The sequence below is a fragment of the Arthrobacter sp. 01T425 genome (genome assembly GCF_056398725.1).
The window spans coordinates 675487-731989 of the sequence record NZ_JBFTPY010000001.1 but is presented as its reverse complement, the minus strand read 5'-3'; the positions used below and the strand labels follow the sequence as shown (position 1 = coordinate 731989).

Below are 56503 nucleotides of genomic sequence, written 5' to 3'. Positions count from 1 at the left end.
CTGCGGCCATCGACCGCGCCGGGCGTAAGTGAACTGTTTGCCGCCCGGCGTCGTCCTACCTCCAAGGAGGCGGAAATGTCCGATCAGGAGGCCGAGTTACTGCGATCGCTGCAGGAGGCTTACGGCCCGGCGCTATGGCGGTTCGTCATGGGGATGACCCGTGACAGCGCCCTGGCGGATGACGTCGTGCAGGAGACGCTGATCCGCGCGTGGAAACACCCGGCGATTCTGCGGCGCCCGGAGACGGCGGTGCGGGCCTGGCTTTACACGGTTGCCCGCAACCTCGTCATTGATGACCGGCGCAGCGCCCGGCGCCGGCACGAAACGGGAACCGATCAGCTGCCTGAGATTCCGGAGGCGGACCGGGTCGACAGGATCCTGGACGGGTGGCTTGTCTCGGATGCGCTCGCCGGGCTGTCCGCCGAGCACCGGGCCGTCGTCATTCATTCGTACTATTTGCGGGAGACGACCGCCGAGATCGCGCAAAATCTTCAACTGGCCGAGGGAACGGTGAAGTCGCGCCTGCACTACGCGCTGAGGGCGATGCGGCTGGCCCTGCAGGAGGGAGGCGTGACGCCATGAACCAGAACGGAACCGATGAGTACCGCCGCTGGGATGCCGCGTACGTGCTGGGTTCCCTCATCTCCTCGGAGCGGCGCGAGTTCGAGGAGCACTTGTCCGGCTGCGCGGGCTGCAGGGCCGCCGTCGCCGACCTTGCCGGACTGCCGTCGCTGCTGGCAGCACTCTCACCCGAGGAAGCCCAGTCCCTCGGGCGGACGGACGGCGAACGGCGGACGCCGACGTTGCAGCCCGGGCTGGCGCATAAGGTCCAGCGCGGCCGCCGGCGCACCCGCCTGGCTGTCGCCGGGATCATGCTGGGCGCCGCTGCCGCCGCAGGCGCGGTTTACGTTGAGGTCACGGCCTCCCCGCCCCCGGCTGCCCAGATCCAGGCCGCATCCGCGACGGCCCTGGACTTCACGCCGGTCGCCGACAGCGCCATGGTGGCCACCGGATCCCTGACCACGCAGCCGTGGGGAACGCAGATCGACTGGCAGTGCACGTACACGCCGTCCCCGGCCGACTACGCTCTGCCGGGTGGTCTCCGCGCGCCGGAAGAGTACGGATTGGTGGTTGTCGACTCCCGCGGCGCCACGACCCAGGTGGCCACCTGGACGGCAACGCCGGGGACAGTGGCGACGCCGACGGCCACCACGGTTGTCCCGAGAGCCGATATCCGCAGCATTGAAATCCGCGCCGTCGCGAGCGGCAAGACGCTGCTGGCCGCGCGCCCGTAGCGCCGGCACAGCGGCGCGGCGCCGGATGGATGGCCAGGACTCCATTGCAGGGACAATGGAGGCGTGACTTCCGCGACCGCACCCCTGGACCCAGCCTGCGCGAAGGGCCTCTTCGACCTCGGCGCCATCGGGGCTGGCCTGGCCTTTGCGGAATCGCTGGGAGCCCTCGCGGCGGCATTGCAAGCCGGTGGTGCGGGGGCGTCCGCGGTGGTGCAGGCGCCTCCTGGCACAGGCAAGACGACACTGGTGCCGCCGCTGCTCGCCAACATCTCCGCCGGCGGGAGGGGCGGGCGCCCGCGGATCGTCGTCACCCAGCCGCGCCGCGTCGCTGCCCGTGCGGCCGCCCGGCGCCTGGCCGCCCTGGACGGCACCCGGCTCGGCGACCGCGTGGGCTACACGGTCCGCGGGGAACGCCAGACCGGCCCGGGTACCGTGATCGAGTTCGTTACCCCCGGCATCCTCTTGCGCCGCCTCCTCGCTGACCCGGGGCTCGAGGGCACGGACGCCGTGATCCTCGATGAGGTCCACGAACGCGGGCTGGAGACCGACCTCCTCGTTGGCATGCTCGCCGAAGTCCGCCAGTTGCGCGGCGACCTCGCCCTCGTCGCCATGTCGGCCACCCTCGATGCCCCCCGCTTCGCCGCCTTGATTGGAGACGCGCTGATCGGTGCGGCGGCGGACGGAAATGACGACGGCGGCGGGCCGGCACCGGTCATCGACTGTCCGTCCGTGCTGTTTCCGCTGGACGTGGAATGGGCCCCCGCGCCGGCGCCGCGGCTGGATGAGCGGGGCGTGGCCCGGGCCTTCCTGGACCATGTGGCCGACACGGCAGCGGCCGGGCACGCGGCCGCGTTGGCTGGCGGACGGGATCTGGACGCCCTGGTGTTTGTTCCCGGCGCCTGGGAGGTTTCCTACGTGGCTGCGCGGCTCCGCGGCCGGAGCCGCGCCGAGGTTCTGGAACTCCACGGCCAGGCCCCGCCGGCGGAGCAGGACCGCGCCGTCTCCGGGCGTGAGCCCGGCGGGGCTGCCCGGATCATCGTTTCCACCGCACTCGCCGAGTCCTCCCTCACTGTTCCGGGCGTCCGGCTGGTCATCGATTCCGGGCTTTCCCGCGAGCCGCGGCGCGACGCCGGCCGCGGAATGTCCGGACTCGTGACGGTGTCCTGCTCCCGGGCGTCCGCGGACCAGCGTGCCGGCCGTGCCGCACGCCAGGGCCCGGGAACGGTGATCCGCTGCTATGACCAGCGGGCCTTTGGCGCTGCGCCGGCGCACCCGACGCCGGAGATCGCGGCAGCTGACCTGACCGGCGCCGCCCTGGTCCTGGCCTGCTGGGGATCCCCCGGCGGCCGGGGACTGGCGCTGCCGGACGCGCCGCCCCGGGCCGCGATGGACGAGGCCGTCGAAGTGCTGCGGGAACTCGGCGCCGTCACCGCGGAGGGTCACGCAACCGAGGTGGGCAAGACCCTGGCCCGGGTCCCGACTGATCCCCGGCTGGCCCGCGCCCTGCTGGACGGCGCCGCGACGGTGGGCTACCGCACGGCGGCCGAGGCCGTTGCCCTGGTCTCGGGGGACCAGCGCGCACCGGGCGCAGACCTCACCAGGCTGCTTGCCGCGCTGCGGACGGGCCGGGATCCCGGATCCCGGCGCTGGTCGGAGGACGTCCGGCGGATGGAGTCAATCGCCCGGCAGGAATCCACCGGTGGCGGGCATCAGAAGCCATCCGGCGCCGCGCCGCTTGCATCTGCTGGGGCCGTTGGTGCCGCGGAGGCGGTCGGGTTCGTCGTCGCCCTGGCTTTCCCGGACCGGGTGGCGCGCCGCGTTCCGGGCCAGGGGCCGGCGCAATACCTGCTGACCTCCGGAACGCGGGCCGGGTTGCCGGCCGGCAGCGCCCTGTCCGGGCACGAATGGCTGGGAGTGGCCGAAGTGTCCCGCGCACAAGGGCGCGACGCCGCGGGGACCGGTGCCGTCATCCGCTCTGCGGCGCCGCTGACCGCGGACACCGCAGAGGCCGCCGCCGGCAACCTCCTGAGCGACACGCTGCAGGCGCGGTTTAGCCAGGGCCGGGTCTCGGCCCGGCGGGAGCGCCGCCTGGGCGCGATCGTGCTCTCGTCCACCCCGGTGCGGCCTCCTGCGGAGGAGGGCCGCGCAGCCGTGGCCCGCGCCCTGGCCAGCGAGGGGCTGGCCACCATCGGATGGTCGAACGCGGCGGACGGCTTGCGCCGCCGTCTTGCCCTGCTGCACCGGGAGTTGGGCGGGGCATGGCCCGACGTTTCCGAACCGGCGTTGCTGGCCCGGCTTCAGGACTGGCTGGCCCCGGAGCTCGCGGCGTTGGCCGGCGGGGCATCGACGGGCGGGATCGACCTCGCCGGCCCGCTGAGCCGGCTGCTGCCGTGGCCCGAGGCGGCCCGGCTGGGCGAACTGGCACCCGAGTCGCTGGCGGTCCCCAGCGGATCCCGGATCCGGATCGACTACCCGGACGCGGCAGACGCCACCGGCCGGCCCGTAGTGGCCGTCAAGCTGCAAGAGTGCTTTGGCTGGGCCGAGACGCCGCGGCTGGCCGACGGGCGCGTGCCGGTGCTGTTCCATCTGCTCTCGCCGGCCCGCCGGCCCCTGGCCGTGACAGACGATCTCGCATCCTTCTGGTCCGGGCCCTACGCCCAGGTCCGGGCCGAAATGCGCGGCCGCTATCCGCGGCATCCGTGGCCTGAAGACCCATGGACCGCACCCGCGACAGCCCGGACCAAGCCGCGGAACTGACGCCGGACCAGCAGCCCGGCGCTGCCAACTGACCACTCGCGCCGCCCGGGCAACAGGGGCATGATGAAGGAGCACGACACCGGCGGGCCTCCCGGCCCGCGGGACGCCGGGCAAACAGGCCGGTCAAACGGGCGGGTCAAACCTGCCCGTCAAACAAAAATCAGCCACGCGATGAAGAGTGATGGCCATGCACCTTGCGTTCGTCTCCATTCCCGCCTACGGACACGTGAACCCGACCCTGCCGCTGGTGGCGGAGCTCGTGGCCCGGGGGCACAGGGTCACATATTTCACGTCCGCCGACTTCGGACCGCTGATCCGCAAGGCCGGCGCGGACTTTCACGCGTCCGGCGGGAACTGGATGGCATCGCTGCCCGCCCTGGGGCCCGGGCAGCGGGCACAGGCGCACCTGATGCTGCCGATCATGCACCGCGTGTTCGAGGACCTCAGAACCAGCTTTCCGGCGTTGGTCGATCAACTCCGCCAGGACCCGCCGGACGCTATCTGCTTTGACGCGATGACGCTTAGCGGCAGCATGGCGGCGGAAAAGATCGGTGCCCCGGCCATTGCCCTCATGCCCACCTATGCCACCAACGAGCACTTCTCGCTGAGATCGCTGATGCCTGCCCCGCCACCGGACGGCGCCGATGAGATGGCCAAGGTTGCGCTGGCCATGGGCCGATTGCTGGCGGAGTTCGCGGCCGGGCAGGGCGTGCGGACACCGCGGATGTTCGATGGTCCGCCTGCGCCGTTCAACATCGTGTTCCTACCCCGCGAATTCCAGCCCATGGGGGCGACCTTCGATGACCGGTTCCGGTTTGTGGGTCCCAGCGTCGGCGGCCGGGATACCGACGGCGAATGGGAGCGTGAGGGAACGGGACCGCTGTTGTTTATTTCGCTGGGCACCACCCCGCTGAACCGCCGGCCGGACTTCTTCCGGATGTGCCTTGATGCCTTCGGCGGAAGCGAGTGGAACGTCGCGATGGCCGTTGGGGACCAGACCAGCCTGGCCGATCTCGGAACGATTGCGCCGAACGTCCGGGTCCGGCCGTTCTTCCCGCAATTGCAGGTACTGCGCCGGACCGCCGTCTTCATCACCCACGCCGGCATGAATTCGACCATGGAAGCGCTGTATTACGCCGTCCCAATGGTGGCCGTGCCCCAGCAGCCGGAACAGGCGGCCACCGCCCGCCGGTTGGAAGAACTGGGTCTGGGCAGGCGCCTTGCTCCGGAGGATGTCGGGTCCGACGCGCTCCGGGCCGCGGTCACCGCGGTCCATACGGACGAGCAGGTCCGGCGCAACCTGGCCGCGATGCGCGATGTTGTCCGCAGCGCGGGAGGGGCCGTGGCTGCCGCCGACGCCATCGAGGCGCGTGTGCAGCACGGGGCGGGCCGGTTCGGCGACTTCGGTTAGGCCGGGCCGTGATGCCAGACCGGTCAGGGGAGCGCGGCCGCGGGAATATCGCCGTGTGTTTTCAGGAAGTCGGCGACCGTCGCCGCCAGTGACGCCCCCGCCTCGTCGGCACTGCGCTTCGCGCCGGCAACGGCAAAGGAGTGGTCCCCGCCCTCGCGCCACTCCACCGTCGCGGACGGCCCGATTTTGGCCGCCACGGCCTCGAGCAGTTCCGGGGTGGCGAACGTGTCCCGCGTGCCCTGCAGGAACAGCATCGGCAGCGTCAGCCCGTAGAGGTGCTCGTCGCGGAGCTTTTCCGGTTTCCCCGGCGGGTGCAGCGGGTAGCCCAGATAGACCAACCCGGCGGCAGGCATGCCTTCCGCGACGGCCATTGAGGCCATGCGTCCGCCGAACGATTTCCCGGCGGCCCACAACGGCCGGCCCGCGGAACGGAACGCGGCTGCGGCCATGGCCGCCCGCCAGGTGGCGATGGCAGCCGGCGGCCGGTCCGGGAATTTTCGTCCGGCCTCGCGGTAGGGGAAGTTGAAGCGCAGGGTGGCGACGCCGAGTTCGTTCAGGGCGCGGGTGAAGCCCACAAGGAACGGATGGTCCATTCCCGCCCCGGCGCCGTGGGCAACGACCAGGGTTGCGAAGGAGTCCTCGGGGCCGGCAAAGACGCCCGACACTGCGGCGTCGCCGACTTCAAGGGTGATCGGGAACTCGGGCGTTGTCATGTGTCCATCATGCCGGGTGGACAGCTGTTCCGCTCTTCAACTGTCCACGCCGCCGGGGTAGGTTGTCCCCATGGCCAAGGAAGAAGTCCACCTCACCGTCAGCGGTCCGCACGGCGACCGGGAGTTGCGGGTGTCCAGCCCGGCTAGGGTTCTCTGGCCCGGCCCGGGACTGACCAAGCTGGACCTGGCCCGGTACCTGGTGGACGTCGGGGACGCCTTCCTGGCCGCGAACGGGGACCGGCCGGTAACGCTCCAGCGGTTCAAGGACACGGTGGACGGCGAGCAATTCTTCTCCAAGAACCCGCCCAAGGGTGCCCCGGACTTCATCCGCGCCGTCGACGTCGTCTATCCAAGCGGACGCACGCATCCCCAGCTGGTCATTGACGAAATCGCCGCCGCGGTGTGGGCGGTGCAGATGAATACGGTGGTCTTCCACCCCTGGGCCTCCCGGGCCGGCAAACCGGATTATCCGGACGAGTTGCGGATCGACCTCGACCCGCAGCCCGGTACCGGGTTCGTCGATGCCGTTCCGGTTGCACGCGAGTTGCGGCGCGTACTCGCGGAGGCCGGGCTGGAGGCCTTCATCAAGACCTCGGGCAACCGGGGGCTTCACGTCTTTGCCCCGATCGAGCCGACCCGGGAGTTCCTGGACGTGCGCCACGCCGTCATCGCGGCAGCCCGCGAACTCGAGCGTCGGATGCCCGCGCAAGTCACCACCGCGTGGTGGAAAGAGGAACGCGGCGCCCGCATCTTCGTCGACTTCAACCAGGCGAACCGCGACCGCACGATCGCGGGGGCCTACAGCCCGCGCGCACTCGCCAACGCGACGGTGTCGTGCCCGATCCGCTGGGAAGAGCTCGGGTCCGTCGACCCGGCTGATTTCACGATCGCCACCGTTCCGGAGCGGCTCAAAGTTTCCGGCGATCCGTGGGAGGGCATGCACGCAGGCGGCGCCGGCTCCGTCGATCTTTTGCTGGAATGGTGGAACAGGGACCTCGAAGCCGGGCTGGGGGAGCTGCCGTTCCCGCCGGACTTCCCGAAGATGCCGGGGGAACCGCCGCGGGTGCAGCCGAGCCGGGCGCGCAACAGCGGCTGAGGCTGCCCGCGCGGACGGGCAACACCCGCCGGCCCATCCGTGGCCGCTCCTGCATCGAATTACCGGCATGAGCAAGTCGGAGAAGAAGAACCTGCGGTATTGCGACTACTACTGCTTCATGTCGCTGAAGGACTTCGCGGCCTGGGTCGACGCCGACGACGACCGGGAACCCGCCATGTCCTACGCCGGGACCCCTACCAGGTAAGTTCCTGGGCCTTTATTACGTAGTGGCCGTCCCGCTCGGTGAACGTGGCCCGGTACCCGCGTTTGACCCCGTTAACCACCATCTGGCAATCCGTATGCGTGTTGACCTTGATATCCGGGAAGTTCTTGCACTCCACTTCGGAAATCGTGACACCAGGGTCCGTGGGTTTGGCGCGGGCCTTGATCCGCTCGGCCAGAACCTTGCCGCTGGTTTGCGGATCGAAGACCACCACCGACGGCGGGGCCGTCGCCGTCACCGTGGTTGTGGGGCCCGGTATGGCCGGGGGAGCGCCGCAACCCGTCATCAGGAGCGCCGCGCCCAGGCTTGCTGCACATGCAGTTCTGAATAAGTTCATCGTCGATCAAGTCCGTCCGACGCCCGACCACAGGGCTGCCCGAGACCCAGGCTGCCAGACCCAACGATGCCCGGACGGGCTTGGGGAATCCTTGGCCCTGCGGCCGCGGTGCTAGCGGTGGGAACGGACACTGCGAAGAATGCCGCGGATCGAAACGCCAACGGCGCACACCAGAGGGGCCAGCGCCACCAGAAGGACGACGGTGTTGGGCCGGAACGTCATGCGGCCCGAGGAGCCCTTGGCGTAGACGCCCAGGGGCAAGACGAAGCCGCCGCCCCCGCCTCCACTTCCGCCGCTGCCGGGCTGGGCGTCTTCCGGGCTGCTGCCTCCGCCGAAGCCGAAGGACACCACCGCTACCGGGACGATCTCTTCTCCTGCGATGTTCACGGCGGGCCCGTAGGCCCGGGACACACCGACATTCTTGAACGTGTCCACGAGGGACGAGAAAGACTCAGACATGGGACACACCATAGGCAACAGCACCCCCACGCGCCAGAGGCGTCCGCCGCTGATGCTTTGGGCAGGCGTGGTGTGCAGGGAAGAGGGGAGGGGGGCGGGGAAAGGAATCGGAACCAAAGCTCTGGTTGCCGGGCGTGTCATGCCCTTAGATTTGGAACTGGCGGGCTCAGCCCGCAGCACCGGAGACGAGGCACTGGAATTGAGGCACTGGACATGACGGCATCCACGAATGCGGCTTCACGGCTGGCCGACGCGCTGGCGATCATCCTTGGCACCGACGGCATCCCCCTGCGGCTGAAGGCCTGGGACGGCTCGGAAGCGGGACCGGAAGACGCTCCAGTCGTCGTTTTCCGGTCCCGGCGGGCACTTCGACGGATGCTGTGGTCCCCGGGGCAGCTTGGACTGAGCCGCGCCTACGTGGCCGGCGATATCGAGGCACCAGACGACATCTTCGCCGCCTTCGCGGCCATCAGTGCGGCGGGAAAGTTCGCCGAGCCCGGCCCGTTCCGGCCGCCGACGCCCGGCGAGGTGTTCGCGCTGGTCAAAACAGCCGTCCGGCTCGGCGCGCTCGGGACGAACCCGGCGCCGCCGCCGGAGGAAGCGCGCGTGAGCCGGCACGGGCGGCGGCATTCCATGGGGCGCGATGCCGCGGCCATTTCCCACCATTACGACGTCGGGAACGACTTTTACGCCCTCGTCCTGGGCCCTTCCATGGTGTACTCGTGCGCGGTCTGGGAGTCGGAGGAGACCGGGCTTGACGCCGCCCAGAGCGCCAAGCTCGATCTGGTCTGCCGCAAGTTGGGGCTCCAGCCGGGCATGCGGGTGCTGGATGTGGGATGCGGTTGGGGCAGCCTGGCGCTGCATGCCGCGCAACACTATGGGGCCGACGTCGTCGGGGTGACGCTCTCGGTCGAACAGGCGGCCCTGGCCCGTAAGCGGGCGGCGGACGCCGGACTCACGGACCGGGTGGACATCCGGGTGCAGGACTACCGCGACGTGGACGACGGGCCGTTCGACGCGATCAGCTCCATCGGCATGTCAGAGCATGTAGGGCGCGAGCAGATCCAGCACTATTCTTCCCACCTGCAGGGCCTGCTCCGCCCGGGAGGACGGCTGCTCAACCACGCGATTTCCTGGAACGCCGGCGCGACCCCGCCGGACCCTGACTCCTTCATTCCCCGTTATGTCTTTCCGGACGGTGAGATGCTCAGCCTCTCGGAGATGGTCGCGGCACTCGAATCGGCGGGCCTGGAGATCATGGACGTCGAGGCGTTGCGGCCCCACTATGCCCTGACGCTCAGGGCGTGGGTGCGGAACCTGGAGGAGCACTGGGACGAGGCCGTGCGTTTGGCCGGACTGGGAAGGGCCCGGGTGTGGCGGCTCTACATGGCCGCGAGCGCACTCGGCTTCGAGGCTGGCATCACGGGCGTGAACCAGATCCTGGTCCAGCGCCCGGGCGGCGCGGAACCCCCATTGCGCCGTTCGGCCTGGATGTGAGGCCCGGTCCTGGAAGTCCAGGCCGTGTGCCGAAGGCTGACCCGCGGACCGCGCGAAGCTAGGCTGTCATCATGAGCAATACCGAAGTCGCGCCCCAGGAAATCCTTTGCGAAACGGACAGGACCTGCGCTGGCGTCGAACTCTTGGTTCCGCGGCAGGTCCCGCTGGGCGGCCCGCGCGCGATGGATGTGCGGCGCACCCTTCCGCAGCGCCAGCGCAGCCTCATTGGGGCGTGGTGCTTCCTGGACCACTACGGCCCGGACCAGGTCGGCGATTCCGGCGGCATGAAAGTCCCGCGCCACCCGCACACCGGTCTTCAAACCGTCAGCTGGCTGTTCACAGGCGAAATCGAGCACCGGGATTCGGCCGGCTTCCACGCAGCGGTGCGGCCCGGTGAAGTGAACCTTATGACCGCCGGCCGCGGCATCAGCCATTCGGAATTTTCCACCCCGGACACCACCGTCCTGCACGGCGCGCAGCTGTGGGTGGCGCTGCCGGACACGGCACGCCACATGGCGCCCACCTTTGAGCACTACCGTCCGGAGCCGGTCAGCGGAAACGGCTGGACCATGCGCGTCTTCCTGGGCGCACTCGCCGGGTCCGTCTCGCCCGTCACCACCCACACGCCCCTGCTCGGTGCCGAGCTCCTGCTCGAAGCGGGGACGGAGCTGACGCTCGCAACAGATGCGTCCTTCGAACACGGCCTGCTCGTGGACTCGGGCAACCTCGCCCTGGACGGGCAGCCGGTCCCGACGGACAACCTCGCGTACCTGCCCGTCGGCCACGGGTCCCTGACCCTGGTCGCGGGCAGCGAGGGAGCCCGCGTTCTCCTCATTGGCGGAGAGCCGCTGGGCGAAAAAATCGTGATGTGGTGGAACTTCGTCGGCCGCAGCCATGAGGAGATCGTCGCGTACAGGGACCAGTGGCAGTCCGAGATCGGCGCGGACGCCGGCACTGCGGCCTCCGGCGCGGACGCCGGCACTGAGGACGCCGGCGCGGACGCCGGCGGCCGGGCATCCGACCTGCGGTTCGGCCCGTTCCCGCCCGGCGGCCCCGCCGCTCTCCCTGCCCCGGCCCTGCCGAATGCCCGCATCCGGCCCCGCGGCTGACCTGTTCATTCCGGCAGGCCCATACTGGCAAGCCCAGCCAGCCCTGCACCCGTAAGCCCGACTGCCTGGCCAATCCGGCCCGCTCAAGGAGACCATATTGACCACGATCACCATCAGTAACAACCCGCAGCGCAGCCGTGTCGAAGTGCTCGACGCCGGCACCGTGATCGGCCAGGCCGCTTACGTGGACGACGTCGGGGCGGGCCAGCGGATTTTCTACCACACGGAGATCAACGAGGAATATGGCGGCCGCGGGCTGGCCGGGGTGCTGGCCGAGCAGGCACTCGATGAGACTATCGCCGCGGGCCTCACGATCGTTCCGGTGTGTCCCTACATCAAGAAGTACTTGGGCAAGCACCCGGGCTATGCGGCCCACGTGGTACCGCCGGCCCCGGCGCATCTGCGGTTCCTGAGCGCCTCGCTGGCCCAACGCGTCCGGCAGTAGCCGCTCCGGGACACACCTGCGCCTCTGGACTCACGTGTGTGCGATGAACCGCTCCACACGCCGGTCCGGGATGAGCCAGATCGCGGCGACCACCGAATAGGCGGCGATCCCCAAGAGCGGGTTCACCAGGCTGAGCCCCATCCCGGCGATGTAGAGCGCCGGCGATCCCTTGCCCTTCCAGTCCTGCCCCATGGCCCGGTCCAGCGCGCCGCCGCGTCCCTGCTGGCGGATCAGGGTTGTTTTCAGGATGTAGTAGGCAATGGCGGCGAACAGCAGGTCCAGCCCATAGACGAGGACGGGTACCTCCGCCAGGCCCGTGTCATTTATCCACCGGGTGGTGAAGGGGATGAGGGAGAGCCAGAACAGCAGATGCAGGTTTGCCCAGAGCACCCCACCGTTGATCCGCCCGGCCAGATGCAGCATGTGGTGGTGGTTGTTCCAGTAAATCCCGACATAGATGAAGCTCAGCAGGTAGCTGAGCAGCGTTGGAAGCTCGTGAAGCAGGGCGGGCCAAGTCGGTTCGGCGGGGACGTGAAGCTCCAGCACCATGATGGTGATGACGATCGCCAGCACGCCGTCGCTGAAGGCCTCCAGCCGGTTCTTGTTCATGGGCCGCCTTTAGTCAGGGCATCGTGGCAGATGCAACGAGGAACTGCCGACGCCGTGACGTGCGGTTCGTAAGTAAGGGTACTAGTCCGGGGTCCCTGCTTCGAGTTCTTCCTCCGCCATTTCGAGGGCAAAGCCCAGCGCCTGGACGAGATTGGTGGTCGCCGCCACGATCCGGGGAGTGCCGACGATGGGTGCAACGGCGATCAGGATGCCCCGGACATCCTCCAAGGTGATGCCGACGTCTACGGCGGTACCGGCGTTGAACAGGTAGGAGGCGCCCGGGGCGTCGACTGCCGCGAGCGCCGCAATCCGGGCCAGCATCAGTTCGCGAGGCTCAAGGGTGGAGCGTTCGAGCGAAACGGCGGTGATGTCGGCGAGGACGGCGAGAACAGGTGCTTCTTCTTCGGCCATGGTTATGTCTCCATCTGGTTTCAGTGTTGTGCGCCGAGTGACGCGACATGAGCGGATCGGCCCGACTCGTCATGAACGTAACCCGCCACGACCAGGGGTGGCATCACCCGAACCGCATGAATCGATGGGTCAGTCGCCCGGCTGCGGAACAGATGGCGTTTTGAGCCTGCGCTGCGGGATCCATCAGCGATGCGTTGACGATGGGCCGGTTCGGGGCCAGAATCGCAGTAGCTTGAGCCGAGGCGGAGTGGCGCGCTCGGCGGGGACTGACCCAGGCAAGCAGTGCCGGTGGTGGTTCCGGACCTAATAGGGAGGTCGCTGATCATGGCCGAGACCAAAAAAGTCAAGCATCCGAGTGTCGAGGAGCGTGCTGCGAAGGGCAAGGGGCGGCGGGAAAAGACGCCCGTCTCCGCCCACACTGGGTGGAAACCCGCGTCCGACCGCCCGGATCCGGTCGCGCTGCTCGAGGAACAGAACCTCACCCGCGAACAAGATCTCGTGCCGGTGCGTCACGGCCGGATGCTGGTCTCACCGTTCACGTTCTACCGGGGCGCCGCCAAGATCATGGCAACCGATCTGAAAGACACTCCCCGGGCCGGCCTGGTGTCCCAACTGTGCGGGGACGCCCATCTATCCAACTTTGGCGTCTTCGCCTCACCAGAGCGAACCCTGTTGTTCGATCTCAACGATTTCGACGAAACTCTGCCCGGCCCGTTCGAGTACGACGTCAAACGCATGGCCGCGAGCTTCACCATCGCGGCGCGGAACAACGCGTTCACCAAGGAAGAAACGCGCGACGCGACACTCACCGCCGTTCGGGCTTACCGCGAGGCCATGGCAGAGTTCGCGCAGATGGGCACCCTGGACATCTGGTACGCCCGTCTGTCCGAGGAACAGCTGATGGAAACCATTGAGCTGGCCGTGGCAACCCAAAAGGGCAAGGCCCTCAAGAAGGCAGCCCACGGCATGGAAAAGACGGCGAAACAGAACGTCGCCAAGGCCCACACCCGCGACAGCCTGCAGGCACTCTCCAAGCTCGCCGAGCGGGTGGACGGGGAGTACCGGATCGTCAGCCAGCCGCCGATCGTCATTCCCTCACGGGAGCTGGGGGAATCATTCGGCATGTCTGCGGATGGGATTCAGAAAGCGGTTCGTGAGCAGCTCCGTTCCTACCGGGCCACGCTGCCAGACGACCGACGAATCTTGCTGGAGCGCTTCGAGGTCATCGATGTCGCCCGCAAGGTGGTGGGCGTCGGCAGCGTCGGCACACGGGCGTTCATCGCCTTGCTCCAGGGCCGCGATGAGCAGGATCCGCTGTTTCTGCAGGTCAAGGAGGCCACAAGGTCAGTGCTCGAGGACCACCTGCCGAAGAGCAAGTTCAAGCAGCCGGGCGAGCGCGTGGTGCAGGGCCAGCGGATGATGCAGGCCGCGAGCGACATCTTCCTGGGGTGGACCAAGGGCGTGCAGGACAACCGGTACCTCTACTGGCGCCAACTGCGTGACATGAAGGGCTCAGCCATTGTGGAAGGCATGAAACCGCTCGGCATGGGTTTCTACGCCAACGCCTGCGGCTGGACCCTCGCCCGTGCCCACGCCCGGTCAGGGGACCCGATCGCAATCGCCACTTACTTGGGCAAGAGCGACAAGTTCGAACGCTCCATCACCGACTTCTCCGAGCGGTACGCGGACCAGAACGAAAAGGACTACCAGGCCTTCGCCGACGCGGTTCGCTCAGGGCGGCTGGAAGCTACTGAGGGCCTCTGATCGCGGATGCTCGAAGGACGGCAGGTTTCGCTCTGGATCGCCACAACCGGTACCACCCGCTATCCCTCCCTGGACACGGATCTTGAGGTCGACGTCGCCGTCGTCGGGGGAGGGATCGCCGGCCTGACGGCGGCGCTGGCCCTCAAACGCGCCGGCAGCACCGTCGCGGTCCTGGAGGCAGCCCGCATTGGCACCGGCGTCACTGGGCACACCACCGGCAAGGTCACCTCCCTGCACCGGCTGGCCTACACCGAACTCGCGGACCGGCACGGACCGGACGTCGCGGGCACGTACGGGCAGGCCAACCAGGCCGCCATCGAGCACATTGCGCGTGTCGTCGCGGAGGAGGGCATCGACTGCGACTTCCGCAGGGTATCCAATTACACCTACGCAGAATCCGACGACGCCCTCGCCCGGGTCCGCGGCGAGGCGGCCCTGGCCGGGCGGCTCGGCCTGCCAGCCGTCTTTACCTCCGAGGTGCCGCTGCCGTTCGGTGCCCGGGGCGCAGTCCGGTTCGACGGCCAGGCGCAACTTCACGCGGTCAAGTACCTCCAAGGCCTCGCCCGCGCCGTGGACGGGAGCGGAAGCCACGTACTGGAGGACTCGCGCGTCACCTCGGTCCAAGACGGGGTGCCCGCCGTCGTCGGGACCGGGAGCGGCACCGTCCGGGCGCGCGAGGTGATCATTGCCGCCAACGTCCCCGTAGGCGACGCCGGCCTGTTTGCCGAGCGCTGCTACCTGCACCGTTCCTACGTCGTTGCCAGCCTGGCACCCGCCGTGCCCCTGGACGGAACCTTCATCAGCGTCGACGAGCCGATGCGCTCCATCCTGGCGATCGACATTGAGGGTTCCCGATTCGTTCTCACCGGCGGCGAGGGGCACCGTGCCGCCGAGGCCAGCGATGCCGCCGAGCGGTACCGCCGCCTCGCGGCTTTCTCCCGGGAACGCCTCGGCACCGGGGAGACCAGCTTCCGCTGGTCCACGCAGGACAACATGCCCGTCGACGGGTTGCCCTACGCCGGGACTTTGACTCCGACGGCGGCGCACCTTCATGTGATCACCGGCCTGCGCAAATGGGGCCTGACCAACGGCACCGCGGCCGCCCTGATCCTGGCCGACACCCTGTCGGGCCGTCACAACCCCTGGGCCGCGGTATTCGATACCAACCGCCCTTCCGCCGGCCAGGCCGGCGGGGTGCGGCAGCAACCGGACCAGCCGCCCCCACACCGGCTGCCGGATCAACCGGCCGTCGCCGGGCTGCGACCCGGCGAAGGCACCGTCGTGGAGATCGATGGCGAAATGACCGCCGTCTACGCTGGCGCTGCCGGGGGCCTCCTCGCCGTCTCGGCCATCTGCACGCATCTGGGTTGCACGGTCGAGTTCAACGCGGACGATTCGACGTGGGACTGCCCCTGCCACGGCTCGCGGTTTTCCGCCGACGGCGCCGTCATCCAGGGCCCGGCGACGATGGACCTGGCGCCGAGACCCGCACCGCGTTAGGTTCCTGCCGGTGTTCCGGCCCGTATGGCGGGGGAGCCGGCGGCCGAAGCGCGGCTTGCCCGGAGCCGTTCCAGCTTGACTACGTCCCGCCCGAATGAAAAGGCCAGCAGCCCAAGCGCCGGCCCGAGCACCATGGCTCCCAGCGGCGGAGGCACCCCCGGCAACAGGGCGAACAGCAGGGCCGCCGGCTGGGTGGCTCCGATGACCCTGCGGACCATGCTGGACGGCAGCGGGTTCTTCAGGGACGGCCGGAACCAGGCCGCTGCGAGGAACGCGTAGTACATCAGGCCGATGCCCAGGGGCCACAGGCCGAACTTTCCCGCCGCCGCGCAGGACAGCACCAGGACCAGCGCGGCGTCCGTATCCGAATCCAGGCGTGAACCCTCGGCTGTGGCACATCCCGTGAACCGGGCCACCCGTCCGTCGACGGCATCGAGCAGGAACGCGGCCGTGCCCAGGACCACCACCAGAAGGTCTGGTCCGGTTCCGGCTCCGGCGATTAACCCCACCACCGTTTCGGCGGCACAGCAGGCCACGATGCCGGCCCTGCCGAGGGTGACGCGGTCCGCGGGGGTGGAAAAAGGGGGTTTCCGCCGCAGAACGGAGCCGGCGGCCCGGGTGATCACCGCGGCCCCCGCCGCCAGGGCCAGGAGCCAGGGAACAGGATCCGTGAGGACCGCCGCGCCGAGCCAGGCCCACACCACGAGATAGGCGCCGACGGCGGTGCCGGCATCCGCCACGGCACGGCGGGCGGCTGCCGATCCCGGCCCGGTCTGCCCTGGCGCCGGGGAAGCGGTGCCCCTCGTCGGTTCTGCAGGCCGGATTCCAGGCACGTTTGCTGACCCCGTGCCTGTAGACGCCGTGTCCTCTTGTTTCGTGCCTTCTGCAAACGACTTCAGCCTGAACCACCCCGCCCACATGCTAGCAAGTCCGCGGCCCGGGGTTGGTCAATGCTTGGACTGGGTGCCCTGCCCGTTCGTCCGCCGTCCGGCCCGGACGAAACCGATGGCTGCCAGGACGGCTCCGGCGCCTTCAGCCACGGCGCTGACAGACTTCTCGAAGAACCAGATGGGCTCGTACATGGACGGGAAAGGCCCGAACGCGGGAATATTCACGTAACGGTATGCCACCACGGCCATGAAGGCGCTCAGCGCGACGACGAATGCGACGGCGAAGGCCGCCCTGCTGCCGCGCAGCAGCACGTACAACCCGGCCAGCACAGCGGCAGCTGATTCCAGCAGGAACAGGTTCCCTTGGCCGATTCCCGCGGAGTTCCCCGCCTGGTAGCCCGGGGCCAGGTGGATGTGGACGGCGGCGTCAATGAACAGGGCAACGGCCGTGAGGATTCGCAGTGTCATGCCGGCCGTATGGACCCGCACGGCCCGTCCGGGGCTCTGGGCGCTCATTTGACCACCAGCGTCCCGTGCATGCCCGGATGGTAGGTGCAGTGATACGCGTAGGATCCGGGCTTCGTCGGCGCGGTGAAGGTGGCAGTGCCGCCGCCCTTGACCTGGGCATCGAACGCTGAGCCTTCGTCAGCCGTGACCGTGTGCGCCGCGGCATCCATGTTGGTTACGGTGACCGCCGCGCCGGGGGCCACGGTGAGCGGGTCGCCGTAGGCGAAGTCCTTGATGGTGATGGTGGTGGCGGCGGCGGTGCCCGCCGTCGGGCCGGCCCCGTAGGCGGGGCCGGGTGGGGGCGCCGACGTCGACGCCGGCGATCCGCTGCCGCCGGCGCACCCGCCGGCGCCCAGCAAGATCAGGAGCACCCATAGCGATGACAGCTTCCGACGAGCATTCATTGCGCACCACCCCGAGCGGCTTGAGGAAACGAGCGGATGAACGTACTAGCTATATTGTGCGCCTGACCGGCACGAATGGAACCAGTCTGCGTCGAACGCCGGTCCGGGACAGCCCGGGGAGATAGCGTAGTCCCTGGCATGCATCCTGCAGCCGAGGGAGGAAAATGGCGTGAAGCGTAAGAAGTCCTGGTCCGCATCGCTCACGGTGCTGATTGCCTTTGCAGCGAACGTCCTTGTCGCGGCAGCCAAGACAGTGGCCGCACTTATCTCTGGCTCGGCGTCCATGACTGCCGAGGCGGCCCACTCCTGGGCCGATACCGGCAACCAGGTCTTCCTGCTCATCGCCGAACGGAAAGCCGCGCGGAAACGCGACAAAGCCCACCCCATGGGTTACGGGCGCGAGGCCTACGTATGGTCAATGATCGCCGCCTTTGGCTTGTTTACGGCCGGCGCGGTGGTGTCGGTGATGCACGGCATCCAGCAGCTGATCACCCCGGAACCGCCAGGTGACTATGGGATCGCCTACCTGGTGCTGGCCATCGCGTTCGTCCTTGAAGGCGTGTCCTTCATCCAGGCGTTCCGGCAAAACCGGAAGGCGGCGCGAGAGCTGGACCGGAACACCCTGGAGCAGGTGCTCAAGGGCTCCGACCCCACGCTGCGCGCCGTCTTCGCCGAGGATGGGGCAGCGCTTGTTGGCCTGCTCATCGCCTTCGCCGGGATATTCCTGCACCAGGTCACGGGGTCCTCCGTGCCGGACGCCGTGGGGTCCATTCTGGTGGGCATCCTCCTGGCCGTGGTTGCCGTCGTGCTGATCGACCGGAACCGGCGCTTCCTGGTGGGGCAAGCCGTGACCGGCGATATCGAGGGCACCATGGCCCGCCGCCTCCTCGAGCACCCAGCGATCGAACGCATCACGTACCTGCATCTCGAATACGTCGGCCCGCGCAAGCTTTACGTCGTGGCGGCCGTGGACATACAGGGGGACCTCCGGGAACACGACGTCGCCGTGGCCCTACGCCGCGTTGAACGCGAACTTGAGGACCACGAAACGGTGGAAGAGGCCGTCCTGACACTGGCCACCGCGGACGAGCCCTCGTTGGTCTTCCCCGCCGTTTGAGCACAACGCCGACCGCCGGGTCCGGTCCTTCGGCCGGCTCAGGTGCCGGCCGCCGTCGCGTCCATGCCGGCCGGTGGCTGCAGGCGGGCCCCGGAGGCCAGCAGCGCCTCGAGAACGGGGGACGGGCTGGGACTGGCCAGAAAGAAGCCCTGGCCCATGTCGCAGCCGAGCGAGCGCAGGAGATCCAGCTGCCCGGTGTGCTCGATGCCCTCGGCGATGACAGCCAGGTCCAGTTTCCGGGCCACTTCCAGAATGCCCTCGAGCATCGCCGCGGCCGGGGCGTCCCCAGGCAGCCCGGACAGGAAGGCACGGTCGATCTTGAGAATGTCCGCGGGCAGCGCAGCGAGCGTGCTGAGCGAGGAGAAGCCGGTCCCGAAGTCGTCGATTGCGATGCGGACGCCGAAGCTCTTCAGCCGGTTCAGGGCAGCGACCCCGCCGTCGGCGCTCGTGGCCAGGGCCGATTCGGTGACCTCGAGGATCACCTTGTCGGCCTGCGAGGCGGGGTGGGCCAGGATGCGCTCCAGGGCTGCCAGGTTCCGGTCACTCGATAGCTGAAGAGTGGAAAGATTGACCGAGACCCAGAAGTCTTCGGCAGTGCCGGGGGACCGGCGCCAGCCGGCGACGTGACGGCTTGCGGTGTCCAGGACCCAGCAGCCGATGGGCCCTATCTCGCCGGTTTCCTCGGCCAAGGGGATGAAGTCGGCCGGTCCCAGCCGGCCCAGGGTCGGGTGCTCCCAGCGGACCAGGGCCTCCACCCCGGCGATCTCGCCGGTGCCGAGACTCACGACGGGCTGGTAATCGAGGCGCAACTGCCCGGCCTGCACGGCTGTGGCGAGGTCCGCCCGGAGAGCGGCCCGGTAGGTCATTTCGTCATATCCCCGGGCATCGAAGAGCTGGTAGCGGCCTTTGCCGCCGTGCTTGGCCATGTACATGGCGAAGTCCGCCTGCCGCATCAACTCGGCCGGATCTGCAGTGCCGGCGTTGCGCTGGGCGGCGCCCATGCTGACGGTTACCTTCAGCCGGACGTCATCGATGCAGAAAGGGTCCCGCAGCGTGTCCTGGATGCGCCGTGCGACGTCGTCTGTCGCCGTGCCGCCCTCATCCGTCACGACGATCGCGAATTCGTCGCCGCCCAGCCGGGCGACGAGGTCATGTCCGCGCACGCAGCCCCGCAGCCGTTGGGCCAGCTGGATGAGCAACGCGTCGCCGCCCTCATGGCCCAGCGAGTCGTTGACGTCTTTGAAGTCGTCGACGTCGATGACCAGCAGGCCTTCACGCCCGTCGCAGACCTCGGCGCCAGCTGTTTCCGGGTTCTTTGCTCCGGGGTCGAACGCGGCGGTGAGGCGTTCGGTGAGGACTGCCCGGTTGGCCAGTCCCGTGAGCGGGTCGTGGGTGGCGCGGAAGGTCAGTTCCAGGTGGTTGTCGTGCACGGTGGCGGCCATGGAATTGAAGGCCTCGGCCAGCTGGCCAAGTTCGTCATTGCGGACAACGCTGATCCGGTGGCTGTAATCACCGGACTGCAGCTTCACGACCCCGCGGTACAGACCCTCCACAGGGCGCATCAGGTACTTGGTCATGCGCCGGCGGAAAAAGAACACCCCGCCCGCGGCCAGCGCAAAGAGGGCCGTGCGGACGGTCGATACCATCTGCTGAAGCCCGGCCCCACGGGCGACGCCGTCGTCAAGCGCGTCGAGCGAAGCGCGACGGACGTCGGCGAGCAGGGCGCGGGCCTTGGCGCTGGATTCGGCGAACGCCGGCGCCTCCGCCACTCGGTTGCCGTGGAGAGTGGCCACCTGGCTTCCCCAGAGATTGTGCGCGGACAGTCCCTCCTGCCAGGCGGCCCGGGCCCCGCGGACTGTGGCCCGCATGCCGTACGCCTCCGGCAGGATCCGGGCGGTGGCATCGAACTGGGCGGAGAGGTCCTTTTGTTGCAACAAAAAGGCGGACGGATCTGCGGGTCCTGCGGACAGCAGCTGGAGTCCGGCTTGTTCGTGGGTCTCGATGCCGGTCCGGAGCTCGGAGATGGCCTCCGACTCGACGCGGTGCTGTGCGGCGGCGTGCTGGATCTGGTCCGTGACAAAACGGACGCCGACCAGGGTCACCGCGGCCCCGGCGAGCAGGGCAAGGATCACCAGGATGAATGCCCTGGACCATTCGCGCTGCAGGCTCCCTGCGCGGGCGGGTTTGCCGGTGCGGGGGGTACGGGTGCCCGCCGGCCCTTCAAACGGCATGGCCGGCCCGTCGGATCGTTCGGGTCCACTGGCGTCGTTGGCGGCGGCCGACGGCGGCACAGCAGCAGGGTCAGCCAAGCTGCTGGTGGATTTACGCATGGTCAGCCTCCGGCCGTGTGCCGGCAATCGCCGCATCGTCAAACAGGAGCGTAGCCGAACGTGCCCCGGCTGGTCATGTCCTGCCGCCTCCCGACACTATTGTGAAGCATGTGACAGAAGTGTATTCGACGGGTGGCCCGGCGGGTAGCGTCCGGTGCCGGAACCACACCTGCCGCGCTGAACGTCCCCGGACCGGCTGAGCCGGTCCTGCCGGGGGCTCTAGCTGAGGCAGTCTGCGCAGTAGGCGTGGCCGGCCTTCTCCTTGGCCAGCTGGGACCGGTGGCGCACCAGGAAACAGGAATAGCAGGTGAATTCGTCTTCCTTTTGCGGGATGACCGTGACGGTCAGTTCCTCGCCGGACAGGTCTGCCCCCGGCAGTTCCACGCCTTCGGAGGTATCGGCCTCGTCGAGTTCGCGGACAACGCTTCGCGCGTCAGGCGCATTCGCCGAACGGAGCGCCTCCAGGGAAGCGTTGCGGGATTCCGCGACGTCGGAGCGTACTTCGTCATAATCGGTTGCCACCTGGTGATACTCATTTCAGTTGCTGGGCGTGTGATTCGGAGTCTCTCCGGATCTACTTATCTCTGTATCTCCGGATCTCCGGGATTGAACCGTACAGCATGACGCCGTGTAAATGCTGGGGACCGGGGCAGTCGCGGCAGTGACGCTCATGACACCCGGAGGCGGACGCCCCCGACGCCGGCCTTCCTGCTTTGTTCGCCACTGGTCACCGGGGCGTCACGCGCCGTTAATTTGGGTGCCCTAGCCTGATTCTTTAGGCACCATCCACCTTGGGCACCATCCGCACCATCCGTCGGGAGGATTCACCATGGCCGATATTGCTGCAGTGCTGGGACGGCTCACGCAGGACGAACTCAATGAACTGCGGTCCCTGGGCCCCAGCGGGCACCTGACCCGGCGCCTGACCGACGCCATCGACCGCGCAGCCGGCGGCCCCGGAGCCGGGCGCGGCTACTACGTCCCCAACGGGAGCGTCAGTTCCACCGGCGGACCGCACGTGGTCCTGCGCAGCGACGTTTCGGGGTGGCTGTTCGGTCCTCCCCAACAGGCCTGACCGAACAGCGACGGGCATCCCTCCCACTGGACCCGCCAGGTTCCTTCCAGCACGGCCCCGGAAGGGCCATACTGGCCCAAAGAGAGGGGGCTGGATTGCGGATCCTGATGGTGGAGGATGAGCATGCCCTGGCGGAAACAGTCCGCCGCGGGCTGAAGAACGAGGGGTTCGTCGTCGACGTCGCCCACGACGGCGTGCGGGGACTCGCGGCGGCGCTGGAGAACGCGTACGATGCCATCCTGCTGGACCTCATGCTGCCGCGGATGAACGGCTACGACGTCTTGAAGGAATTGCGGCAACGCAAGGTGTGGACTCCGGTGCTGATGCTCACGGCCAAGGACGGCGAATACGACCAGACCGATGCCTTCGACCTGGGCGCTGATGACTACCTCACCAAGCCGTTCAGCTTCCTGGTGCTGGTGGCCCGGATCAGGGCGTTGATCCGGCGCGGAGCGCCCGCCAGGCCTGTCATCATGACACTTGGCACGCTGTCCCTGGACCCCGTCAGCCACAGTGTGCGCCGCGGCGACACCCTCATCAGCCTCACGGCCAGGGAGTACGGGCTCCTGCATTATCTGATGCGCCGGCATGACCAGATCGTTTCAAAGGCGGAAATCCTGCAAAACGTCTGGGATCCGGCTTTCGAGGGCGCGAACAATGTGGTGGAGGTGTACATCGGCTACCTTCGGCGCAAGATTGATGTCCCGTTCGGGATCCACAGCCTGACCACGGTGCGTGGCATGGGCTATCTGCTCAGCGCCGACCCGACCCCTGAACCCCGTGCCGCCGGGAGTTCCGAGGAGTGACGTCGGCCGGCTCCACAGGTTCCGGAAGGGGAAATGTGATCTCAAAGCGGCAGTGACCCGCCGGTCCGTCCGTCGGACGGATGCTCCCATGGTGGGCGGCCACAATTCCAGCCGCGATGGCCAGGCCCAGTCCGCTGCCGCCGCCTTCCCGGGAACGGCTGCCATCGAGCCGGACAAACCGTTCGAAGATCCGTTCCCGGTCCGCCTCCGGGATGGGGTCGCCGTCGTTGTCGACAGTGAGGATGACCCGGTCCGCGGCGGTGTGCAGGTCCACGGCGATCCGGGACAGGGCGTGACGGTCCGCGTTGTCCAGGACGTTCCGCAGGACCTGCGCCAGCCGCCGGGCGTCGCCGCGGATCCGGGTCGGAACGAGCTGCACCGAGATCTGGTTCCGGCTGGTGGACCGCAGCCGGCGGATCTCCTGGTCCAGCACGTCGTCAAGATCGACGTCCTTCTGCTCCACACGCAGGCCGCCGTCGTTGGCCTTGGCCAGTGTCAGCAGGTCCTCCACGAGGAAGCTCATGCGGGCCGTCTCCTCGGAGAGGACATCCTTCATCTGAAGCCACATCGCCCCGGTCGGGTCCGCCGCCGCGATCTCGATCCCGGCCCTCAGCGTGGCCAGCGGGCTGCGCAGCTCGTGGCTGGCGTCCGAGACGAATCTGCGCTGTTCGGTGTCCGAGGCCTGCAGCCGGTCCAGCATGGTGTTCATGGTCAGCGCCAGGGCGTGGATTTCGTCGTTGGTGGGCGGGACGTCGACGCGCCCGTCCAGCCGCTCGGCCTTGATCCGGGCCACCTGGCCACGGATCCGCTCAACCTGGCGGAGGGAACGCCCCACCAGGAGCCATACGGCCACGGCCACGGTCCCGAGCAGCAGCGGCGTGGCTCCCAGCATGAACCACGCGACGGTGGAAATGGTGTCCGCCTGTATCTGTGAGGCCTGGGCCACCACCACGGTATAGCTCAACGTGCCGGTCCGTGCTCCCACGGTGACGATGTGGTAGTCGTCGGTGTCTCCGATGCTCGGAAGGCTCGAGACGTCCTGGGTCATGGTCTGGCCCGGGCTGGGCCGCTGGGCTGACAGCGGGGCGTTGGCGACCTCGGGGTCCGAGCTGGCCAGGACGTACCCTTCGGCATCCAGCACCTGGACGAACTGGCCCGCATGCGCGGTGTCAATGATGTAGGCGCGGGCATCCTCGATGTCCATGTCCTCCATCTCGGCGACCACGTCCAGGGCCTTCTGCTGGGCTGCGGCGTCGCTCGACCGCGCCAGGGACGCCTGCAGCAGGACCAGAAGGACGACGCCGCCGAGCAGCAGCGCCACGGCTACGACGCCGACGGCGACCGCCGTCGAGCGCTTCCGCACGCCCCATCGAATCTCGCCCGTGCCGGGGCCGGAGGGGGCCCGTTTGCCCAGTGCCATGCTCCAAGAATGCGTCAATGCGCGGTTCGGGACAACCACCGCGGCCGCATTGCCGGCGCCGCCCGCCCGGCCGGCACCCCCGGCGGTGGCCGGAGCGCTCCTGCCTGGGCGCACGTCCCCAGGGAGAGGCTGCTCTCAGTCTCTTCTCAGCGGGATGGGGGAGAGTGGAAATAGGCCGCATAAGACCGGCCGCCGGCCGCCACGGGGCCGTTCGTCCACAGATTCCGGCCGCACGCTCTCCTCAACCAGTGTGCGGCCGGACACGGCACCCGGGCGAAGCGGCGCAGCGGACGCCGACACAGCCGCTACCGATATTCCATGCCGATAAGCCGCGGGCCAGCGCCTCAAGGCCGGGGCGTCACCCGGAGCCAGACGAACTGCCGGGCGTCCAGGACCAGTCCCGCGTCGAGGCACACGTGGGCGCCGGTCAGGACGTCGACGGCGCCGGCCGCGAAGCCGGAGAGCGTCAACGCCGTTACCTCCTCGGGGCCGTCGCTGAAGTTGGCCAGGGCGAGGATCAGCGTTCCATTTCCGGGACGCTGATACCCCAGGACTCCCGGGTTGTTCGTGGCGAACCCGACCAGCCGGGTCCCGGCCAGTTCCGGCGTCGCGGACCGTACGGACACCATCCGGCGCAGCCCGGCAAAGACCGCCCCGGCGGGGGTTTCCGGCTCCGCGCGCCGCGCGTACCCTGCGGCCGGGTAGTGCGGCCGGTGCACCCAGCGGCTGTCCGTTCCGTGGCCTTCCTCGGCGGCGTACCCGTAGTCGTTGAACTGGCCGACCTCGTCACCGAGATACAGCAGCGGGATGCCCCCGGTGCTGAAGGCCACCGAGTGGGCCAGCAGGATCCGGTCCACCGCCGCAGCGGTTCCGCCCTCGAGCCCGCAGAGCGACGCCGTTGTGCCGGAAATCCGGCAGTCGCCGGTGCGGGGGTTGTCCTGAAAAGGCACGCCGCGGGCGAAGCTGCCAGGGAAACGGTTGACGAAGAAGGAATTGAGGAACCGCCGGTGCTCGAAGGCATTGATGCCAAGCTCGGCAGCGTCCTCATCCGCAAACGTCCAGCCGATGTCGTCATGGCTGCGGACATAGTTCACCCACGCCGTGCCGTCCGGAATATTGTGGCGCCGCTCCAGGGCCTGGGTGAGCAGGGACACGTCGCGGGTGGCCAGCGCCTCCCAGGTCAGCGCCATCTGCAGGGGGTTGTAGGAGAGCTGGCACTCGGCGGGGTCAATGTAGCGGGCCACCTCGTCGGGGTGGACGATCGCCTCGGACTTGAACAGCAGCGACGGCGCCGCCAGCCGGCACACGGCGTTGAACGCCTGCAGCAGCGTGTGGGCTTCGGGAAGGTTCTCACAGGGCGTGCCGAGCTGCTTCCAAATGAAGGCGACGGCGTCCATCCGGAGAATGTCCACGCCCTGGTTGGCCAGGAACAGCATCTCGCCCGCCATGGCCCGGAACACGTCCGGGTTGGAGTAGTTCAGGTCCCACTGGAAGGTGTGGAACGTGGTCCAGACCCACCGTCCGTCCGGCAAATCCACAAATGAGCCGGGATGGTCGTCCGGGAAGATTTCGCGCACGGTTTGCTCGAACGCGTCCGGCATGGACCTGTCCGGGAAGATCCAGTAGTAGTCGCTGTAGGCCGGTTCGCCCGCGGCCGCCTTCCGGGCCCATTCGTGCTCGTCGGAGGTGTGGTTGAAGATGAAGTCGACCACGAGGCTGATGCTGTTCGCCCGCAGCTCGGCGGCGAGGTCGCGCAGCTGCTCCATGGTGCCCAGCCCGGGATTGACGTCCCGGTAACTGGAAACGGCGTAGCCGCCGTCGGAGTGCGGTTCGGGGGCCAGGAACAGCGGCATCAGGTGCAGGTAGGTCAGGCCCAGTTCCTTGAAATAGGGGATCCGGGCGCGGACGCCTTCGAGGTCCCTGGCGTATCTGTCGACGTAGCAAACGCCGCCGAGCATGGTGTTGGACTGGAACCAGCCGCTGTTGTGTTCCCGTTCGGCGTCGAGGCCCTTGAGCGCGGCAGGCCTCTCGGCCCACGAGCGGGCAGACTGCATCACAAGGTCGGTGAGCTGCTCCAGCCAATCCGGCCGTGCGCCGTAGAGATCGTGGAACAGCCGGAACAAGGCCGGGAAATGACGGTCGAAGCGCTCTTCGAAGACGGCCCGGTCCGCGCCGTCCCACCCGACGCCCGTGCCCGCCGCTAAGGCCCGGAGCACATGCCGGCGGGCCTCGCTGTCTACGCCGTCGGCTAAGAGGGCGGGTTCAACCATGGAGCATCTCCTTTGACCAGTTTCAGTCCCCGACGGCGCGACGACCGTTCACATCCTTGCAGACGGACGCGCGGGTGCCCAGCACGGCAGCCGTGTCCGGCGAGGGAAGGCAGCCGACAGCCGATGCCGCCCATGGTGCTGCCGGGAAGGTCTATAGGCTGGCGTGATGACCGCCCTGACTGATCTCCTGCCCACGCTGCTGGGCGTCGGGCTCCTGATGCTGGTCACCGTGGGGTTGCTTGCGGTTTTCCGGATCCCGCACCGAACGGCGCCGGCGCTGGCCATCCTGCGCGGGGCTGTGCAACTCGCTGTCATCAGCCTCATACTGGGCACTGTCATCACCAGTCCGGTCTGGGTCGGCGCCGCACTTCTCGTGATGTTTTCGGTGGCCGCAGTGACGGCCGCGCGTCGCCTGGGGTGGAGTTGGGGCCGCCTGGCGGTAGTGGGCGGCTCGATGGCGGCCGGCATCCTGGTGACCCTGGCGATCGTTTTCGGCACGGGCGCGATAGCCCTGACGCCCCGCTACGCGCTGGCAATTGGGGGGATCGTGATCGGCAATGCGATGACCATCGCCACCCTGGCCGGCCGGCACTTTGCCGAGTCGGTTTATGAACGTTGGGATGAGGTTGAAGCGTGGCTGGCTTTGGGGGCGACGCGGCGTCAGTCGACGTTGGAGCTGGCCCGGCGCGCCGTCTATTCAGCCCTCATCCCTTCGACCGACCAGACTAAGACGACGGGACTCGTCACCCTGCCCGGGGCGTTTGTGGGTGCGATCTTCGGCGGCCTTTCACCCTTGGAAGCGGGCCGCTTCCAGATCGTCGTCCTCGCCTCGATCATGGCGGCAGGTTCCATGACCGCCGTGGCCCTGATCGGGATCATCGCGCCGGTGAGGGTGCGTCCGGTGCGTCCACGCTAGCGTCCGCGCCGTGGCCCGTCCTGGCTACGCCGGCACCCGGATGACGAGGGGGTCCATCGCCTGGCCGTCGGCGTACTGGCCGTCGAACAGTTCCGAACCGGCCTGGGAGATGGCGACCTCGACGCGCTCCCAGACGAGAAACCCTTCCATGTTGCGGGGCGCGGCAGTGCGCAGGGTGCCGACATCCGAGCGGTCGGTCCCGCCGCCGTCGCCCGTGCTGATGGACAGGACCCCGTGCCCGGCCGCGAACTCGACCCATGGGTCCAGCAGCCGGACGAACATCATTCCGTGGTGCCCGGCGACGCGGACATCGCCGCGGAACCGCAGCACCCCGGTGCCACTGGCGGGATCGTACTCGGAACCGGCGGGAGCGAAACAGAACTCTCCGGACGCAGTGACCGTGGCGCCGTCGGCCGCGGAAACAGCACCGTCCGGGAGTCCCGAAATGTAATCCATAAAGCTGCGCTTGATGCCCCAGGTCAGACCCGGCAGGGGCAGCGGGGCGGGGGAGGCGGACGTTGGTGTCACGTAGGTTCTCCTGGGCTGTCGGGCGGATCTACGTCCGAGCCTAGCCGCGGATCCGCGCCGGGCTGAACTGTTGCACCGCCGCCGCTTCATCCTGCGTATTTCTCTGACGGCGTATGCCCGCCAGGACTACTCCCGGGACGGCGGTGGTTGACTTGGATGAGTACCGTTTAGCAGGAGGTGCACCGTGGCCGCGTCAATCAGCAGGGTATCCGGATCCGATGTGTCCGAAGACCCGCTGGATTCCTATTCCGCAACGGTCATCCGCGTGGCCGAGGCTGTCACCCAGCACGTCGCCGCGCTCGAGATGACCGGCAACGGGCGCAACGGCAGGTTGAGGGTCGGTGCGGGGTCGGCCGTGCTGTTCACCACGGACGGATATCTGCTGACGAACGCCCACGTAGTGGGAGGCGCCCAGTCCGGCCACGCAGTCTTCGCCGACGGCACCAGCACGGCTGTTGACGTGGTGGGCGCCGACCCGCTCTCCGATCTTGCCGTGGTCCACGGCAGGGCACCCACCGCTGCACCGGCTGAACTCGGCGATGCCGAGTCCCTCCGGGTCGGCCAGCTGGTCATCGCCGTGGGCAATCCGCTCGGGCTCGCCGGCTCCGTCACCGCCGGGGTGGTCAGCGGGCTGGGCCGTTCGATCCCGGTCTGGTCCGGACGGAGCCGGCGCGTGATCGAGGACGTCATCCAGACCGACGCGGCCCTCAACCCCGGCAGCTCCGGCGGGGCGCTGGCAGACGCCCGCGGGCGGATCGTCGGCATCAATACGGCCGTGGCCGGTGTTGGGCTCGGCCTGGCCGTTCCCATCAACGCGACGTCCCGGCGGATCATCGCTTCGCTGCTCAAGGACGGCCGCGTCCGCCGGGCCTACCTGGGCCTGGTCAACACACCCATCCAGTTGCAGCCGAGCGCCGTCGTCCGGACGGGCCGCAGGGAGGGCCTGCTCGTGGTCGAAGTCCTTCCGGATTCCCCCGCCGAGCGGGCCGGGCTACGGGCCGGCGACATCCTCCTGAAGGTTGGACAAATGTATGTGTCCAACGCCGAGAGCCTGCAGAAACTGCTGTTCGCCGAAGCGATCGGGGAGCCGCTGGACCTTGCCGTGCTCCGGGACGGCGCGGACCTGCGACTGGTGGCTGTGCCCGCCGAGATGACCGATAACCAGTAGGGAAACCCGGTCCGGACCCGCGGTTCAACGTGCTGGAATTTGGCCGCCGGGGGCCAATTCCTTGCCCGCCTAAACTACTTGGGTCCGCATGGCGGCGGCCCGCGGAATTACTTGGTTGGCGCCGCAATCACCTGCCCTCCGCTCCGCCCGCTTACTCAGCGGTACTGACCCCTGTACGCGTCTTTCTTTGGGCGAAAGATCGGGTAGCGGCATGCCTTGTTGCGCCCCGCCGGGCGTGTCACGGTGTCATTGGAAAGCCGGAGGGAACAGAGCCTCAGTACGGCCTGGTTTCAATGTTGATCCGGCTCTCCATAGACGATTGAGTTCGTTTTACCTGGGGAAATCGGAGAACATCGTGGATAGCCCAAAGGAAACAGCACCTTCCATTTCGGTCCGCCTCTTCGGATCATTCGAAGTGCGCCGGGACGGCGTGGCGCTCACCGCCGCCGACATGGGCGGATGCAAGCCCCGGCACATACTGGAAATCCTTCTCCTGAACCTTGGCACGCCCGTGTCCAAGACCCGCCTGATCGATCTTCTCTGGGGAGCAGGAGCCAGTGACGGCTCCGTAGCGACCCTCGAGAGCTATATCAGCGGTATCCGCCGTGCCATCCAGCCGGGGCAGACTAAGACCGGCCCGCTCCGTACGGCCAACAGTGGCTACGTGCTGGACCCTACGCTCGTGGACCTCGATCTGTTCCGGTTCCGTGACCTGGTCCGCGACGCGGGTGAGCTGCCTCCGGCAGAGGCCTACCCCCTGATGCTCGAGGCCCTGGAGATTTCCGCCGAGCCGCTGCTCGGGTTCGAACTTGCCTCCGATTGGGCCGAAGAGGCGCGCGCACGTCATACAGCCGAAAAGGTGGCGCTGCAGATCCTCGCGGCAGAAACGGCGGCTCTGCTGGACAAACCAGACGATGCCGTCAACCTGGTCCAGGCTGCCATTCGCGCGGAGCCCCTGAACGAGCGGGCCTGGACGGTGCTGGTGACGGCCTATGAACAGGCAGGCCTGCCGGCGGAGGGCCTCTCGGCCTATGACCGCTGCCGGCGGCTCTTCGACCGCGACCTTGGCTGCAGCCCCGGTCCGGCCCTCCAGGAAGCTCATCTGCGGCTCCTCCGGCAGCGTGCGGAAAGCAACTCCGAACTCTCCGAGGTACTGGCGGCGCTGCTCTATCTGGGCGAGCGGTTGAACGGGCCCAAGAGCCGGCAGCTGCCGGCGGCCGAGTCCCGGCGCATGCATGAGAACGCCGGGCGGGTGCTTGATTCCTTCCTCCAGCGCGTCCGGGCCGCGGTCTGACCCCCGCGGGGCCGCCACCGGTGGACCGGCGGCGCCGAATTGATGACCGGGATGGCCGCCACCGGGACGCGGGCGTTAGCTTCGTCACGTGGCCGGGATTCTCGGGGAATTCCGCCGCGCCGGGCCCCATACTGGGAATATCCCCGGCGGGCAGTCCCACCGCCAGGTGTGAGGAGGGCCCATGGAAACCTTGAAGAAAGTCGTCACGAACGAGTACTTCCCCGCAGCCGCTGTGCTGTCCGGAGTCATCCTGTTCTGGGTCCTGGGCCTCTTCGGCGGACTGTCCCTCCTGAGCACCCGCCAAAGCCCGGTGACCACCCTGACGTGGATGATGTTCGTCTACGCCGCAGCGGTGCTCTCGCCCCTGGCCGGGCTTGTCGCCGCCATCGACCTCGTGCGCCGGTGGCTGCGGAACCGGCAGGCGGCCACGGCGGAATCCGCCTAGTCCGCCCCGCCTGGTCAGCCGGCCGGCGCCATGCCGTTGCCGGCGTCGTCTGTTAACCGAAGCGCGACTGTTACTCGAAGCGCGACGGATCACCCATGCCGCGCCGGACGATTTCCGCGACGCCGCTGGAGTAGTCGATCACCGTGGTTGGCTCGGCACCACAGTCGCCGGAGTCGATCACGGCGTCCACCACGTGGTCCAGGCGTTCCTTGATCTCCCACCCCTGAGTGAGTGGCTCTTCCTCATCGGGAAGCAGCAAAGTGCTCGACAGCAGCGGCTCGCCGAGCTCAGCGAGCAGTGCCTGCACGACGTGGTTGTCCGGGATGCGCACGCCAACAGTCTTTTTCTTCGGGTGCAGCAGCCGTTTCGGGACCTCCCTGGTCGCCGGCAGGATGAAGGTATAGCTGCCCGGCGTGACGGCCTTGATGCTGCGGAACACATCGTTGTCGATCTGGACGAACTGGCCCAACTGGGCGAAGTCCTTGCAGACGAGGGTGAAATGATGTTTGCCATCCAACTGCCGGATGGTCCGGATCCGGTCCAGGGCCTCCCGGTTACCCAGCTGAGCGCCCAGCGCATAGCAGGAATCCGTGGGGTAAGCGATCAGGCCGCCTGAGCGCACGATGTCCACCGCCTGGAGGATCGAACGGTGCTGGGGGTTCTCGGGGTGCACATCGAAGTATCTCGCCATGCCAAGAGCATACGCCCGGCGGCCGCCCGGACGGCCACTGCGGAGCCCATCAGCCGACCCGAACGCCCCGCGGCGGAGCAGGGCCGGCCGCTGCTTGTGCACAGACAGTTCTGTCTGATACCTTCGTTCCCGTTGTAGACAAACCTGTCTACACCCCACTCATGCAGCTTTGCGGCAACGAACACCGAGAGCGAGAACCGAATGCTGTCAATGGCAGGAAAGACAGTTCTGATCACCGGAGGCACCGGCGGGATCGGCAAGGCCACGGCTCTGGGTCTGGCCGCCCTGGGTGCGCGGGTTGCCATCACCGGCCGCAACGCTGACAGGGCATCTCGGGCAGCTGAGGAGATCCGCGCTGTGGCGTCGGCCCCCGTCGAGGTGTTCACCGCCGATCTCTCCTCCCAGCGGGAAGTCCGCAGGCTGGCCGAGGAGGTGCTGAATACCTTGGACCGCCTCGATGTGCTGGTCAACAATGCGGGCGGATTCTGGAACACCCGCCGCGTCACCGTGGATGGACTTGAGTACACCTTCGCCCTTAACCACCTTGCTCCTTTCCTGCTCACCAACCTGCTCCTTGAACGGTTGAAGGAGAGCGGACCGGCGCGGATCGTGACGGTCTCGTCCGGCGCCCAGGCCATGGCCCGGATGGACTTCGCGGACCTGCTGGCCGAACGGTCCTACTCGGGGCAGCGGGCGTACAACCAGTCGAAACTGGCCAACGTCTTGTTCACTTACGGACTCGCCTCACGTCTCTCCGGCACCCACGTCACCGCAAATGTGCTCCACCCCGGAGTCGTGGCGACGGCGTTCGGAGCCGAAGATCCGGGCCGGCTGCAAGAGTTCCTGACACCGCTGGTTCGGCGGTGGATGAAGACCCCGGAGCAGGGCGCCCGGACCTCCATATACCTTGCCTCGGCGCCGGAGCTCGAAAACGTCACCGGCCAGTACTTTGCCAACAGCACTCCGAAGAAATCATCAAAACGCAGCTACAGCCAGTCCGATATCGACCGCCTCTGGCAGGTCAGCTCGGCCCTGGTCGGCCTTGAATCCGACTCTGAAAGAAACACGAACCTCCCATGACCCCACAGCGCACGCTCGTCCTTGTTGCCCACCCCGACCTGGAAAGCTCGCGGATCACCGCGCACCTCACCTCAGCCATCATGGACTTGGAGCACGTGACGGTGCATGACCTCTCCGCCGCCCACCCGGACCGGCGGTTCGACACCGCCCGGGAACAGGAGTTGCTGCGCGGGCACGACACCATCGTCTGGCAGTTCCCGTGGCACTGGTACTCCGTCCCGGGGGTCCTGAAGGAGTGGATGGACCAGGTGCTTACGTACGGCTTCGCGTACGGCGCCGGAGGCGACGCCCTCCACGGAAAGCGGCTCCAGCTGGTGCTGTCAACCGGCGGCCCTGAATCGTCCTACGCGCCGGCAGGACACAACCGCTTCACTATGGAGGAGCTCCTGCGCCCCCTCAACGCGACCGCGCACTTGTGCGGCCTGGAGATGGCCCGGCCACTCATCCTGCATTCGGCACCCCGGGTGGACGCCAACGAACTCGGCCGGCACGCCGCCCGGTACCGCGAACTGCTGGCTCCCGCGTCGGTCGCCGCGCGGTAGCCGGAATCCGGTGCGTCGGATCAGACGCAAAGGGGGAGCGGCGGTCAGGCGGCCTGGGCGGCGAACATGAAAGCAGACCCGCCGGCCCGGCTCCGCGAAAGTTTTGCCCGGCCGAGTAGCCCGTTGCCGCCGGCAGCAGCACCGCCAGCGTCCAACCCAGGGCGTCGTCCGCCGTCACGGCCACACAGTCACAACTGCTCGTCGTGGTGGATCCGTTCGCCGAGTTGCCGCAACGGCTCCCCGCTGCCGCTCCACTGTTGGGCGATGAACTCTGCCGCGATGGACACCGCCGTTTCCTCCGGGGTGCGGGCGCCCAGATCCAGGCCGACAGGACTGTGAAGCCTGGACAACTGGGCCTCAGTCAGTCCCGTCTGCCGAAGCCGTGCCATCCTGTCCTCGTGCGTGCGCCGGGATCCCATGGCGCCGATAAAGGCCACGGGGCTGCCGCGCAGGGCCACCTCAAGGACGGGGATGTCGAACTTCGGGTCGTGGGTCAGGACGCAAAGCACAGCCCTGGAATCCAGCAGCCCTTGGGCAAACTGCGCGCTCAGGTACCGGTGTGGCCACGCGTTGACCACCTCGGCTGCGTCAGGGAATCGCGCCGGCGTCGCGAACACGGACCGCGCATCGCAGACGGTCACCCGGTAGCCCAGGAACGCGCCCAGCCGCGCCAGCGCCGCGGCGAAGTCAATGGCGCCGAAGACGAGCATGCGCGGCGGCGGCGCATAGCTGGCAAAGAAGACGCGCATGCCGGTGTCCAGCCGCTCGCCGTCCACGCCGTAGTTCAGGATGCCCGTCCGGCCGGCGGCGAGAAGACCCTGGGTGTCGTCGCCGACGGCGCGGTTGGTCCGGTCCGAACCCAGGTCACCCTCGCAACCGTCCGGCCTGACAACCAGGTGCCGCCCCACACGGCCGGCATCAGGGTGTTCAATGACCGTGGCGACCCCCACACGGCGCCCGTCGGCGATGTCCTGGGCGACGGCGTCGAGTTCAGCAAAGTGTTGCCGGGAGACAGGTTCGACGAAGATATCGATGATTCCACCGCAGGTCAGGCCCACAGCATAGGCGTCGTCGTCGCTGATCCCGTAGCGCACCAGGGCCGGCTCGCCGTCGTCCTTGACCTGGGTGGCGAGCTCGTAGACGGCGCCCTCGACGCAGCCGCCGGAGACGGAGCCCACGGCCTCGCCGCCGGCCGTCACCAGCATGGCGGCCCCGGGGAGCCGGGGCGCAGATCTGAATGTGCTCACGACGGTGGCCAGGCCTGCCGTGGCACCGCTTCGCCAGTCGGGCAACATGGCCGCGAGGACATCACGCATCGGCGCTCCTCAGAGCCTGCCGCACAGCCGGAGCAGCCGGAACGCCGAACGCCGGCCGGCCCAGTACGCGATGCACGCCACGACGGTGATAACGCCGAGGACCTTCACCGGGCTGGACAATTGCTCCGCCGCGATTCCCTTGGCGAGGCTCAGCGCATCCAGGCTGCCGTCCGGCGCGGCCGCCGCCGAGACAGGCACAGGGACCGGAGCCGGGGCCGCCGCCGCCGAGACAGGCACAGGGACCGGTTCCGCCGCGGCCGCCGCCGAGACAGGCACAGAGACCGGAGCCGGGGTGGGTTCGGGGACCGCCGCAGGGGTCGGTCCCGCAGGGGCTTCCTGCGCAGGGGGTGCTGCCTCAGTGAGCATGGCCTGCAGATTTTTCGCGAAGAGCGACATCATCTGCTCCGTGACGCTGCCGATCACCCCCTTGCCCATGGCCGCTGCCTTGCCGGACAGCGCCAGGTCTGCGCTGACGGAACCCCGTGTGGCCGCTCCGTCTTCGGCCAGCACCAGGGTGACGGTGGCCTCGGCGGTGCCTTGTCCGCGGGTCTCCTGGGCCTTGCCGCCAAGCACCGCACGATGTTCCGGGGCGTTTCGTTCAATGACGTTCAGCAGGCCCTTGTATTGCATCGTGACCGGGCCGAGCTTTACCGTCATGCCCACTTGGTAGGCGTCGTCCGAGAGCTTGTTCAGGATCCTGGCCCCCGGAAGGCACCCGGCCACCCGTTCAAAGTCCATCAGCGTGTCCCACACCTGGCTTATTGGTGCGACCACCGAGAACGTGCTGTCAATGTGCATGGGCTGGTTCCTTGCCTCTCGCTCGTTCGTGCGTGTCCTGTGAAGGCGGCCCCTCGCCGCGAATGGCGGCAGCCACCTGCGCCAAGGCCCGGTAGCTGTGGCCGCTGACGAAGGCGTCGCAGTAGGGCAGGGCCGCCGCCATGCCGCCCACGAGGGGCCGGTACTGCGGGGCTGCCTTGCGCGGATTCACCCAGATGATCCGGTGGGCGAGCCGGCGCAGGCGGGCCATCTGCGCCGCGACCTGTTCCGGATCCTCGTAGGCCCAGCCGTCGGAAAACACCACCACCACAGCGCCCCGCGCCAGTCCGCGGCGGCCGTGGTCGTCGACGAAGCGCCGGAGGCATTCGGCGATCCGGGTTCCGCCGGCCCAGTCCGGCGCGGAGACAGCGGCGCGGGCCAGGGCCTTGTCCGGATCACGCAGGGCCAGTTGCCGTGTCAGCCGGGTCAGCCTGGTGGAGAAGACAAAGGCTTCCGCCCCGGCCCGGGTCACGGCGCCCTGCAGGAAGGATACGAAGACCCGGGAGTAGGGTTCCATCGATCCCGAAACATCGCAGAGCAATACCAGTTCGCGGCGCTGCTCGCGCCGGCGGGCATAGAGCAGCAGCGGGGCGTCGGTCCCGGACCGGCGGGCAGCGCGCACTGTCGCCCGGACGTCCAGGCTCGCCGTGCTGTGGGCCGACGTGCGCGTGCGGCGGCTCAGGCGCAGCGGCGTCGCGAGCTGCAGCGCCGCCGCCAGCCGCCGTACCGCCGCTACTTCATCGGCGGAAAGCTCGGCGAAAGATGTCGCCTGCAGGTGTTCGTCTGCGGAAACCATGGCAAGGACGGCCTCCCGGTCAGTGCGGCCGTCCTCCGCGGAGCCGTCCCGGCCGGGGAAGGCCAGGCGCGGCCGCTGCGGCGTGCCGGGGGCCGGGCCCGGCGTCTGGCTCCCTGGCGCTGCGGGCCTGGTCCGGAGGGCCGGCGCGGGCGGCGCCGCTGCCGCCCCGGGCACGCTGCCCGGCTGGCCGGGGGCGGCGTTCCCGCGGAACACGGCCGCGAAGACGGCATCGAACACGGGCACTTCTTCGCGGGCGGACACGAGCACCACGCGGCAGGTCCAGTAGAGCTGCTCAAGCCGGGCCAGGGGGATCAGGTGGAGCGCCTCGGCGAGCCGCGCCGCCCGGTCCGGCGAGGTCGCCAGGCCGGCCCTCCGGATGGCCGTGACGAACGCGGCGGACAAGGCGGCGGCCTCGACCAGTGGCGGCTGCGGCGGCTGATCGGTGGCACTGTTGTTCTGGGCGGGGCCGTGGTCTTCAGCCATCGGTGCCGTCCACGAGCCAGGCCGCGCCGCGGGAGCCGACGAGTTCGAGGTCGTCGCGGTTCTTGACGATGGAGCCCCACGTCTGCTCGGTGGTGCCGGGGTCGATCCGCTCCACCCCCAGCACGGCCAGGGCCGAGACCCAGTCGATTGCCTCGGAGATCCCGGGCGGCTTGGCGAGGTCCAGGGTGCGCAGCCGGGTAATGACGGCAGCGGCCTGGAGGGCCAGCGGGCCGCTGCTGGCAGGAACCCGGCGGCGCACGATCTCGGCAATCCGGGCGGGTCCCGGGTAGTCGATCCAGTGGTACAGGCAGCGGCGGGTCAGGGCGTCGTGAAGGTCCCGGGTCCGGTTGGAGGTCAGGATCACGATGGGGGGATGGGTGGCGCGGATTGTGCCCAGCTCCGGGATGGTGACGGCGGATTCGGCCAGCAGTTCAAAGGTGAAGGCCTCGAATTCTGCGTCGGCGCGGTCGATCTCGTCCAAGAGCAGTACGGCAGGCCGCGGGCCGGGATGTTCCAGCGCCTGCAGGAGCGGGCGCCGCAGCAGGTACTGGGAGGCAAACAGGTCCGTTTCCGTGACCTCGGTGTCGCGGACTTCGGCCAGCCGGATGCCGAGCAGCTGGCGCTGGTGGTTCCACTCATAGAGGGCCTCACCGGCGTCGATTCCCTCGTAGCACTGCAGCCGGTACAGCGGGGTGTCGAGGAGCTCGGCCAGCGCCTTAGCGGCCTCCGTCTTTCCGACCCCCGCCTCGCCCTCGAGCAGGATGGGCTGCGGCAGGCGGACAGCCAGGAACAGGGCCGTCGCCAGTCCGACGTCGGCCAGGTAGTTGGCCCGGTCCAGCGCGGCCATCAGCGATCCGACATCCGGGACCCGGCGCCGCACGTCCTCCTCCGCGCCAGCCCGCGCCGCCGCCGTCATAGGGCCCCCAGCAGCCCGGCAAGGAGGCGCCGGTAGTCGTCTTCGGTGTCGACGTCCGGGGGGACGGGGCCGGCTGTGCGGACCTCGACGACGTCGTCCGCCCGCTGTGCCAGGAGCTTCCAGACGGCTTTGTCCCCGTGCAGGGCGGCCAGGTCCGGCAGCAGGCGCCGGGCAAACGCCATCGGGTGGCCCACGCCGTCGTCGTAGCGGCACACCGCGATGCCGGCAGTGTGCGCAGGAGTGGGCTGCAGGGCGCCAAGCACTGCGCGGACGCTCGCAGCCCGGACACCGGGCTGATCGCCGAGCAGCAGGACGACGGCGCTGGTGCCCGGATGGAGGGCGGCGAGCGCCGTGGCGATCGAGGACGCGCACCCTTCGCCGAAGTCCGGGTTGAGCACCACATCGCAGCCGCTGGTGTCCACAGTGCGCTCCACGTCGGCCGCTGCGCCGCCCAGGGCCAGCACCGTCTGGCCGAAGCCACAGTCCCGGGCAGTCGCCAGGACGGCATCGAGCAGCACTCCGGCGCCGTAGGGCAGCAGCTGCTTCGGCCGGCCCAGTCGCCGGGAACCGCCCGCGGCCAGGATGATGCCGGCGGTCCGGGGCCCGGGGCTTTCTGCCGCCGGCAACGGGTCAGGTCGTAACGGCATAGCGTTCCGGATCTTTGCGGAAGGCGGCCCGGCAGCCGGGCGAGCAGAAGTAGACGGCGGCCCCTTCGTGAACCAGGTGCAGGGACGATTCGAGGGCCGGGACAGACATGCCGCACACCGGGTCGACCGCGCTCGCCGGCCCCGGTGGTGCCGGCTCGGATGGAACTGGCTCCGATGGTACTGGCTCCGTGCCGAAGCTCGTGGCGGCCGCGGCAGCGGACGCCAGGGGCGGGGCGGCGCGCCGCGCCCTGGACCGTTCACCGACCAGCTGGGCGAGGATGGACAGGGCGATCTCCCCGGGGGTCCGGGCGCCGAGTTGCAGCCCGGCCGGTGTGAAAACCCGCCGCCGCAGGGCGTCGTCGACGTCGAGGGATTCCAGGACGGCGGCGCCGCGGGTTCTACTGGCCACGAGGGCAACGTAGGGGACACCGGCCCGCAGGGCGGCTTCCAGGGCACGCTCTTCCGCTTTTCCGTGCGAGGCGACAATCAATGCCGCGTCGTCCCCGCGGGGATCTGCGGATTCGCCGTCCGTCAGTTCGACTTCGAGGCCGACGCCGGAGCCGAGCGTTTCCAGGGCCTGCGCCACCGGCGTCGTGCCCACCACCACGACACGGGGCGCCGGAATCCGCGGCTGGAGGAAGATCTCGATCGCCCCGCCGCTCAGGCACGGGTTGGTGACCTCGACGGCGCCTTCCTCCGCGGTGCGGGACGGTTCTCCGGGCAGCACCCGCAGCAGGAGGGGTTCCTGGGTGGCCAGGACCTGCCGGCTGTACTCGCGCACCGACTCCTCCACGCAGTTTCCGCCCACAAAGCCGTGGATCTCTCCGCCGGGCAGCACCAGGGCGGTGTCCCCGGCGTGGGCGCTCGTCGGATGCTGGGCGCGGACCACCGTGGCATGGACGAACGGCTCGCGGCGGCTGGCGAGTTCATCGGCCCTGGCGGCCAGGGATCCTGCGGTGGAGGCCATCAGATCGGCGGCCGGGCCCGGCCCTGCATGGCAGCCCAGACGCGGGCCGGGGTGCAGGGCATGTCCATATGTGTGACGCCGAACGGCGCCAGGGCATCGACAATAGCGTTGACGATCGCCGGCGGTGAGCCGACTGTGGCGGACTCGCCGATGCCCTTCGCCCCGATCGGGTGGTGCGGGGAGGGCGTGACAGTGAATCCGGTTTCCCAGTCCGGCACTTCCATGGCCGTGGGGATCAGGTAGTCCATGAAGGACCCGGCGAGGCAGTTGCCGTCCTCGTCGAACTCGATGATCTCCATCAGGGCCATGCCCACACCGTCCGTCAGCCCGCCATGCACCTGGCCTTCGATGATCATCGGGTTGATCCTGGTGCCGCAGTCATCCACCGCGATGAAGCGCCGCACTTTGACCTGCCCCGTGCCGGGATCGATGTCGACGACGCAGATGTAGGCGCCGAACGGGAAGGTCAGGTTCGGCGGGTCGTAGGTGACCTCGGCGTCGAGGTTTCCGTCCACGCCCTCAGGCAAGGCAACGGTGCCGTGGGCGCCCATGGCGATCTCGGCCATGGTCTTGCCGACGCTCGGATCGCCTTTGACGAACCAGCGGCCCTTTTCCCATTCGAGGTCCTCGGGGCGGGTCTCCAGCATCGCCCCGGCGATCAGTTTCGCCTTCTCGCGCACCTTCCGGGCTACAAGGGCCACGGCGCCGCCGCTGACCGGCGTCGAACGGCTGCCGTACGTGCCCAAGCCGAACGGCGTCTGGTCGGTGTCCCCGTGCACCACCTCGATGTCCTCCGGCGGGATGCCGAGTTCTTCCGCCACGATCTGGGCGAAGGTGGTCTCGTGGCCCTGGCCCTGGCTCTGCACCGAGATGCGCACCACGGCCTTGCCAGTGGGGTGGACGCGCAGTTCAGCGCCGTCGGCCATGCCGAGGCCCACAATGTCGAAGTGCTTCCTTGGCCCGGCTCCGACGACTTCCGTGAAGAAGGAAACCCCGATGCCCATGAGTTCCCCGCGTTCGCGTTTCTCGGCCTGCTCGCGGCGGAGGTCCTCGTATCCGGCGAGCTGCATCGAGAGGCGCATGGCGGCCTCGTAGTTGCCCGAGTCGTAGACCCAGCCGGTCTTGTTGGCATAGGGGAACTGCTCCGGCTTGATGAAGTTCTTCAGCCGCAGTTCCGCCGGGTCCATGTCCAGCTTGCGGGCAAGGATGTCGACCATCCGCTCCACGAGGTAGACGGCCTCGGTGACGCGGAAGGAACACGCATAGGCCACCCCGCCGGGCGCCTTGTTGGTGTAGACGCCGGTGACCGAGCAGTAAGCAGCCTCAAGGTCGTAGCTGCCGGTGAAGATGGAGAAGAATCCGGCCGGGTTCTTGGTGGGCTGGGCGGTGGCGTTGAACGCGCCGTGGTCGGCCAGCACGTGGGTGCGCAGAGCCAGGATCTTGCCGTCTTTGGTCGCCGCGATTTCGCCCTGCATGATGTAGTCGCGGGCGAACGAGGTTGACATCAGGTTCTCGGAGCGGTCCTCCACCCACTTGACCGGGCGGCCGGAGACGATCGAACCGACGACGGCGAGGATGTAGCCGGGATAGATCCCGACCTTGTTGCCGAAACCGCCGCCGATATCGGGGGAGACGATCCGGATCTTGTGCTCGGGGATGCCGGCGACGATCGCGAACAGGGTCCGGTGCGCGTGCGGTGCCTGGGTGGTCTCGTAGAGCGTCAGCTTGCCGTTGACGGCGTCGAAATCGGCGACGGCGCCGCACGTCTCCATCGGTGCGGGATGGACCCGCGGGTAGACGATCTCCTGGCTGACCACAACATCCGCGGAGGCGAACACCGCATCCGTTTCGGCCTTGTCGCCCATCTCCCAGTCGAAGATCCGGTTGTCCGTCCGGCCCTCGATCTCATCGCGGATCACCGGGGCGTCCGGGTCCAGCGCCTTGCGGGCGTCCACCAGCGGGGGAAGGACTTCGTATTCGACGTCGATCAGCTCCAGGGCGTCCCGTGCGGCGTAACGGTCCTCGGCCACGACAAACGCGACTTCCTGCCCCTGGAACCGGACTTTGTCGGTCACCAGCACGGCCTGGACATCCGCCGATAGTGTCGGCGCCCACGCGAGCTTGAGGCCCAGAAGGTCCTTGCCGGTGATGACTGCGACCACTTTCGGATGCGCGAGGGCGTTGGTGGTGTCGATGGACACGAGCCGGGCGTGCGCCACCGGAGCGCGCAGGATGGCGCCGTGCAGCATCCCCGGCAGCACGATGTCGTCCACGTAGTGCCCCTTGCCGCGCACGAAGCGCGGGTCTTCCTTCCGCTGGATGCGGCCATAGCCGATCGGACGGTCCTCATCGCCTGCGGCCGGGTTTGACGGCCGGTCATGGATGACGGTCATGCCTTCACCTCCGTGTCTTCTGTCTCCGCCGTGACATCCGGGACGGCGGTGTCCGGGACGGCGGTGTCCGTGTCGGCCAGGCCGGAGCCGGCCGGATGGGCGGCGGCCCACTGCACCGAGCGGACAATCGTGGCGTAGCCCGTGCACCGGCAGATCTGCCCGGAAATGGCCTGCCGGATCTCGGCGTCGTCCGGGTGCGGATTCTTATCCAGCAGCGCGCGGGCCGTGAGCATCATCCCCGGGGTGCAGAAGCCACACTGCAGCCCGTGCTCTTCCATGAAACCCTGCTGGACGGGGTCGAGGGTGCCGCCGCTGGCCAGCCCCTCGACGGTGCGGATGTCGTGCCCCGCGGCCATGGCGGCCAGGACGGTGCAGGACTTCACGGGCTGTCCGTCCATCAGGACCACGCACGTCCCGCAGTTGCTTGTGTCGCATCCCCAGTGCGTACCGGTGAGGCCCAGGACCTCGCGGATGTAGTGGACCAGGAGCACCCGGGGCTCAATCTCGCTCGTGACGTCGGTGCCGTTCACGGTCATGCTGATCTGCATCGGCTTCAGCCTTCCTGCATCTGGGCGGCGCGGGCACAGGCCCGCCGCAGTACCCGTTGGGTGAGCTCATCGGCGAGATGCCGCTTGTAGTCGACGGGGCCGCGCTGGTCAGCCACCGGATCGCAGGCCTCCGCTGCCAGCCTGCCCGCCTCGGCGAACAGCTCCTCGTCCGGATGCCGGCCGCGGAGCACGGCGGCGGCCCCGGCCAGGGGGTGGTCGAGGCCCAGGGCGGTGAGCCCGACGGCGGCGTCGTCGACAGTGCCGTCCGCGGTGAGGGTGACAGCGGCACCGGCGGCACCGACTGCCCAGTCTCCGACCCGGCGTTCGACCTTTTCGTAGGCACTGCCCGACCGGGGGCGGATGCCGAACCTGAGTTCGCAGAGCAGTTCATCGTGCCCGACCGCGGTTTCATAGGGTCCGCGGTGGAACTCGGACATGGACAGGATTCGCTCGCCGCCCGGTCCGCGGATCACTGCCTCGGCGCCCAGGACATCACACACCGTGGAGAGGTCCTCGGCCGGGTCGGCCTGGCACAGCGAGCCGCCAATGGTGCCGCGGTTGCGGACCACGGGGTCGGCGATCACCCGCTCGGCGTCCCGCACGATGGGGAACAGCCCGGCCACCTCGTCCGACTCGAGCAGGGTGGTGTGGCGCGTCAGGGCGCCGACCCTTAGCTTGGTGCCGTCACGGAAGATGAAATCGAGCTCGTATAGGTCATTGATGTCGATCAGCCATTCGGGCCGGGAGAGGCGGAGCTTCATCATCGGCAGGAGGCTATGGCCGCCGGCAACCACCCGCGATTCGGGTCCGTACCGGGCAAGGAGTTCCAGTGCGTTCTCCACCGTAGTGGCGCGCACGTAGTCAAATGGAGCCGGAATCTGCATAGTCCCTACCTCACTCCGAAAGGCCGGCGGCGTGGAGTAGCAGCTGCCTGGCGCCGGATTGAGGTCAGTCTTGCCCCGGCCTGACAGGGCTGTCAATATCGTCATAAGCGAAAGGTTATGAAGCCGTGGCGATGACATTGGGACAGTTGCGGACGTTCGCCCTGGTGGCCAAGCTGGGTTCCCTCCATGCGGCCGCCGTCCAGCTCGGAGTCAGCGAACCGGCAGTATCGACGGCGCTCGCCGCACTCAGGCAGGATCTGGGCGACCCGCTCTTCGTGCGCGCCCATGGCGGGATTGCGCTGACTCCCGGCGGCCGGGCGCTCGCCGAACATGCCCAGGACATCGTGGGACTGGCGGACCGTGCCCGGTGGGAGGTGGCACATGCCCAGACCGAGACCGGGCGGCTGAAAATCGTGGCGACGGCGCCGTTTGCTGAGCACGCGGCGGGGCGCCTGCTGGACCTTTTCACCCGCCGGGTTCCCGGGGCCTCCGTCGATGTGGTGGTGGAGGAGGCCGAGGACATCGCCTCGCTGATGCGGGAACGCGTCTACGACATCGCTTTGGGGGCCAGGCCCGCCGCCCGCAACGGCTCCCTTGCCAACGGTACTGGCGACGTCGGCATCGACTCCGTCCCGTTCCTGCGGTACCAGCGGATCGTCGTGGCGGCCGCCGGGCATCCGATCGCCGCCCTCCACGGGCCGGTCGCGCCGGCCGAACTGCTGCGCAGACCCTGGTTTGCCGGGCCCGCCGGCATCCAGGCGGCCAGCGAGGAGGGCCGCTGGCTGGCTGCCCAGTCGGTGGCGCCGGAGATCGTCCGGTTGAGCAGCGAAACGGAGGCCCTGGCCGCCGTCAGGGCCGGAGAGGGAACCATGCTGGCGCTGGGGCATATTGTCCGGGCTGAAATCCGCAGCGGTTCCCTGGTCCGTGTGCCGGTAGCCGGAACGCCGATCTCCGGACTCTGGTGGGCCAGTACCCTGGACCGCGGCCGGGCCACCACCATGGCGCGGACCCTCCAACGGTTTGCCGGCACCGCCGACGCCACCGCGGCCATGGTGGCTCCCGGCGGTTCGCGAGGGCTCGAACGGCGGGGGTCCAAGTTCCATGTGGCGCTCTGGAGCTGAGGGGCCGGCCGGGGCGCCGGACGCTGTGTCGCGTTGCGCAACGCCGGGCCGGGTGCTAACCCTTGAGGGTTAGACGATCCATTCACCCCGCGAGAAGGAGTAGCAATGACGTTGTCCCGAGACGAAGACAGCTCGCTGCGGCATTGGAGCAGTCGGCTCATCCAGGCCCTGCAGATTCTTGACCTGGAAGTCGACCACGAAAAGATCGTCCAGGTCGCCGACGAATCCGTTAAAGCCGTCGGGCCGCACGCGGATGCCATCAGCGCGTTCATCGTGGGCTACGCGGCGGGCACTGCATCCACCAACGGCCGCAAGGGCACCCAGGAGGCGGTGCACGCCGCGTCGAACAAAGTCATCGAGCTCTGTGAGCACGGCGAGTCCGGCGGCCCGGACGAAGAAGGCTGGACCAAGAGGGCCCAGTAGCGCCAAGACTTCTCGGGAAAGGCCGCGTCCCCCATGGGGCGCGGCCTTTCCGCATTTTTCAGATCCGTTCCGTGGGACATGCTCATTGCTTGGGCGCAGGGGTGGGCATGGTGGTGTTATGTCCAGTGGCCGGGGCGGGGGCTGGGCATGTCCCGCGGGGGCGGTGGGGTGGCCGTGGGGCGCCCCGTGGGACATGCTCATTGCTCGGGCGCAGGGGTGGGCATGGTGGTCTTATGTCCAGTGGCCGGGGCGGGGGCTGGGCATGTCCCGCGGCCCCGGCCAGTGGAACCGGGTGCCTACTAGGGCGACGCCACGCCGGCAGGGGCTGTTGCCGCGCCGTCGGGTGTCTGGTCCAGGCTCGGCTCGAGCCGGACGATGACTGCCTTCGAGACTGGCGTGTTGCTGCCTTCGGCCGTGTGGTTCAGCGGCACCAGCACGTTGGCTTCGGGGTAATAGGCAGCAGCGCAACCGCGTGCCGTGGGGTACGACACCACACGGAACTTGCGCACCACGCGTTCCTCACCGTCGTCGTATACGCCGCGGACGTCCACATATTGCCCGTCCGTAAGGCCGAGTTCGGCGATGTCGTCAGGGTTCACGAACACCACATGGCGGCCCTTCTTGATGCCACGGTAGCGGTCGTTGTGCGAGTAGATGGTGGTGTTGAACTGGTCGTGGGAGCGCATGCTCTGCAGGATCAGGGTTCCCTCCGGCCGTTCGACAAGTTCAAGATCGTTGGCGGTCAGCACGGCCTTGCCGGTGGGCGTGGGGAAAGTGCGGGAGTCGCGGGGACCGTGGGCGAGGACAAACCCGCCTTCCTGCCGGATCCGCTGGTTGTAGTCCTTGCAGCCGCCCACCACGCGCGAAATATGGTCCCGGATGAGGTCGTAGTTCTTCTCATAGCCGTCCCAGTCGGCCCTGATCTTGTCGCCCACCAGGAGTTTGCCCAGCCGGCTCACGATGGCCGGCTCCGAGAGCAGGTGGTGGGACACCGGCTCGACGCTGCCCCAGGACGGGTGCACGGCGCAGACGGTGTCCTCCACCGACACGAACTGGGGACCGGATTCCTGGATATCGATCTCGGTCCGGCCCATCGTGGGGAGGATCAGGGCCTCGCGGCCCGTCACAGTGTGCGAGCGGTTCAGCTTGGTCGAGATCTGGACCGTCATCTCCGTGTTTTGCATGGCAGCCTCGGCGGCGTTCGTGTCCGAGATGGCACCCACCAGGTTGCCGCCCAGGGCGACGAATACCTTGATCTCGCCCGCGCGCATCTTGTTGATGGTCTCGACGGCGTCCGCGCCGTGTTCGCGGGGCGGCTCGAAGTCGAACTCCTCGCCGAGGGCCTCCATGAAGGACTGCGGCATTTGCTCCCAGATGCCCATGGTCCGGTCGCCCTGCACATTGCTGTGCCCGCGGATGGGGGAGGCGCCGGCGCCTGGCTTGCCGATATTGCCGCGCAGCAGCAGGAGGTTGATGATCTCCTTGATGGTGGCAACACCCTTCTTCTGCTGGGTGATGCCCATGGCCCAGGTGATGATGACTTTCTCGGCCTTGAGGTAGCGGGCGGCCAGCTCATCGATGTCCTCGCTGCGCAGGCCCGTGGCCTCAAGCACTGTGCCTTCATCCAGCCCGGCGAGGTGTTCCTTGAGCTCCTCGAGCCCCTCGCAGTGTTCGGCCAGGAAGGCGTGGTCCAGGACCGTCCCGGGGTTCTTGGCCTCGGCGTCGAGCACGCGCTTGGACACGGCCTGCAGCAGCGCCATGTCCCCGCCGATCCGGATCTGGAGGAACTGGTCCGCGATCTGGACGCCGTGACCGACGACCCCGTTGACCTGCTGCGGGTTCTTGTACCGGCGCAGGCCCGCTTCGGGGAGGGGGTTGACGGCCACGATCTCACCGCCGTTGCGCTTGCACGCCTCGAGCTCGGTCATCATCCGGGGGTGGTTGGTGCCGGGGTTCTGGCCCATGATGATGATCAGGTCGGCTTTGGCGTAGTCGTCGAAGCTGACCGTCGCCTTGCCGATGCCGATGGTCTGGCCCATGGCCCAGCCGGAGGATTCGTGGCACATATTGGAGCAGTCCGGCAGGTTGTTGGTGCCGTAGCCGCGGACCATGAGCTGGTAGAGGAAGGCAGCCTCGTTCGAGGTCCGGCCGCTCGTATAGAACGCCGCCTGGTCGGGGGAGTCCAGACCCTTGAGCTTGTCGGCCACGAGCCGGAGCGCCTCGTCCCAGCTGACCGCCTTGTAGTGGTCCTCGCCGGCGGCCTTGTACACCGGTTCGGTCAGGCGGCCCTGCATGCCAAGCCAGTACTCGGTCTGGCTGCGCAGGTCGCTGACGGCATTCTCGGCCCAGAAAGTTTCGGGAACCACCACCGGGGTCGCTTCCCAGGTGACCGCCTTGGCCCCGTTCTCGCAGAACTCGAATGCCTTGCGGTGGTGGGGATCCGGCCACGCGCAGCTCGGACAGTCGAAGCCGTCCTTCTGGTTCATCGCCATGACGGTCTTGCGGGTCCGGTTCAGCCCCATCTGTTCGATGGCTGGCTTCATGGAGTGGTACACGCCCGGGACGCCGGCGGCCCAGCTTTTCGGCCCGTCTCCGACGACGAGATCCTTTTCGGACGGTTCCTCGATGTGAGGAGTCTTGCGAGTCACGTGAACTTCCCTTCTGCAACCACCACCCGGATGGGGCGGCGTGCTGATCTGCCACTCTGCACCTTACCGTCAGGCCTATCAGCTTGATCGGAGCGCCGCAAGCAATTGACCGGCCGGTGCCCGTAGGCAAGTCCTCCTTACCAAGTAGCGCTCACGCTCATTTACAGGTACCAGCTACTCGTGTTGCCGAGAAAGAAGCCGTGTGTTGTTGGGGTGGAAGGTCTCAGTGGGGGAAAACCAACGGATTCCAGGGTCACGGCCCTGCGGCATGCGGGTTATTCATTTGCGTTCGGCCGCCTCCTGGCGGAGCCGAAGAGATCTGTCCTGCGATGAATTTGCTCAATAAGAAGCCGAACAATTTTGTGAACATGGGGGCAGTGCGATGGAAAAAATTTGGGCCGACCGACTACTTGGCAGAGAGTCGATGCACGTTTACGGGTCTGCTGCGAAAGCTTTGATCCAAGGCAGAACCATCCTCGTGACGGGCGCCGGGGGTTCCATCGGCTCAGAGATCGTGCGCCAGATGCATACGCTGGAAGCTGGCAAGGTCTTCTGCATCGACGACGACGAGTTCGCCCTTTATAACCTGCAAATGGATCTGGAAGGCCTGGCGCTGCTGGACGACGACGTGTACCGGCTGGCCGACATCCGGGACGAACAGCTCATGCGGCGCATCATGCAGGAGGTCCACCCGGATGTCGTCTTTCATGCCGCAGCCCACAAGCACCTGCCGCTTCTCGAGCGGGCACCTGAGGCAGCAGTCAAGACCAACGTCTTTGGAACCCAGTCCGTAGTCCGAGCAGCAATTGCTGCAGGTGTCAGCAGGGTTGTCAACATCAGCACAGACAAGGCGGCCAATCCGACATCGGCATTGGGATGGTCCAAGAGGCTCGCCGAGCACGTGGCCGGCAAGTATGCCGGCACCTCAGAGACCAAACTGGCAAGTGTCCGGTTTGGAAATGTTCTTGGCAGCCGAGGCTCCTTCCTGCCCACGCTGATGACTCAGATTGAGAGGGGACAGCCGATCCGGATCACCGATCCCGGTGTCGCACGCTACTTCATGACCATCCCCGAAGCAGCCGGCCTGGTGATCGAAGCCGCTTGCCTCGGTTCCGGCGGGGAAACGTACGTGCTGGACATGGGCGCCCCTGTGCGGATCGAGTCGCTGCTGCGCCGGTACGTCGAAATGGTTGACTGCCCGATGCCTGCAGTTGAGTACACCGGGCTGCGTCCCGGCGAAAAGATGTCCGAGGAACTTTTCGACATGCGCGAAACCCACTACGCCACGCCTCATCCGCGCATCCTGAAGGTCGATGTTGGAGCCTATCCGATTGACCCTGCACTGGAACTTCTTCGCGAGCTCGTCGATCACGGCGCGCATCCTGCACTCGTTCGCGAGGCCCTCGAATTCAATACGGCCGGAAAGGTAAACGATGGACTGGACAGCCTCTCTTCTGGCGCTCTTGGCACTGCCACTTCTCGCAGTCTTAGTTGACGCTGTCGGGGCGGCCCGCAGCAGCCGCTTCGGAACGGCGGTCCGGGAAGCCGGCAGTGAGTCGCTTCAGGGTTTGTCATTCGACGTGCTGGTTCCCATCTATGGCGATATCCGCTATTTGACAAACGTCGACTTTCTCCACAGCTACGGCTCCCAGGTCATCCTCTGTACGACCTCCGGTGAGTCCGACGGCTTCAGGCAGTCGCTCGACCAAATTGCGACGACTCATGGTTTCCGGGTATTCCTCAGCGATTACGTTGCGCCTTCTGCCGGAACTGGTCGCCGAACTGGCGGTACAGTCCGTGACCGAGTCATTCGGGACGCACTGGAATCTGCCGTTGACGCTGAATACGTCGTATGTCTGGATGCGGACACGACGTCGGTCCGCCCGCTGTCAGAGCTGGTGGGAGAGCTTCGGAGGCGGGGTGACGATGTCGCCTCCATTGAACTGGTGCCGCAGGCGGAGGGTCCCGCCTTGGTCCAGTTGCAGCGGCATGAGTACCGCCTGGCCATGCGCCTCAGGTTCGTCATGCCGTGGCTTCTGAGCGGGGCATGCCACGCAGGAACAACATCCGCAATGCGTGCCATCATGGCGCAGCATTCACTCTTCTTCCAGGGGAATGATGTTGAGACAGGACTGCTCGGTGAGCGCCTTGGATACCGTATGACACACATTCCGTTCGCCGTGAACACGGAGGTACCAGCGACGCTGCGGGCCTGGTGGCGGCAGCGCCTGGCCTGGGCGGGCGGGGAATTCCGCTTGTATATTGTGAATATCCGCTTCTGCTTTTGGCATCCGTTCTTCTGGACATACGGCAGCGTCGTACTGTTTGCTTTTCTCCTACTTCGGTGGGAAGCGCTCGTGCATCCCGGGCTGTCACTGCTGGCCGCGGCCGTTCTTTACTTCGGCATGATTTATGGCATCCACTGGAAAAATCGGAATCGCTGGCTTTTGCTGATGCCTTTCTACACACTCATCACAAGCTTGATCATTCTGCCCCTCGGCATGGTTTGGTATTTTGCCATGGCAATTCCTGAGAAGAACTTCGGACTCATCAGGTTTCGCCGCGGCTCTGGCGGTTCCCGTGCGACGAGCCCACGGCGAAGGAACGCAGTGGGTGTAGCCGGCACATAGCCAGGGTGCCCTTGTCCCTCAAGCTCGCTGCTCGCGGCTCCGCCAGCCAGCGGCATTCGAGCGCCCACCGTCGCCCGCTGGTCCAGAAGGGTCAAACGGTCGCAAAGCCCCCGGGTCTGCCCAGGCAACCCGGGGGCCTATGCCGCCACTATCGAGTGCACCGTCCAGCTCCTGCGCGGGCCACCATTACCAGCACCACCTTGGCGCAAGCTGGGGATCTGCTGTGCGCCGGCCTCAGGTAGCGGAGGCCAAAAAAACGGGTCCTCGGGGGGTATCCGTTACTCGGCCGTTATTCGTCGACAGTACGCCCGTGCAGTCGCTCCCGCGTAGGCTGCGGCAGCGCCGTCGAGCACAGGGCGAGTAGCCCAAAGCGTCTGCGCACGTAGCCCCAGAGCATGGTCCGGGTGGCCAGAGGCCCCGGAAAGCACCGGACTGCGGTCCGGATCCGAAGTTACCGACCGGTCCCAGTTTTCCCCAAGGAATCACCCAGCACTGTTGCACCATCACTCACTCTAAGAGGCAGGTGTGCAATGAATTTGTTCGCATGCAGGAAGGTTGAAGGCCAAAGACGTGCCTTTAGCCGGCCGACCCGCGCAGTAGCGGCAGGGACAGCGATGACCTTGCTCAGTTTTGTTGGACTCACCACAACGGCGCTTGGCGCCAGCGCCGCGCCGGCACCCGTCGGCGCAGGCTTCACCGTCACCGCGGCCGACCTGGCCTATATCCTCAAGCAAATCAAGATCGCCGAGGCGCACGTCGCGAATACGACGTCGGCGACCGGCCCTTGCGGGGCGCTGGTCGGGCCGGGCCCCAACCAGATCCCGGACGCCCTCACCTCCTACGGCCTCCGTACGGTTGACGGCTCCTGCAACAACCTGATCAAGGGCCGCGAAACGTATGGGGCCGCCGATCAGCTATTCCCGCGTCACGCGACGCCGTCGTTTAACACCGCCGACGCCGTCCCCGCAGGGTTCGGCCCTGCCGGCACGTCCTCCTACGCACAGAAGTCGGGCAATGTGTTCGACGCCCAGCCCCGCCAGATCAGCAATCTGATCGTGGACCAGACCTCCACCAATCCAGCCGCCGTGGCTGCTGCCGGGTTCCCGGTCCGGACCCAGGGCAACCCCGGTCTGTTCCCCTGCACCACTGATCCTGACCCCTTGGCGACTCCGCCGGTCGAGGCTGTGCCGGCCGGCTGCGTCCCCACGGGTGACACGCTGTTCATCCCCAACGTCACCACCGACGTCGGCCTCTCCCCGCCGTACAACTCCCTGTTCACCCTGTTCGGTCAGTTCTTCGACCACGGCGTGGACCAGACGGTCAAGGGCGGCGGAACGGTGTTCGTGCCGCTCAAGGCCGACGACCCGCTGATTACCGTAGGCCCTGATGGCAAGGCCGGTACCGGTGACGAAGTGGCCCCCAACAGCCCGAACGCGTTCATGGTCCTCACCCGGGCCCAGAACCAGCCCGGCAACGACGGCATCCTCGGCACCGCGGATGACGTCCAGGAAGCCGCCAACACGGACTCGCCCTACGTGGACCAGTCCCAGACCTACACGTCCCACCCCTCGCACCAGGTGTTCCTGCGGGAGTACATCAACAACGCCGCCGGCAGGCCGGTTTCAACCGGCAAGCTCCTGGGCGGTCCTGCCGGCCCCACCGCCGGCGGCATGGCCACGTGGGCGGACGTCAAGTCGCAAGCAGCGATCTTCCTTGGCCTCAAGCTCGAGGACAAGGACGTCACCAACATCCCGATGATCGCAGCTGACCCGTACGGCAAGTTCATCCCCGGCCCCGCCCGGGGCCTGCCGCAGTACGTCACGCTGACCGGACTCGTTGAGGGCAACACGGCAAATCCTGTCCCGGTGCCGGCAAACGTGCGGTACTTCGACACCCCGTTCCTGACCGACATCGCGCACAACGCCGACCCGTCGCCGCAGGACGCGGACCACAACCCTGCCACGCCGCCCGTCGCGCCCACCCCGGACAGCGACAACACGGCCTCGGCAGATTTTGCGAACCAGCCCGCCGGGACTTACGACGACGAAATGCTCAACGCGCACTTCTGTGCCGGTGACGGCCGCGTCAACGAAAACATCGGACTGACCACCATCCACCAGGTGTTCCACTCCGAGCATGACCGGCTCGTCGCGGACATCGAGAACACCCTGACCAACGACACTTCGGCCAAGGGCGTCGCCGCACTGGCGGAGTGGAAGCTGGCTGCCGGTGCCAACGGCTGGAACGGCGAACGCCTGTTCCAGGCGGCACGGTTCGTCACGGAAATGGAATACCAGCACCTGGTGTTCGAGGAGTTCGGCCGCAAGGTCCAACCCGCGATCCAGCCCTTCCACGTCTACCACACGGACCTCAACGCGGCCGTGAGGGCGGAGTTCGCCCACGCGGTCTACCGCTTCGGCCACTCTATGCTGACGGAGACGATCTCGCGCACCAACGCGGACGGCACCGACAACTCCATTTCCCTGCTCCATGGCTTCCTGAACCCGCCCGAGTACACCAACGGCGGATCGGCGGGGTCCCTGACCTCGGAAGAGGCCGCAGGCAGCATCGTCATGGGCATGAGCGACCAGGTCGGCAACGAACTCGACGAGTTCGTGACGGGCACGCTGCGCAACAACCTGCTGGGTCTTCCCCTGGACCTGGCGACGATCAACATGACCCGTGCACGTTCCGAAGGCGTCCCGCCGCTCAATGAGCTGCGGCGCCAGATCAACGACGCCACGGGCGACGCTCAATTGGCTCCGTATACGAGCTGGGCCGACTTCGGGCAGAACCTCAAGCACCCGGAATCGCTGGTCAACTTTGTTGCCGCCTACGGCACCTACCCGACCATCACCAGCGAAACCACGCTGGCGGGCAAGCGGGCAGCGGCCAAGGCAATCGTCGATCCGGGCACCCTGGCGACTCCTCCCACGGCTGACATGAGCGACTTCATGAACAGTGCCGGACCGTGGGCCACTCAGGAGACCGGCCTGAACCGGGTCGACCTCTGGGTTGGCGGCCTGGCGGAGAAGACCAACCTCTTCGGCGGACTCTTGGGCAGCACGTTCAACTACGTGTTCGAGAACCAGATGACCGACCTGCAGAACGGTGACCGCCTGTACTACCTGGCGCGCACGCCGGGCATGAACCTGCGGTCGCAGCTGGAGAGCAACTCCTTCGCGGAGATGATCATGCGCAACACCAACGCGCACTCGCTCAAGGCGGATGCTTTCGGAACCGCCGACTGCAAGTTCCAGCTGGGCAACCTGGCCGGTACGCCGACCGGCTACACGGCCTCGGGGGCAACGGTCGCCGACGATCCGACCAGCGAGTGCAAGGAGAACCTGCTGCTCCTGCGCAAGCCGGACGGCACCATCCAGTACATGGAGAAGAACACGGTCGATCCGAGCGGTATCAACGGCCAATCGGTGTACAACGGCACCGCCAACGCTGACCGGGTCACCGGCGGCAACGACAACGACACGTTCCTCGGCAACGAGGGCAACGACGTCATTGAAGGCAACGGCGGCGACGACATCGCACTCGGCGGCACGGGCAACGACCGGATCACCGATCTCTCGGGGGCCGACGTCCTCAAGGGCGGTCCGGGCAACGACTACCTCAACTCCGGTATCGGCGACGACATCAACATGGGCGGCGACGGCCAGGACTTCACCAACGGCGGCGCCAACGACAACGAAACCTTTGCCGGCGAAGGAAACGACTTCGTGCAGTCCGGTGACGGTGCGGATGCCACGTTCGGTGACGGCGGCGACGACTGGATCCAAGGCGGATCCGGCCAGGACCTGCTGATCGGCGATCACGGCGCACCGTTCTTCGATGACCCGGCCCAGACGAAGCCCGGAAACGACATCTTCGTCGGACAGGTTGGAGAGAACGACTACGACGCCGAGGGCGGCGACGACATCATGACGAGCAATGCTGCGATCGACCGCTACGCCGGTGCAGCCGGCTTCGACTGGGCCTCGCACCAGTACGACACCGTGGCAGCCGACGACGACATGAAGATCAACAACAACCTCGTTGGCGTTCCGCTGCCCGTCGTGGTCAACCGCGACCGGTGGCAGGAAGTGGAGGCCAACTCGGGCTCCAAGTTTGACGACGTCATCCGAGGTGACGACGCAGTGCCCAGCACCGTAGGTGGTGCAGGCTTCAGTGGCTGCGACGTCCTCGACCAGACGGGCATCAACCGGATCGCCGGCCTGCAGGCTATCCTGCCTGCACCGACCACCCCGCTTGCACCGGTCGAAGCACTCTCACCGATGGGCGTCTGCCCCCTGACCGGTCCGGTCTGGGGCGACGGTAACATCCTTGTCGGCGGCCTCGGCAGCGACAAGCTCGAAGGCCGCGGCGGCAACGATGTCATCGACGGCGACCGGTACCTGAAGATCCGCATCAGCGTGCGGGACGACGCAGGTGCGGAGATCGGCACGACCGACCTCATGGAGCGCCCGTACCAGGCAGGTAACCCTCAGACCCTGGCGGCCGCAGTAGCGGCCGGCGTCGTCAACCCGGGGAACCTGGTGGCTGTCCGCGAACTCGTAACCCCCACCGCCCTCGAAACCGCGGGCAACCGGGACGTCGCGATCTTCTCCGGACCGCGGGCCAACTACACCATCACCACGACAGGCGGCACCGGCACCATCGGTTCGGCTGGCTCAACCACCACGGTGGTGGACAACGTTGGAGTCGATGGCACGGACACGATCCGCAACATCGAGTTCCTGCAGTTCTCCGACACCGTACTGCCAGGCGCTCCGGTCATCGGCACGGCAACCGCCGGCCCCGGGCAGGCAACGGTTCGCTGGACGGCCCCGACGGTCGGCCCTGCAGACGCCTTTTCCGTGAAGGTGCTCGACGTGACGACTAACCCGGCCGGCGTCCAGGTCGGTGCCCTGCGCACCGCCCCGGCAGGCGCCACCAGCCTGGTGGTTACGGGTCTGACGAACGGATCCCAGTACCGGTTCCAGGTGCTGGCCAGCAACGCCCTCGGTGACAGCCCGTTCTCGGCACTCTCCAACACAGTGAGCCCGACGACGGCCACCGTACCGGGAGCGCCCACCATCGGGACGACCTCGGCAGGGAATGCCTCGGTGACCGTGAGGTGGACCGCTCCGACGAACACCGGCGGATCCACCATCACCGGCTACTCGGTGCGGGCCTTCGCCGGAACTGCCCTGTTCAAGACTCAGGCAGTCAGCGGAAACGTCGGAAGCGTCGTCGTGACGGGCCTGACGAACGGGACGGCGTACACGTTCGACGTCGCCGCCGTCAACGCAGTGGGTACGGGCGGATTCTCAGCCCGCACCGCAGCGGTGACACCACGTACCGAATTCGTGGCTCCCACCCTGACCGCGCGGTCCCCTGCACCGGGGGCATTGTCGGTCAGCCAGGGCGCCAACGTGACGGCTACGTTTAGCGAAGCGGTGACGGGGGTGACGGGAACGAACTTCCAACTGCGGCAGGGCACCACGGCGATCGCCGCCGTCGTAACCTACAACCCGCTGACCCGCGTCGCGACGCTCAACCCGGTGGCAACGCTGCCGGCAGACCGCCTCTACACCGTGACCGTCTCCGGCGTCCGTGACCTTGCGGGCAACACGATGGCGACGAGCACGTGGACGTTCACGTCGGGACCTCTTCCGGTCATCACCTCCTCGACCCCCGCTGCGGGAGCCATTGGGGTGCTGCGGAACAGCAACACGACGGTGACGTTCAGTGAGCCCATCACCGGGTACACCACTGCAGGCAGTGTCCGGATCGTGCGGGCCTCCACCGGGGCAGACATCGCGGTCGCGGTGACGTACAACGCCACAACCAGGGTGCTGACAATCAACCCCAGTGCGACGCTTCTCGCCAGCACGCAGTACAGGGTCATCATCACCGGTGGCACCACCCGGATCCGCGATCTGGCAGGCAACCCGTTGCCCAGCCGTTCGTGGACATTCACCACGGGAACAGCACTGTAACAGCAGTCTGAGAACGCCGGCTGGCGGGGCCGCTACGGCCCGCCAGCCGGCTTCCTCACTTGTTGGAAAGCCACTTTTCGACACGGTATACAGCACTATTGCCCACTTGGAGGGGCCATGACTACACGACGAGAGATCTTCAAACTGGGCGCTGTCGGCGCCCTCGGCCTTGCCGGTTTCAAAGGCGGCGACGACGACATCCCGACGACGGGCACCAGCGCGCCGGCCGCGACGCCGGTCACCGCCAGCCAACTTGCACCCCAGAACATGCCTGTTCCCTATGCGGGAGTCTTTCGCCGCCCGCCCGAGCTCGTCCCCTTCGAGACGGGCTTCGACGACGGCGACCCGGCCCGTCCGTTCGCCCGGTACGCCCTCACCCAGAAGCTCGGCCAGGCCCAGTTCGTGCCCGGACTGAACACGACCGTGGCGGGCTACAACGGCATCTTCCCCGGCCCGACCATCCGGGCCACCCAGGGCACCCGGATCGAGGTGCGGATCCGCAACGCGCTGCCCGCCGCCGGGCTGGTTCAGCCGGCCCGCTTTGATACCGTCACCCACCTGCACGGCTCAGCGTCGCTGCCGCAGTACGACGGCTACGCCAACGACATCACCGTCCCGGGCAACGTCAAGAACTACCGGTACCCCAACTGGCAGACGGCCCGGACGCTTTGGTACCACGACCACAAGCATCACATCACCGCCCAGAACGTCTATTCAGGACTCGCGGCCTTCTACCCCCTGTCCGACAAGTATGAGCGTGCCCAACTGCCGCAAGGGGAATTCGACGTGCCCCTGATGATCTCGGATGCCATG

Annotated in this window: 50 protein-coding genes (1 of these 50 cut by a window edge); 26 read left to right on the top strand and 24 right to left on the bottom strand. The window is 67.7% G+C overall.

From position 1 onward, the window contains the following. Positions 1–75: 75 nt before the first annotated feature. From AC1DNG_RS03485 to AC1DNG_RS03470, 4 genes are all read left to right on the top strand, one after another. The gene (locus tag AC1DNG_RS03485; RefSeq protein ID WP_230011359.1) at positions 76–582 is read left to right on the top strand and encodes a sigma-70 family RNA polymerase sigma factor; all 507 of its coding nucleotides are present in this window, start codon (positions 76–78) and stop codon (positions 580–582) included. Next, positions 579–1295 (top strand): anti-sigma factor family protein, encoded by a 717-nt coding sequence (locus AC1DNG_RS03480; protein WP_230011360.1) that lies wholly within the window; start codon positions 579–581, stop codon positions 1293–1295. The genes AC1DNG_RS03485 and AC1DNG_RS03480 overlap by 4 nt, the downstream gene beginning before the upstream one ends. Before the next feature lie 63 nt (positions 1296–1358). Continuing rightward, positions 1359–4052: an ATP-dependent helicase HrpB gene (gene hrpB, locus AC1DNG_RS03475; RefSeq protein ID WP_476886618.1), complete on the top strand. Its 2694-nt coding sequence runs from the start codon at positions 1359–1361 to the stop codon at positions 4050–4052. A gap of 187 nt (positions 4053–4239) precedes the next feature. After that, positions 4240–5463: a macrolide family glycosyltransferase gene (locus AC1DNG_RS03470; RefSeq protein ID WP_476886617.1), complete on the top strand. Its 1224-nt coding sequence runs from the start codon at positions 4240–4242 to the stop codon at positions 5461–5463. A gap of 23 nt (positions 5464–5486) precedes the next feature. Here the strand turns inward: AC1DNG_RS03470 and AC1DNG_RS03465 are convergent, their stop codons facing one another. Continuing rightward, a complete protein-coding gene (locus AC1DNG_RS03465; RefSeq protein ID WP_476886616.1) occupies positions 5487–6176 on the bottom strand; it encodes an alpha/beta hydrolase family protein in 690 nt (229 codons plus the stop codon). A 70-nt stretch (positions 6177–6246) separates the two neighbouring features. On the opposite strand from AC1DNG_RS03465, the gene ligD reads away from it, so the two are divergent. Next, entirely contained in the window at positions 6247–7272 is a 1026-nt protein-coding gene (gene ligD / locus AC1DNG_RS03460; RefSeq protein ID WP_476855982.1) for a non-homologous end-joining DNA ligase, read from the top strand. A gap of 67 nt (positions 7273–7339) precedes the next feature. Next, positions 7340–7477, top strand: a complete 138-nt coding sequence (locus AC1DNG_RS03455) for a hypothetical protein (RefSeq protein WP_164468558.1) — start codon at positions 7340–7342, stop codon at positions 7475–7477. On the opposite strand, the gene AC1DNG_RS03450 is transcribed toward AC1DNG_RS03455, so the two are convergent. Together AC1DNG_RS03450 and AC1DNG_RS03445 are read right to left on the bottom strand one after the other, a co-directional pair. Next, entirely contained in the window at positions 7467–7733 is a 267-nt protein-coding gene (locus AC1DNG_RS03450) for a hypothetical protein (RefSeq protein WP_476849564.1), read from the bottom strand. The genes AC1DNG_RS03455 and AC1DNG_RS03450 overlap by 11 nt on opposite strands. Before the next feature lie 210 nt (positions 7734–7943). Then, positions 7944–8291 carry a hypothetical protein gene (locus tag AC1DNG_RS03445; RefSeq protein WP_476886615.1) on the bottom strand — a complete coding sequence of 116 codons (348 nt, stop codon included), beginning with the start codon at positions 8289–8291 and terminating at the stop codon, positions 7944–7946. A 213-nt stretch (positions 8292–8504) separates the two neighbouring features. Between AC1DNG_RS03445 and AC1DNG_RS03440 the strand changes: the two genes are divergently transcribed. From AC1DNG_RS03440 to AC1DNG_RS03430, 3 genes are all read left to right on the top strand, one after another. Beyond that, positions 8505–9788: a class I SAM-dependent methyltransferase gene (locus tag AC1DNG_RS03440; protein WP_476886614.1), complete on the top strand. Its 1284-nt coding sequence runs from the start codon at positions 8505–8507 to the stop codon at positions 9786–9788. Between the two features lie 71 nt (positions 9789–9859). After that, a complete protein-coding gene (locus AC1DNG_RS03435; protein ID WP_476886613.1) occupies positions 9860–10897 on the top strand; it encodes a pirin family protein in 1038 nt (345 codons plus the stop codon). Positions 10898–10994: 97 nt separating this feature from the next. Beyond that, positions 10995–11342 carry a GNAT family N-acetyltransferase gene (locus AC1DNG_RS03430; protein WP_476886612.1) on the top strand — a complete coding sequence of 116 codons (348 nt, stop codon included), beginning with the start codon at positions 10995–10997 and terminating at the stop codon, positions 11340–11342. 30 nt (positions 11343–11372) lie between these two features. Here AC1DNG_RS03430 and AC1DNG_RS03425 read toward each other — a convergent pair whose 3' ends face one another. Then, complete coding sequence (locus AC1DNG_RS03425; RefSeq protein ID WP_028276784.1) at positions 11373–11951, bottom strand: TMEM175 family protein; 579 nt, start codon at positions 11949–11951, stop codon at positions 11373–11375. An 81-nt stretch (positions 11952–12032) separates the two neighbouring features. Continuing rightward, positions 12033–12362, bottom strand: coding sequence for a carboxymuconolactone decarboxylase (locus AC1DNG_RS03420; protein ID WP_476849568.1), 330 nt, complete (start codon positions 12360–12362; stop codon positions 12033–12035). A gap of 324 nt (positions 12363–12686) precedes the next feature. Between AC1DNG_RS03420 and AC1DNG_RS03415 the strand changes: the two genes are divergently transcribed. Together AC1DNG_RS03415 and AC1DNG_RS03410 are read left to right on the top strand one after the other, a co-directional pair. Continuing rightward, entirely contained in the window at positions 12687–14126 is a 1440-nt protein-coding gene (locus AC1DNG_RS03415; protein ID WP_476886611.1) for a DUF2252 domain-containing protein, read from the top strand. A gap of 6 nt (positions 14127–14132) precedes the next feature. After that, the gene (locus tag AC1DNG_RS03410; protein WP_476886610.1) at positions 14133–15626 is read left to right on the top strand and encodes an FAD-dependent oxidoreductase; all 1494 of its coding nucleotides are present in this window, start codon (positions 14133–14135) and stop codon (positions 15624–15626) included. Here AC1DNG_RS03410 and AC1DNG_RS03405 read toward each other — a convergent pair. The 3 genes from AC1DNG_RS03405 to AC1DNG_RS03395 form a co-directional block, all read right to left on the bottom strand. Beyond that, positions 15623–16366: a CDP-alcohol phosphatidyltransferase family protein gene (locus tag AC1DNG_RS03405; RefSeq protein WP_476886609.1), complete on the bottom strand. Its 744-nt coding sequence runs from the start codon at positions 16364–16366 to the stop codon at positions 15623–15625. The genes AC1DNG_RS03410 and AC1DNG_RS03405 overlap by 4 nt on opposite strands. Positions 16367–16573: 207 nt before the next feature. Next, entirely contained in the window at positions 16574–17032 is a 459-nt protein-coding gene (locus tag AC1DNG_RS03400) for a hypothetical protein (RefSeq protein WP_476886608.1), read from the bottom strand. After that, positions 17029–17394, bottom strand: coding sequence for a cupredoxin domain-containing protein (locus tag AC1DNG_RS03395; RefSeq protein ID WP_476849573.1), 366 nt, complete (start codon positions 17392–17394; stop codon positions 17029–17031). Before AC1DNG_RS03395 ends, AC1DNG_RS03400 begins: the two co-directional genes overlap by 4 nt. Before the next feature lie 202 nt (positions 17395–17596). Between AC1DNG_RS03395 and AC1DNG_RS03390 the strand changes: the two genes are divergently transcribed. After that, positions 17597–18544: a cation diffusion facilitator family transporter gene (locus tag AC1DNG_RS03390; protein ID WP_476855973.1), complete on the top strand. Its 948-nt coding sequence runs from the start codon at positions 17597–17599 to the stop codon at positions 18542–18544. 38 nt (positions 18545–18582) lie between these two features. On the opposite strand, the gene AC1DNG_RS03385 is transcribed toward AC1DNG_RS03390, so the two are convergent. Together AC1DNG_RS03385 and AC1DNG_RS03380 are read right to left on the bottom strand one after the other, a co-directional pair. Continuing rightward, positions 18583–20874, bottom strand: a complete 2292-nt coding sequence (locus AC1DNG_RS03385; RefSeq protein ID WP_476855972.1) for a putative bifunctional diguanylate cyclase/phosphodiesterase — start codon at positions 20872–20874, stop codon at positions 18583–18585. Positions 20875–21093: 219 nt separating this feature from the next. Next, on the bottom strand, positions 21094–21396 hold the full coding sequence (locus AC1DNG_RS03380) for a DUF4193 domain-containing protein (protein ID WP_028276793.1): 303 nt from the start codon (positions 21394–21396) through the stop codon (positions 21094–21096). 307 nt (positions 21397–21703) lie between these two features. Between AC1DNG_RS03380 and AC1DNG_RS03375 the strand changes: the two genes are divergently transcribed. Both AC1DNG_RS03375 and AC1DNG_RS03370 read left to right on the top strand, forming a co-directional pair. Continuing rightward, positions 21704–21949, top strand: coding sequence for a hypothetical protein (locus AC1DNG_RS03375; protein ID WP_230008878.1), 246 nt, complete (start codon positions 21704–21706; stop codon positions 21947–21949). A 95-nt stretch (positions 21950–22044) separates the two neighbouring features. Then, positions 22045–22755, top strand: a complete 711-nt coding sequence (locus AC1DNG_RS03370) for a response regulator transcription factor (RefSeq protein ID WP_230008877.1) — start codon at positions 22045–22047, stop codon at positions 22753–22755. Here AC1DNG_RS03370 and AC1DNG_RS03365 read toward each other — a convergent pair. After that, entirely contained in the window at positions 22703–24175 is a 1473-nt protein-coding gene (locus AC1DNG_RS03365) for a sensor histidine kinase (RefSeq protein WP_476886607.1), read from the bottom strand. The two genes, AC1DNG_RS03370 and AC1DNG_RS03365, sit on opposite strands and share 53 nt — an antisense overlap. Before the next feature lie 344 nt (positions 24176–24519). After that, on the bottom strand, positions 24520–26445 hold the full coding sequence (locus tag AC1DNG_RS03360) for an alpha-amylase family protein (protein ID WP_476886606.1): 1926 nt from the start codon (positions 26443–26445) through the stop codon (positions 24520–24522). Between the two features lie 166 nt (positions 26446–26611). Between AC1DNG_RS03360 and AC1DNG_RS03355 the strand changes: the two genes are divergently transcribed. Next, positions 26612–27361: an ABC transporter permease gene (locus AC1DNG_RS03355; RefSeq protein WP_476886605.1), complete on the top strand. Its 750-nt coding sequence runs from the start codon at positions 26612–26614 to the stop codon at positions 27359–27361. A 24-nt stretch (positions 27362–27385) separates the two neighbouring features. Here AC1DNG_RS03355 and AC1DNG_RS03350 read toward each other — a convergent pair whose 3' ends face one another. After that, on the bottom strand, positions 27386–27889 hold the full coding sequence (locus AC1DNG_RS03350; protein ID WP_476871518.1) for an HtaA domain-containing protein: 504 nt from the start codon (positions 27887–27889) through the stop codon (positions 27386–27388). Positions 27890–28073: 184 nt separating this feature from the next. On the opposite strand from AC1DNG_RS03350, the gene AC1DNG_RS03345 reads away from it, so the two are divergent. The 3 genes from AC1DNG_RS03345 (at position 28074) to AC1DNG_RS03335 (ending at position 30796) form a co-directional block, all read left to right on the top strand. Then, a complete protein-coding gene (locus tag AC1DNG_RS03345) occupies positions 28074–29057 on the top strand; it encodes a S1C family serine protease (RefSeq protein WP_476886604.1) in 984 nt (327 codons plus the stop codon). 355 nt (positions 29058–29412) lie between these two features. Further along, entirely contained in the window at positions 29413–30351 is a 939-nt protein-coding gene (locus AC1DNG_RS03340) for an AfsR/SARP family transcriptional regulator (protein WP_476849580.1), read from the top strand. Between the two features lie 181 nt (positions 30352–30532). Beyond that, on the top strand, positions 30533–30796 hold the full coding sequence (locus AC1DNG_RS03335) for a hypothetical protein (RefSeq protein WP_476855967.1): 264 nt from the start codon (positions 30533–30535) through the stop codon (positions 30794–30796). 70 nt (positions 30797–30866) lie between these two features. On the opposite strand, the gene AC1DNG_RS03330 is transcribed toward AC1DNG_RS03335, so the two are convergent. Then, positions 30867–31487 (bottom strand): L-threonylcarbamoyladenylate synthase, encoded by a 621-nt coding sequence (locus AC1DNG_RS03330; RefSeq protein ID WP_079549522.1) that lies wholly within the window; start codon positions 31485–31487, stop codon positions 30867–30869. Positions 31488–31697: 210 nt separating this feature from the next. Between AC1DNG_RS03330 and AC1DNG_RS03325 the strand changes: the two genes are divergently transcribed. Both AC1DNG_RS03325 and AC1DNG_RS03320 read left to right on the top strand, forming a co-directional pair. Continuing rightward, positions 31698–32567, top strand: a complete 870-nt coding sequence (locus tag AC1DNG_RS03325) for an SDR family oxidoreductase (RefSeq protein ID WP_476886603.1) — start codon at positions 31698–31700, stop codon at positions 32565–32567. Beyond that, positions 32564–33109 carry an NAD(P)H-dependent oxidoreductase gene (locus tag AC1DNG_RS03320; protein WP_476886602.1) on the top strand — a complete coding sequence of 182 codons (546 nt, stop codon included), beginning with the start codon at positions 32564–32566 and terminating at the stop codon, positions 33107–33109. Before AC1DNG_RS03325 ends, AC1DNG_RS03320 begins: the two co-directional genes overlap by 4 nt. 188 nt (positions 33110–33297) lie before the next feature. On the opposite strand, the gene AC1DNG_RS03315 is transcribed toward AC1DNG_RS03320, so the two are convergent. The 9 genes from AC1DNG_RS03315 to AC1DNG_RS03275 are packed head-to-tail and all read right to left on the bottom strand — an operon-like array spanning position 33298 to position 42875. Next, entirely contained in the window at positions 33298–34425 is a 1128-nt protein-coding gene (locus AC1DNG_RS03315) for an XdhC family protein (RefSeq protein ID WP_476886601.1), read from the bottom strand. A gap of 9 nt (positions 34426–34434) precedes the next feature. Further along, entirely contained in the window at positions 34435–35223 is a 789-nt protein-coding gene (locus AC1DNG_RS03310; RefSeq protein ID WP_476886600.1) for an SRPBCC family protein, read from the bottom strand. Next, positions 35213–36520, bottom strand: coding sequence for a vWA domain-containing protein (locus AC1DNG_RS03305; RefSeq protein ID WP_476886599.1), 1308 nt, complete (start codon positions 36518–36520; stop codon positions 35213–35215). The genes AC1DNG_RS03310 and AC1DNG_RS03305 overlap by 11 nt, the downstream gene beginning before the upstream one ends. Then, positions 36513–37436 carry an AAA family ATPase gene (locus AC1DNG_RS03300; protein WP_476849588.1) on the bottom strand — a complete coding sequence of 308 codons (924 nt, stop codon included), beginning with the start codon at positions 37434–37436 and terminating at the stop codon, positions 36513–36515. The genes AC1DNG_RS03305 and AC1DNG_RS03300 overlap by 8 nt, the downstream gene beginning before the upstream one ends. Continuing rightward, positions 37433–38083 carry a nucleotidyltransferase family protein gene (locus AC1DNG_RS03295; protein ID WP_476849589.1) on the bottom strand — a complete coding sequence of 217 codons (651 nt, stop codon included), beginning with the start codon at positions 38081–38083 and terminating at the stop codon, positions 37433–37435. Before AC1DNG_RS03295 ends, AC1DNG_RS03300 begins: the two co-directional genes overlap by 4 nt. After that, positions 38067–39050: an XdhC family protein gene (locus AC1DNG_RS03290; RefSeq protein ID WP_476849590.1), complete on the bottom strand. Its 984-nt coding sequence runs from the start codon at positions 39048–39050 to the stop codon at positions 38067–38069. Before AC1DNG_RS03290 ends, AC1DNG_RS03295 begins: the two co-directional genes overlap by 17 nt. Then, positions 39050–41443 carry an aerobic carbon-monoxide dehydrogenase large subunit gene (locus tag AC1DNG_RS03285; protein WP_476886598.1) on the bottom strand — a complete coding sequence of 798 codons (2394 nt, stop codon included), beginning with the start codon at positions 41441–41443 and terminating at the stop codon, positions 39050–39052. The genes AC1DNG_RS03290 and AC1DNG_RS03285 overlap by 1 nt, the downstream gene beginning before the upstream one ends. Then, a complete protein-coding gene (locus tag AC1DNG_RS03280) occupies positions 41440–41991 on the bottom strand; it encodes a (2Fe-2S)-binding protein (protein WP_476886597.1) in 552 nt (183 codons plus the stop codon). Before AC1DNG_RS03280 ends, AC1DNG_RS03285 begins: the two co-directional genes overlap by 4 nt. Before the next feature lie 5 nt (positions 41992–41996). Continuing rightward, on the bottom strand, positions 41997–42875 hold the full coding sequence (locus AC1DNG_RS03275; RefSeq protein ID WP_476858629.1) for an FAD binding domain-containing protein: 879 nt from the start codon (positions 42873–42875) through the stop codon (positions 41997–41999). A gap of 131 nt (positions 42876–43006) precedes the next feature. Between AC1DNG_RS03275 and AC1DNG_RS03270 the strand changes: the two genes are divergently transcribed. Further along, positions 43007–43996: a LysR family transcriptional regulator gene (locus AC1DNG_RS03270; RefSeq protein ID WP_476858772.1), complete on the top strand. Its 990-nt coding sequence runs from the start codon at positions 43007–43009 to the stop codon at positions 43994–43996. A 105-nt stretch (positions 43997–44101) separates the two neighbouring features. After that, positions 44102–44419: a DUF6457 domain-containing protein gene (locus AC1DNG_RS03265; protein ID WP_090577613.1), complete on the top strand. Its 318-nt coding sequence runs from the start codon at positions 44102–44104 to the stop codon at positions 44417–44419. A 299-nt stretch (positions 44420–44718) separates the two neighbouring features. On the opposite strand, the gene AC1DNG_RS03260 is transcribed toward AC1DNG_RS03265, so the two are convergent. Beyond that, positions 44719–47067 carry an FdhF/YdeP family oxidoreductase gene (locus tag AC1DNG_RS03260; RefSeq protein WP_476886596.1) on the bottom strand — a complete coding sequence of 783 codons (2349 nt, stop codon included), beginning with the start codon at positions 47065–47067 and terminating at the stop codon, positions 44719–44721. 382 nt (positions 47068–47449) lie between these two features. Here AC1DNG_RS03260 and AC1DNG_RS03255 point away from each other — a divergent pair, with 382 nt between their 5' ends. The 4 genes from AC1DNG_RS03255 to AC1DNG_RS03240 form a co-directional block, all read left to right on the top strand. Then, positions 47450–48562, top strand: coding sequence for an SDR family NAD(P)-dependent oxidoreductase (locus AC1DNG_RS03255; RefSeq protein ID WP_476886595.1), 1113 nt, complete (start codon positions 47450–47452; stop codon positions 48560–48562). Further along, positions 48501–49697, top strand: a complete 1197-nt coding sequence (locus AC1DNG_RS03250; protein ID WP_253906778.1) for a glycosyltransferase family 2 protein — start codon at positions 48501–48503, stop codon at positions 49695–49697. Before AC1DNG_RS03255 ends, AC1DNG_RS03250 begins: the two co-directional genes overlap by 62 nt. A gap of 614 nt (positions 49698–50311) precedes the next feature. Next, positions 50312–55690, top strand: a complete 5379-nt coding sequence (locus tag AC1DNG_RS03245) for a peroxidase family protein (RefSeq protein ID WP_476886594.1) — start codon at positions 50312–50314, stop codon at positions 55688–55690. 117 nt (positions 55691–55807) lie between these two features. Further along, positions 55808–56503: the 5' end (the start) of a multicopper oxidase family protein gene (locus AC1DNG_RS03240; protein WP_476886593.1), read on the top strand. Its footprint extends 1014 nt past the window's final position; 696 of the gene's 1710 nt are visible here — the first part of the coding sequence; the start codon lies at positions 55808–55810; the stop codon falls past the right edge of the window.

What these genes read in the sequence shown, in the direction of transcription:
- AC1DNG_RS03485 (WP_230011359.1), top strand. Translation starts at nt 76, where the DNA reads ATGTCCGATCAGGAGGCCGAGTTACTGCGATCGCTGCAGGAGGCTTAC.
- AC1DNG_RS03480 (WP_230011360.1), top strand. Translation starts at nt 579, where the DNA reads ATGAACCAGAACGGAACCGATGAGTACCGCCGCTGGGATGCCGCGTAC.
- AC1DNG_RS03470 (WP_476886617.1), top strand. Translation starts at nt 4,240, where the DNA reads ATGCACCTTGCGTTCGTCTCCATTCCCGCCTACGGACACGTGAACCCG.
- AC1DNG_RS03465 (WP_476886616.1), bottom strand. Translation starts at nt 6,176, where the DNA reads ATGACAACGCCCGAGTTCCCGATCACCCTTGAAGTCGGCGACGCCGCA.
- ligD (WP_476855982.1), top strand. Translation starts at nt 6,247, where the DNA reads ATGGCCAAGGAAGAAGTCCACCTCACCGTCAGCGGTCCGCACGGCGAC.
- AC1DNG_RS03455 (WP_164468558.1), top strand. Translation starts at nt 7,340, where the DNA reads ATGAGCAAGTCGGAGAAGAAGAACCTGCGGTATTGCGACTACTACTGC.
- AC1DNG_RS03445 (WP_476886615.1), bottom strand. Translation starts at nt 8,291, where the DNA reads ATGTCTGAGTCTTTCTCGTCCCTCGTGGACACGTTCAAGAATGTCGGT.
- AC1DNG_RS03440 (WP_476886614.1), top strand. Translation starts at nt 8,505, where the DNA reads ATGACGGCATCCACGAATGCGGCTTCACGGCTGGCCGACGCGCTGGCG.
- AC1DNG_RS03435 (WP_476886613.1), top strand. Translation starts at nt 9,860, where the DNA reads ATGAGCAATACCGAAGTCGCGCCCCAGGAAATCCTTTGCGAAACGGAC.
- AC1DNG_RS03425 (WP_028276784.1), bottom strand. Translation starts at nt 11,951, where the DNA reads ATGAACAAGAACCGGCTGGAGGCCTTCAGCGACGGCGTGCTGGCGATC.
- AC1DNG_RS03420 (WP_476849568.1), bottom strand. Translation starts at nt 12,362, where the DNA reads ATGGCCGAAGAAGAAGCACCTGTTCTCGCCGTCCTCGCCGACATCACC.
- AC1DNG_RS03415 (WP_476886611.1), top strand. Translation starts at nt 12,687, where the DNA reads ATGGCCGAGACCAAAAAAGTCAAGCATCCGAGTGTCGAGGAGCGTGCT.
- AC1DNG_RS03410 (WP_476886610.1), top strand. Translation starts at nt 14,133, where the DNA reads ATGCTCGAAGGACGGCAGGTTTCGCTCTGGATCGCCACAACCGGTACC.
- AC1DNG_RS03400 (WP_476886608.1), bottom strand. Translation starts at nt 17,032, where the DNA reads ATGAGCGCCCAGAGCCCCGGACGGGCCGTGCGGGTCCATACGGCCGGC.
- AC1DNG_RS03385 (WP_476855972.1), bottom strand. Translation starts at nt 20,874, where the DNA reads ATGCGTAAATCCACCAGCAGCTTGGCTGACCCTGCTGCTGTGCCGCCG.
- AC1DNG_RS03375 (WP_230008878.1), top strand. Translation starts at nt 21,704, where the DNA reads ATGGCCGATATTGCTGCAGTGCTGGGACGGCTCACGCAGGACGAACTC.
- AC1DNG_RS03365 (WP_476886607.1), bottom strand. Translation starts at nt 24,175, where the DNA reads ATGGCACTGGGCAAACGGGCCCCCTCCGGCCCCGGCACGGGCGAGATT.
- AC1DNG_RS03360 (WP_476886606.1), bottom strand. Translation starts at nt 26,445, where the DNA reads ATGGTTGAACCCGCCCTCTTAGCCGACGGCGTAGACAGCGAGGCCCGC.
- AC1DNG_RS03355 (WP_476886605.1), top strand. Translation starts at nt 26,612, where the DNA reads ATGACCGCCCTGACTGATCTCCTGCCCACGCTGCTGGGCGTCGGGCTC.
- AC1DNG_RS03335 (WP_476855967.1), top strand. Translation starts at nt 30,533, where the DNA reads ATGGAAACCTTGAAGAAAGTCGTCACGAACGAGTACTTCCCCGCAGCC.
- AC1DNG_RS03330 (WP_079549522.1), bottom strand. Translation starts at nt 31,487, where the DNA reads ATGGCGAGATACTTCGATGTGCACCCCGAGAACCCCCAGCACCGTTCG.
- AC1DNG_RS03325 (WP_476886603.1), top strand. Translation starts at nt 31,698, where the DNA reads ATGGCAGGAAAGACAGTTCTGATCACCGGAGGCACCGGCGGGATCGGC.
- AC1DNG_RS03320 (WP_476886602.1), top strand. Translation starts at nt 32,564, where the DNA reads ATGACCCCACAGCGCACGCTCGTCCTTGTTGCCCACCCCGACCTGGAA.
- AC1DNG_RS03315 (WP_476886601.1), bottom strand. Translation starts at nt 34,425, where the DNA reads ATGCGTGATGTCCTCGCGGCCATGTTGCCCGACTGGCGAAGCGGTGCC.
- AC1DNG_RS03310 (WP_476886600.1), bottom strand. Translation starts at nt 35,223, where the DNA reads ATGCACATTGACAGCACGTTCTCGGTGGTCGCACCAATAAGCCAGGTG.
- AC1DNG_RS03305 (WP_476886599.1), bottom strand. Translation starts at nt 36,520, where the DNA reads ATGGCTGAAGACCACGGCCCCGCCCAGAACAACAGTGCCACCGATCAG.
- AC1DNG_RS03300 (WP_476849588.1), bottom strand. Translation starts at nt 37,436, where the DNA reads ATGACGGCGGCGGCGCGGGCTGGCGCGGAGGAGGACGTGCGGCGCCGG.
- AC1DNG_RS03295 (WP_476849589.1), bottom strand. Translation starts at nt 38,083, where the DNA reads ATGCCGTTACGACCTGACCCGTTGCCGGCGGCAGAAAGCCCCGGGCCC.
- AC1DNG_RS03290 (WP_476849590.1), bottom strand. Translation starts at nt 39,050, where the DNA reads ATGGCCTCCACCGCAGGATCCCTGGCCGCCAGGGCCGATGAACTCGCC.
- AC1DNG_RS03285 (WP_476886598.1), bottom strand. Translation starts at nt 41,443, where the DNA reads ATGACCGTCATCCATGACCGGCCGTCAAACCCGGCCGCAGGCGATGAG.
- AC1DNG_RS03280 (WP_476886597.1), bottom strand. Translation starts at nt 41,991, where the DNA reads ATGCAGATCAGCATGACCGTGAACGGCACCGACGTCACGAGCGAGATT.
- AC1DNG_RS03275 (WP_476858629.1), bottom strand. Translation starts at nt 42,875, where the DNA reads ATGCAGATTCCGGCTCCATTTGACTACGTGCGCGCCACTACGGTGGAG.
- AC1DNG_RS03270 (WP_476858772.1), top strand. Translation starts at nt 43,007, where the DNA reads ATGACATTGGGACAGTTGCGGACGTTCGCCCTGGTGGCCAAGCTGGGT.
- AC1DNG_RS03265 (WP_090577613.1), top strand. Translation starts at nt 44,102, where the DNA reads ATGACGTTGTCCCGAGACGAAGACAGCTCGCTGCGGCATTGGAGCAGT.
- AC1DNG_RS03255 (WP_476886595.1), top strand. Translation starts at nt 47,450, where the DNA reads ATGGAAAAAATTTGGGCCGACCGACTACTTGGCAGAGAGTCGATGCAC.
- AC1DNG_RS03250 (WP_253906778.1), top strand. Translation starts at nt 48,501, where the DNA reads ATGGACTGGACAGCCTCTCTTCTGGCGCTCTTGGCACTGCCACTTCTC.
- AC1DNG_RS03245 (WP_476886594.1), top strand. Translation starts at nt 50,312, where the DNA reads ATGACCTTGCTCAGTTTTGTTGGACTCACCACAACGGCGCTTGGCGCC.